The sequence below is a fragment of the Micromonospora sp. NPDC049102 genome, assembly GCF_043197485.1.
In the GTDB taxonomy this organism is placed as follows: domain Bacteria; phylum Actinomycetota; class Actinomycetes; order Mycobacteriales; family Micromonosporaceae; genus Micromonospora.
Window position 1 is genome coordinate 115344 of sequence record NZ_JBICTE010000009.1, and the last position, 56475, is coordinate 171818.

Consider the following 56475-nt stretch of genomic DNA (forward strand, 5'->3'; position numbering starts at 1 on the left):
TGGGCGCCGTCGGCCCGGTGGCGGCGACGTCGATCCGGATGATCTGCGCACCGTGGAAGTAGTCGTCCCGGGTCGACCACCACAGCGGGTCGGCGCCACCGTCCGTCGAGGCGTGGGGATAGATCGAGGCGTACCGGCTGAGCTGCGCGTCGACCGCGTTGACCCCGGCGAGGGTGGTCAGCAGCAGTCCGCTGCCGATCGCGACGGCGGCGGCGATGACGAGCAGGCGGGTGAGCGCCTCCCGACCGCCGGCCACGGCGAGGCGGAGCCCGAAGCGGATCATGAGGCGATCCGGTCCGGCGCGTTGACGCGCCCGTCGCGGACCATGACCTCGCGGTCGGCGTACGCGGCGATCCGGGCCTCGTGGGTCACCAGGATGACGGTGGTGCCCTGCTCGCGGGCGGCGCCGACCAGCAGGTCCATCACCTGCTCGCCGGTGAGCGAGTCGAGCGCGCCGGTCGGCTCGTCGGCGAAGAGCACCTGTGGCTCGGTGACCAGGCCGCGGGCCAGGGCGACACGTTGCGCCTGCCCGCCGGAGAGCTCGCCGGATCGGCGCTGTTCCAGGCCGTCCAGGCCGAGGCGAGCAAACCAGGACCGCGCCTTGCGCAGCGCCTGCTTGCGGTGGACGCCGCCGAGCAGCAGTGGCAGGGCGACGTTCTCCTCCGCGGTGAGCTCGGGGACGAGCTGGCCGAACTGGAACACGAAGCCGAAGCGGTCCCGGCGCAGACCACTGCGCCCGCTCTCGGACATGGTGTCGATCCGCCCACCGCCGAAGAGGATCTCGCCGGAGTCGGGCACGAGGATGCCGGCCAGGCAGTGCAGCAGAGTGGACTTGCCCGAGCCGCTGGGGCCCATGACGGCGAGGATCTCCCCGTCCTGGACGGAGACGCTCGCGCCACGCAGGGCGGGCGTCTGACCGAAGGCGAAGGTCACGTCGCGGGCCTCGATGACGACGCTCACGGCCGCACCTCCTTGCGCAGGGCGTCCAGCCGGGCGCCGGTCATCTCGATCCACCGGAGGTCCGCCTCCAGGTGGTACAGGCCGTGATCGGCGAGCAGCGCGTCGACCAGGTTGCCGGCGCGCTTGATCTCGGTCAGCTCGCGCATCCGGTGCAGGTGCGCGCTGCGCTGCGTGTCGAGGTATTCGGCGGCCGGACGGTCCAGCATGAGCGCGAGGACGACCTTGGCGAAGAGCACCGTCTGCAGGTGCGGCTCCGGGTCGACGGGCTGGGTCAGCCACTGCTCGACCTCGGTCGCGCCGACATCGGTGATGATGTAGCGCTTGCGGTCGGGGCCGGAGCCGGGCGCGACGTCGCTGATCACCACCTTGCCGTCGCGGGCCAGGCGGCTGAGGGTGGAGTAGACCTGGCCGAACGGCAGCGGCTTGCCCCGGCCGAAGAAGGCGTCGTAGTCGCGCTTGAGGTCGTATCCGTGGCTGGGCTCTCGTTCGAGGAGGCCGAGCAGGGTCAGTGGCACGCTCATGCCAGGAGACTACACCGGGGGTATACCTCGCGTATATACCCCGAGGGTATTCGGGTCGACCCTGGTCAGGGGCGTTCTGGTGAAGTCGGGTCAGCCCGTCAGGGTGCGGGCCAGGGCGTAGCCGGCACTGGCCGCGGCGAGCCCGGCGGCGACGCTTCCCGCCACGTTGGTCAGCGCGAGCAGCCGGTCGCCGTCCCTGGTCAGCCGCAGCGTCTCGTAACTGAGCGTCGAGTAGGTGGTCAGCGCCCCACAGAACCCGGTCCCGAGCAGCGCGCTCACCGCCGTGCCCACCGGTACGCCGACGAGGACGCCGAGCAGCAGGGAGCCGACCACGTTGACGGTCAACGTGCCCCAGGGGAACGCCGAGGTGTGCCGGGACTGGACGGTCCGGTCGGTGAGGTACCGCAGGGGAGCGCCCACGGCCGCGCCGAGGGCGATGAGCAGGACGGTCATCGGGCCTCCTCGCGGCGCAGCAGACGGGTGGTGACGGCGTCGCCCAGCCCCACCGCGACGAGCGCCCCGAGCAGTGTCGCGGCCAGGTAGGCCAGCGCGGTGCCCGCGGCGCCCGCGACCAGCGCCTGCTGGATGTCGACCACGTAGGTGGAGAACGTGGTGAAGCCGCCCAGGATCCCGACGCCGAAAAACGGGCGGGCGAGGGGGTGTCCGCCACCGAGGTGCCCGAGCACCGCCATCAGCGCGCCGATCAACAGGCAGCCGGACGTGTTGACGCCGAAGGTCGCCCACGGGAAGCCGGTCGGACCGTGCGGCGCGAGCTGTTGCAGGCCTGCGCGGCCCAGCGCGCCGAGTACGCCGCCGGCCGCGATGGCGGCGAGGATCGTCGCGGGATGCGCGGTCAGCTCGCCCCGGTCGGCGGGAACCCGCAGGTCGACGTCCGGGTCGGTGCGCGGATCCAGCGGCTCTGCCACGGCTTGTCAGCGTACCGCCGCCCGGGGCGACGTCCGCGCGTGGCTCACGGTCGGCGGCGTCCGGACGCGGCCCGCCGACGGCGGCGTCCGGACGCCAGCGTCAGTGGGGGGCCGGACGCCACCGCGTCAGCGGGTGGCCGCGACGGCCGCGTCCACGCCGCCCCGCCAGACCGTGCCGACCTCGGCGAAGCCCGCCGCGGTGAGGGCGGCCAGGTGCCAGGAGACCGGCGGGTTCCACTCGGGGCTGTGCCCGCTCGGGTAGATCGCCTGCCGCTGGGCGACGAGCGGCGCGAGCGCGGGGTCGGCACCGGCCCGGGCCCACCAGTCCGACCAGGACAGCGTCGCGCCGGCGGCGTAGCGGGCGTCGCGCCGGTCGCGCGCCCGGGTCATAAGTCGTTTGGTCAGCTCCGGCAGCGTGTCGTCGGGCAGGTGGTCGGCGTTGACGAATACGCCGCCCGGCCGCAGCACGTTCCGCAGTTCGGCGTAGAGCTGCCCGAGTCGGTCGGCCGGCAGCCAGTGCAGGGCGGTGGCGGTGAGGACGGCGTCGTACTCCCGGTGGGGGAGCGTGGCGTGCCAGTCGGGGACGCCGAGGTCGGCCGTGACGATGGTGGCCCGATCGCCCAGCGAGGCGTGCGCGATGGCGAGCAGTGCCGGGTCGAGGTCCACCAGGGTCACCTCGGCCTCGGGGAATCGTGCCAGCGTCCGCAGTGAGATGGTCCCGGTGCCGCCGGCCAGGTCGAGCACGCGCGGCGGTCGGCCGTCGAGGACGGCGTCGACGGTGTCGAGCATGGCAGCGAACCGGTGTTCCCGATCCGGCAGGTACGCCTCCTGCTGGCGGTCCCAGCTCTCCTGCCACACCCACGCATCGGTGATGTAAGGACTCATGCGGGGAAGGCTAGTTACGGCTCGCGAGGGTTGTCCAGACCTTGTTGCACATATTTTGCAATTGCGAGAAGATGGCAGAGCGATGATCGAAGCGACGCCGGGCCAGGCATCCGCCTGGCCCGGCGTCGTCGTCCCGCCGTCCTCGCCACCTCCGCGCCGGCCCACCGACCCCCGCTGGTCGACGCCCCGCGCCGGCTCCGGCCGTCCGCTGACCGCCGCCTCAGCCGCACGACAGCGGGCGTACGGTACCGGCAACCCCACCGGGACCGCCGCACCAAGGAGGCACGCGATGCAGGACCGCACCCCGTCACCGGAGGAGCTGGAGCCGATCGAGCGCGCCGACGTCGACGAGCTGCGCGCCCTGCAACGCGAGCGACTGCGCTGGTCGTTGCGGCACGCGTACGACAACGTCCCGCACTACCGCCGGGCCTTCGACGCCGTCGGGGCCCACCCCGACGACTGCCGCGACCTCGCCGACCTGGCCCGCTTCCCGTTCACCGGCAAGGCGGAGCTGCGCGACAACTACCCGTTCGGCATGTTCGCCGTACCCCGGGAGCAGATCGCCCGACTGCACGCCTCCTCCGGCACCACCGGCCGACCCACGGTGGTCGGCTACACCCGCGACGACCTGCGGACCTGGGCCCGGCTGATGGCCCGGTCGATCCGCGCCTCCGGCGGGCGGCCCGGTGACCGCGTGCACGTCGCGTACGGGTACGGGCTCTTCACCGGCGGCCTCGGCGCCCACTACGGCGCCGAGGAGCTGGGTTGCACGGTCATCCCCGTCTCGGGCGGCATGACCGAGCGGCAGGTGCTGCTGATCCGCGACTTCGAACCCGAGATCATCATGGTCACGCCCAGCTACATGCTCGCCATCATCGACGAGATGCGGCGTCAGGGCATCGACCCGCGCCGGACCTCGCTGCGGGTCGGCATCTTCGGCGCGGAGCCGTGGACCGAGGACATGCGCCGCGAGATGGAACAGCGCCTGGACATCCACGCCCTGGACATCTACGGGCTCTCCGAGGTGATGGGCCCCGGCGTGGCCACCGAGTGCGTCGAGACCAAGGACGGGCTGCACCTCTGGGAGGACCACTTCTACCCGGAGATCATCGACCCGGTCACCGGCGCGGTGCTGCCCGACGGCGAGCAGGGCGAACTGGTGCTCACGTCGCTGACCAAACAGGCGATGCCGGTGGTGCGCTACCGCACGCGCGACCTCACCCGGCTGCTGCCCGGCACCGCCCGTCCCATGCGGCGGATCGAGAAGATCACCGGCCGGACGGACGACATGATGATCGTGCGGGGAGTGAACGTCTTCCCCACCCAGATCGAGGAGCTGATCCTGCGTACGCCGCAGCTCTCGCCGCACTTCCAGTGCGTCCTGGACCGGCGCGGCCGGCTGGACACCCTCACCGTGCGGGTCGAGCGGCGCGCCGACGCGTCCGTGGACGCCGCCGAGCGGGCCGGCGTGACCCTGGTCGAGCTGGTGAAGAACACGATCGGGGTGAGCGTGGCCGTGGACGTGCTCGCCCCGGACGCGGTGGAGCGGTCGATGGGCAAGATGCGCCGCATCGTCGACCAGCGGCAGTCCGGCTGACACCGCCCGGTCGGCGGGGCATCGGAACCGCGCGTGTGGACATAGGATCGCGGCCATGCGTGTGCTGGTGGTCTCCGCCCCGCTGGTCGGGCACGCGTTCCCGCTGGTGCCGCTGGCCGTCGCACTGCGCGACGCCGGCCACGACGTGCTGCTCGCCACGGGCGGCGGTGGCCTGGCCGCCGCCGACGCCGGCCTGGCCGTACACGACATCGCACCGGGCTTCGCCTTCGGCCGGATCGCGCGGCGGGTTCTCCTGCGCCATCCGCTGGTGGCCCGCGCCGAACTGGCCGGCACCGCGGGTACCCGGGGCGCCGGGCTGCTCTTCGGCGCGCTCAACGACCAACTCACCGATCCGGTCGTCAGGCTGGCCGACGAATGGCGACCGGACCTGGTGCTCCACGAACCGTTCGCGGTCGCCGGCGCGGTGGCCGCCGCCCGGCTGGGCGTGCCGGCCGTGCGCCAGGAGAACAACCTCTTCGACGGCCGCGAGCTGGTCCGCGCCACCGTCGCCCGACTCGGCGCCGCACTGCGCCGGCACGGCCTGACCGAGCTGCCCCCGCCGGCCGCCGCCCTCGCCGTCACGCCGGCCAGCGTCGCCCGCCAGGACGGCTGGCCGATGCGCCACACCTCCTACGGGGGCGGCGGTGAGCTGCCGGCCTGGCTGCGCGAACCGGGCCGGCGACCCCGGATCCTGGTCACCCGCAGCACCCTCACCGGCCCCGGCGACCGGGGCCCGATGCCCGCCGTGGTCACCGCCGCGCCCGGGGTGGACGCCGAGATCGTGCTGGTCCGACCCGATCGGCGTACGACCGCACGGCCGCTGCCCGACAACGTCCGGGTGGTCGACTGGATCCCGCTCGACGAGGCGTTGCCGGCGAGCGCGGCGCTGGTCCACCACGGCGGTGCGGGCAGCGCGCTCGGCGCCCTCGCCGCCGGCCTGCCGCAACTGGCCACCGTGGGCCCGGGGGACCGGCGGCACAACGCCGAGCTGGTGGCCCGCCGAGGCGCGGGCCTCGCGTCGCGCCCCGCCGACATCACCGCGCACACACTGACCCGGCTGCTCACCGACGAGACCCTGCGCACCGCCGCCGTACAGGTCAGCCAGGAGATCGCCGCGACGCCCCCGCCTGCGGCCCAGGTGGCCCGGCTCGCGGCGCTGGTCTGATCCCGCCCCCGCGTGGCCGCACCGATCGGCGGCCCGACTGCGGCACGATGACCGGATGCGACACGTCGTGCTGTTCCACTCCGTGTACGGGCTCCGGCCCGCCGTCCGTGCCGCCGCCGACCGGTTGCGCGCCGCCGGGCACCAGGTCACCACCCCCGACCTGTACGGCGTCCCCGCCGTCGACACCGTCGAGGAGGGCTTCGCGCTGCTCGACAAGATCGGCCACGAGGTGGTGCTCGACCGGGCCCGCGCGGCGCTGCGCGACCTGCCGCCGCAGACGGTCCTCGCCGGCTTCTCGATGGGCGCGGGGGTGGCCGGGGCGCTGCTGGCCGAACGCCCCGACGCCGCCGGCCTGCTCCTGCTGCACGGCACCGGCGGCGCGCCGGACGTGGTCCGGGCCGGGTTGCCGGTGCAGCTGCACGTCGCCGACCCGGACCCGTACGACGCGCCGGACGAGGTCGACGAGTGGCAGCGGACGATGACCGCCGCCGGTGCCGACCTGACGGTGTTCCGCTACCCCGGCGTGGGCCACCTGTTCACCGACCCGGACTTGACCGAGTACGCCCCGGCGGCCGCCGCAGCGGCCTGGCCCCGGGTGCTGGCCTTCCTGACCGACGCCTGACCGCGCCATCCCCTCGTCGGCACGGTCCATTGCGCCAGCCGAGCGTTCAACTCGCGTTCGCGCCGATGCGCGGAGGGGTGGGCGTGCCGTGGACGCGCTTGGCGTACGTGCGGTAGAGCCGGGGCCCGACGACCGGCATCATCAGCCGTGCCGGCAGCGGGGCGTGGGCGAGCACCGCCTTGATCACCGCGGGGTCGCCCTCGTACATCGCCATGCCGAAGATCAGCGGCAGGTCCTTCTTGGGGGTGTCGCTCAACCCGTGCTCACCGAGCTTCGCCCATTCGGCCGCGGTGACGTACCGCTGCGCCAGCGGCAGGATCTCGGACTCCTCGAGGGCCATGTGCTCGACGGCCGCAGCACGCAGCCGCTCCACGGCGTCGGCCACCGCCGCGCCGTTCTGTCCGGTCTGACGCCATGCGGGAAGCAGGGCGACGACCGCCTCGTAGGCCTCCTCGATCGCGTGGTGCTGGGCCTGCATCGCGGGGACGATGGCCGCCGCCTCCGCGCCACCGCGCTCGGCGAGCAGCGGCCACAGGAAGATGTCCTCGCCCTCGTGGTGCAGGTGCAACTGCTGGCACATGAGCGCGGCGTGCGCGCCGACCACGTCCGCGCGCTTCACGTCACCCGACCGTACGCCGCGGACGAGCTGCGGGAGCAGGCCGAACTCACGACGGAACATGGTGTGCACCATGTACATGTCGCGGACGTCGGCCATCGCTTCCTGGTGGTTCTGATTCACGGTGCCCTTTCCAAGGATTCAGTGGGTCGAACACGACGATCTTTCTCGCCGCCACTTGGAACCGACTTGGAAGACGCAAGCCGCCAGCCCGCCGCCCGGCAACACGCGTCAGTCGGCCAGCGCCGCCGTAGCCTGGGCCAGCCAGTGCGGCGACTCCCACCGGCGCGCCAGGCTGGCCGCCAGCTGGAAGTGCCGGGCGGCCTCCTCGGTGCGCCCCGTCAGACGCAGGAGCTCTCCGAGGGTCAGCGCGACCGGCCGTACCACGGCAGCCGTGGTGGAGAGGCCGGCCAGTTGATCACGGAACGGGAGCAGCGCGTCGATCACCGGCTGTGCCAGGTCCGCTCGGCCCAGGGCCACGATGACCATCGCGCGTACGCTCAGCAGGGAGGACTGGAAGTAGTCGGGACGGTAGGTGTGTCGGCCGATCGGCATGGCACGGGCCTCGTCCACCTGACCGTTCTCAATCAGTGCCAACGCCAGCAGGTCGTCCACGATCGGCCCCAGCAACGGCCGCATCCGGCGGGTCGCCTCCACGTGCTCGCCGAAGCGGCCCTGGCTCATCAGCAGGGTCGCCACCGCGAGGTAGTGGAAGGCCTCGCCGTGCAGCGATCCCTGCCCCCGCATCTGTTCGGCCACCTCGTCGTAGTGCCGCCGCGCGGTCACGAAGTCGCCAACGACGTGCGCGAGCACGGCCAGTGAGCACAGGTGGAGGACCTGCGCCTCCTTGAGCTGGTACGTCTCGGCCAGCCGCCCCTGCCGGCCGACGCTGGCACGGAGCTGCTCCGGGTCGTTGAGCGCGGCGGCGCAGTGGCCGACCACCTGCTCGGCGACCCAGCTCCAGGTCACGAGGCCGTGCTCGTCGGCGAGGTCACGCAGCTCCAGTGCCAGCTCCCGGCGCTGGGTCGCCTCCAACTCGTAGCTCATCGTGCGGGCCCGGGCAGCCAGCCCGAGGGCGTGCAGCTCGGGATCGCCCGATCGCCGGGAGATCGCCAGGGCCTCCTGTCCGGCCGCCACACCGCGTGGGTCCGACTCGCCGTCCAGCTCGGTGGCGAACGCGTCGAGCAGCCGGCACCGGGTGACCGGGTCCAGGTCGTCGGCGCGCAGCAGGCGGGTGAGCAGCTCGACGGCGGTGTAATCCACCGCGCCGTACTCGTGTCGTAGCCACGGGCTGGGTACGGTCCAGGCGGTGAACGCCGCGACGAGCAGCTCGTCGCGGCCGGCCGCGATGGCGATGTCGACGGCCCGTTTCCGGCTCTGCTGGGCGGCGGCGACCGCGCCGGCCCGGGCCTGCGCGCGCAGCAGCCGGCCCAGCAGGTCGACCCGGAGCGCGTCCCGGTCCCCGGGCACCGACGCTGCGGCGTCGACGGCGTTGGTGAGCAGTTCGATCGCGGTGTCGTACGCGTAGCGCCGTTCGGCCAGCTCGGCGGCGCGGATGGCGTACTCGACGGCGAGCGGCGCGGTCTCGGCCGACGCGGCCCGCGAGTAGTGGCGCGCCAGGGCCGGGTAGTCGTCCGGGTGCAGCCGGCGGGTGACGGCCGCGATGCGGGCGTGCAGGCGGGTGCGGCGCAGCTGCGGCAGGTCGGTGTAGATGGTGTCGCAGACCAGGCCGTGGACGAAGCGCACCCGGCCCGGCGTCGGCTCGGTGAGCAGGCCGGCGCTCAGGCCGGCTTCCAGCGCGTGCAGGACCGTGCCCTCGTCGGTGCCGGACGCGTCGACGAGTGTCCGTACGTCCGCCTCCCGCCCGACGGTCGCGGTGAGGCGCAGCACCGACACCGCAGCGGACGGCAGGTGGGACAGCCGTCGGCGCAGCACGTCGCGGACGCCTTCGGGTACGTCGGAGGTGGCGACGAGGGTGCCCTCGGCGGCGAGCAGCTGGGCCGACTCCCGGACGTAGAAGGGGTTGCCGCCGGTGCGTTCCGCCAGCGCGCTGACGGTGTCCTGATCGACTGTGGTCCGGGCCAGCGCGCCGAGCAGCCGTTCGACCTCGGGCGTCGTCAGGCCGCCCAGCGCGATCCGGTGGGGCGACCGGCGGGCCAGTCCGGCCATGGTGTCGGCGAGCCGCTCGGCGTTGTCGGCGGGCCGTAGCGCCGCGACGAACAGCAGTGCGCCGGCGGTGGTCCCGGTCACGCTGGTGAGAAGCAGCAGGGTCTCGGCGTCCGCGGCGTGCAGGTCGTCGAGTACGACGGCGACCGGTCTGCCGACGGCCGCGGCGTCCAACCAGGCGGCGACGGCGCGGTGCAGCCGGAACCGGCCGGCGGTGACGTCCCCACCCACCTCACCGTCGTCTTCGGCCAGCAGCGGCGCGAGCGCCGGCGCGAGGTCACCCGGCGGTGCCTGGAGCGCGAGCTGCCGCAGCGCCTCGACCCACGCCCAGGCCGGCGGAGCGCCCTCGACCTCGGGGCAGCGCCCGAGGGCGACCAGCCAGCCGTTGGCGGTCAGGTCCTCGACGAACCTGCCGAGCAGACGCGTCTTGCCGGCGCCGGCCTCGCCGGTGACCAGCGCGACGCGCGGGCCACGCACCCGCGCCTCCGCGGCTGCCTGCCCGAGCGCCGCCAGCTCGGCCTCCCGCCCGACGAACACCTCCTCCGGCTGCCCTCCGTCGACGGGCGTCGTCGCGGCCACCGGGGGGAGGAGGTCCAGGCGCTGGCCCAGGATCGCGGATTCGACCTCGGCCAGCGCCGGGCCGGGATCCAGACCGAGCTGGTCCGCGAGGGTCGCCCGTGCCCGCCGCAGCGCGGCGAGCGCGTCCCCCTGCCGACCGGTACGCCACAACGCCAGGGCCAGCAGCCGCCAGGTCTCCTCCCGTAGCGGCGCCTGCCGGGTCAGCAGTTCCGCCTCCGGCACCGCCTCGGCGGGGTCACCGCCGCGCATCGTCACGTCGACCAGCAACTCCCGGGCGGCGAGACGCAGCTCCTCCAGCCGCATCACCTCCGGCTGCGCCCACGGCTCACCGACGAATTCGGCGTACGCGGGACCGCGCCACAGGCCGAGACCGGTGCGGAGCAGCAGGCGGGCGTGCTCCGGGTCGGCGCAACCGACCGCGCGGGCCTCGGCCAACAGCGACTCGAAGCGGTTGGCGTCGATGGCGTCGGCGGGCAACCGTAGGGCGTACCCGGGTGGCACGGTGACCAGGACCCGCGCCGGCGCGCGGCGTTCGCGGGTCGGCTCCACCACGCGGCGCAGGTGGGAGACGTACGCCTGGAGGGAGACGATCGCCCGTGGTGGCGCGTCCCCCCGCCACAGCTCCTCGATCATCCGGCCGACGGAGACGACCTCGCCGCGGGCCGCCAGGAGCAGCGCGAGCACGGCGCGTTGACGGGGGCCGCCGAGATCGGTCGGTCCGCCTGTGTCGACCTCGACCTCGAGCGGCCCGAGCACCCTTAGCAGCATGACTGCGCCAATCCTAGCCGTCGGCGTCGGGCGATTCGCCGTCCCCACCGAACCCCTGCCCGCCGCCACCCGCCGCCCTCAGGCCGGGACGGCCAGGTCGCCCACCGGGAGCGTCACCGGTAATCGGATCCCGGTGTCCGCGCCGCCGGTGCGGATCGACGTCCGGGTCCGGCCGAGGGGCAGGGGCGCGCTCGTCCTGTTCGGCGGCACGTCGCCGGCCGTCGTCACCGCGCGCAGTCGACGGGGGAGCGACGTGCGGTCGACCGGACGCGTAAGCGCGGCGGGCGTGGGCGCCTTCGAGGGTGTGCGGAGCAGCCGGCGGGGGATCGGCGCGCGCTCGGATGACCGGGCGGCGGGCGTGGTCGTCGCCGCGAGGGTGCCGACGCGCGGCTGCGGCGCGGGCCGATCGGCGGCTGACGACGCCGTGGGGCGGACGCGGCGGCCGCTGCTGGCGTCGGAGACCGACGTCGCGGCGGCCCGCCGGGTGAGCACGGCGCGCAGCGCGTGGGGAAGGCGCTCGGCCGCGACCTGACGCAACGCCGGCGCGACGAACGCGTACCCGCTGGCGCGGTCGGCACGCAGCAGCCCGCCCGCGACGAGGGCGCGCAGCAGGGGAGCGGACCGCCCCGGCAGCCAACCGAGCGCCCGGTCGACGGCCGGGCCGGAGAGCACGCCCGTGAGGGTGGCGGCGGCCATCAGCACCGCCCGGCGCTCGCCGTCGAACCGGTCCAGCTCGGCGCCGGTGCTGCGACGTACCGGCTCGGGCAGCGTCGCCGGGTCCGCGCCCGCCACGATCGACGCCACGTACGCGGCGGCGTGCCCGGGTCGGCCACCCACCGGCGGCAGCAGCCGGTCGGCCAGGGCCACCGGCTGCCCGGCGCGGGTCAGCAGGTGGCGCAGCAGCCGCCCGGACTGCACCGTGGCCAGCGGCCGGATCGGCACCCGCCGGGCGGGCCCGGGACGGGTGTCGGTCCACTGCGGCTGGTGCACGGTGAGCACGGCCATCGGCACGCCACGCACCGTGGCGGCGGCGAACAGGTCGTGCAGAAAGCGGTGTACGGCCGGCGCGGCACGGTCCACATCGTCCACGGCGACCACGAGCGGTCGGTGGGCGGCCAGGAGCAGCAGGGTTTCCCGGCAGAGGGCCGCGGCGGCCAGTGCCTCGGCCGAGGCGTCCGGGGCCGCCAGCAGCCCCCGCAGCGCCGGCACCACCTCGGCGAGGCGGCCGGGCGCGTACAACGGCGTCAGAGCGTCGGTCAGCCGGTCGCGGGTCGCCGCCGGGCCGTCGCCGGGCCGGATGCCCGCCATGACGCGGACCAGCTCGGCGACCGGCGCGAGCACCTGATCGGGGTACGGCGGGCAGCCCACCACGCACCAGCGCACGGGTACGCCGTCCACCGTGCCCGGCGTCCGGCTCAGCTCGTGCAGCAGTCGGCTGCGGCCGCTGCCGCCTGGGCCGACGAGGGAGATCCAGCGCGGTTCGCGCTCGTGCAGGGCCCGGGACACCTGGTCGGCGATGCCGGCCAGTTCGCGGCGACGCCCGATCAACGGGCCGTCGTGCCGGTCGGCGCTGGGGCGCGCCAGGCCGGTGGCGTGCCACACGGGCATCGGCGCCATCCGGCCGGCCACCGGCATCGGCGCGAGTTGACGCTGGACGATGAGGCCGGCGGTGGCCCGCGCGGTGGCCGCGCAGAGCGCGACGCCACCGGGTACGGCGTACCCCTGCAGGCGGGCCGCGGTGGTGATCACAGCGCCGCTGGCCACGCCGTGGCCGCCGCTGACCGCGGCGCCCAGGTCGACCACCACCTCACCGGTGGCGATGCCGACGCGCACCCGCAGGGTGAGGTCACCGAGGATCGGCTGACGGTCCAGGGCGGCCTGGATCTCCAGCCCCGCCCGCACCGCCCGGTACGCGTCGAACCCGTCGGAGCGTCGTGCACCGAAGAGGGCCATCACCGCGTCGCCGACGTACTTCTCGACCACGCCGTGCCAGCGGTGCAGCACGCCGGCGACCCGTTCGAAGTAGGCCCTCTGCAGAGCGCGGACGTCCTCCGGGTCGAGCTGGTCGACAAGCGCGGTGGAGCCGACGATGTCGACGAAGAGCACGGTGACCGTCCGTCGTTCCTCGGGCACCGGCCAGTGTGGGTGGTCGGTCCGCGTCGTGTCCGCGACGATAGTGATCATGGGTGGCACACCCGTCCTTCCCAGGTGATGGGCTGACGACCCTCGGAGATTGGCATTCCTGGGCTGACGGGGGATCGGCAGAACGACGTATGTCGGCCACCCGCAACCTTTAGTCGCAATGTCGACGCGAGGAGTACCACAAGCGGCAGATGGCCGTAGAACGGTCGGGGGGCGTGTGATTAGGCTGCGTTCCATGGCCAGCGATGTGGACACCGCACCGCTCGTGGGCCGGGCCGAGCTGGTGCAGACGGTTCGGTCGGCGCTGCTCGGTGACGTGGCACAGGGACAGACGGCCGCCGTCTTCCTGACCGGCGAGAGCGGTGTGGGCAAGACCCGTCTCCTCGGCGAGATCGGCGTCCGACTGCGCGAGACGGGCGCGCTGGTCCTGACCGGCAGCTGTCTGGACATCGGCGACGCCTCGCCGCTGCACCCGTTACTCCAGGCGCTGCGACGCTTCGACGCCGACCTGACCGCCGCGCAGGCGCGTACCTCCTCGGCCGTACGCGGGCTGTTGCAGGTGTTCGCCGACGAGACCGGCGGCCCGGACGGCGCGGGCACCCTGCTGGAACGCGTCTCCCGGGGTCTGCACCTGATCGCCGAGGGACGACCGCTGGTGCTGATCCTGGACGACCTCCAGTGGGTCGACCGCAGCACCCGGCAACTGCTGCTCTACCTGCTGGCCGGCCTCGGCGACCTGCAACTCTCGGTGCTGGCCGCGGTACGCGCCGAATCGTTGCAGGGCGCGCACCCGCTGCGCCGGGTGCTCACCGAGCTGCGTCGGCTGCGGACGGTGCGGGTGCTCGACCTGTCCCCGCTGGACCGTGCCGACACCGAGCAGCTCGCCGCCGCGGTGGTGGGCCGCGCGTTGCCCGCCGAGGCGGCCGAGCAGGTCTGGCAGCGCAGCGGCGGGAACCCGTTCGTCATCGAGGAGTTGGCCCGCGACCTGCGTGACGGGCGGGACGGTCTGTCCGAGACGCTGCGCGAGATCTTCCTCGACCGGGTCGACGCGCTGCCGCAACACGCGCACGCCGTGGTGCACGCCGTGGCCGCCGGTGTCGAGCCCGTGCAGCACTGGCTGCTGGCCGAGGTGCTGCGCCTGCCCGAGGACGAGCTGATCGACGCCGCCCGTGCCGCCGTGGCGCACCGACTGCTGGTCGGTGCCGACGACGGCTACCGGCTGCGGCACCGGCTCGTCGCCGAGGTGCTGGCGCACGAGCTGTTGCCGGCCGAGCGCTCCGGGCTGCACCGCCGCTACGCCGAGGCGCTGACCGCGGCGCCGGGAGAGCTGCGCCAGGCCCGGCTGGCGTACCACTGGCGGCTGGCCGGCGAGCCGGCCCGAGCGCTGCCGGCGGCGGTCGGTGCCGCGCAGGAGGCCGAGCGACTGCACGGGTACGCCGAGGCGCACCGCCACTGGACGGCCGCGTTGCAGCTGGCTGGTGACTCCGGCTCGTCGCAGGTGGACCGGGTGGAGCTGCTCGGCAACGCGGCCGAGGCCGCCCACCACTGCGGGGAGCACGCCCGCGCGTTGGCGCTGCTGGAGGAGTTGGCAGCGGTCCGGGGTGGCGGGCCAAGGTGCTCGCTGCACATCCGCCGGGCGCGGTACCTGGCCGCCGCTGGCCGCTCCGCCCTCGCGGAGAAGGAGTACGAGCGGGCCCTCGACGCGGCGGACTGCTCGCCACGGGACCGGGCCACCGCCGCCGCGCGACTCGCCGAGCTGCTGCTGCACCTGGGTCGGTATGCCGACGCGGGCCGGCGCGCCCGGGAGGCGCTGGCGTTGGCCGCCGAGGTGGAGGGTTCCACCACCGAGGTGGTGCTGGCCAGTTCGGCGCTCGGTTTCAGCGACGCGTACCTGGAGGACCCGGACGCCGGTCTGGCGGTGATGCGCCAGGCTCTCGAGACCGCCGAGCGCTCCGGCCAGCCGGAGGACGTGGCCTGCGCGTACCTGCACCTGGCGGAGTTGTTGACCGGGCCGCTCAACATCCTCGAAGAGGGCGTGGTGGTGGCCCGTCGGGGTGCCGAGCGGGTGGCCGAGCTGGGTCTGGGGCGTACCTGGGAGACCCGTCTGCTGGCCATCGCCACGAACGGGCTGTTCCGGGTGGGGCAGTGGGCCGAGGCGGAGAAGGTGGTCGCCGCCGCGCTGCGGCACCGGCCGTCCGGCGCGGACGCCGTCGAGCTGCTGTTGGCCCGTTGCCGGCTGTCGGTGGGCTACGGCGACATCGCCGCCGCCGACCGGGATCTCGAAGCGGTGGCGACCGTGCTGGCCGGTGGCGGGGCGCGGCACGTCATCCCGTTGCTCACGCTGCGCGCCGGACTGTCCATGTGGGAGGGCCGGCACGACGTCGCGCGGCAGGCCGTCCAGCGTGGCCTGACCGAGAGCCGCTCGGACGACGTGACGATCCTGTCGGCTCTGGTGTGGCACGGGCTGCGTGCCGAGGCGGAGGCGCACGCCAGTCGTACCGTCGCCGTGGACCCGACGGCGGTACGTCGGTTGCGCGACGTCGCCGATCGGGTCGCGCGCAAGAGCGCGTCCGCGGCCCGACCGGTGCGCTCGGTGGTGGACGGTTTCCTGGCGTTGTGCGCCGCCGAGGTGAGCCGCCTCGACAGTAGTGACCCGGAGTTGTGGGCCGCCTCGGTCGCCGAGTGGGACCGCCGTAACCACCCTTACCCGGCGGCCTACTCGCGGCTGCGTCAGGCCGAGGCGCTGCTCGCCCGGCGCAGCAGGGTGGCCACCGCGGGCAAGCTGCTCCGGGAGGCGTACCGGGTGGTGCAGGGGTTGGGTGCGGTGCCGTTGACCTCGGAGATCCGGGAGCTGGCGGGGCGGGCCCGGGTGTCCCTCGACGAGCGGGACGGCGCCGACGGCACCCGCGCCGCCGCGTCGGTCGAGCCGGCCGACGACGAGTTGGCTGCCCTCACCGCGCGGGAGCGGGAGGTGCTCGCGCTCGTCGCCGAGGGGTTGACCAACCGGGAGATCGGGCAGCGGTTGTTCATCAGCGAGCGGACCATCGGCGTGCACGTGTCGCACATCTTCGACAAACTGCAGGTCCGCACTCGCGTGCAGGCCAGCGCGATCCACCTGCGCAACGCGCGCGGCTGACGACACCCCTACGTATCCCCGGCGCCGTTGTGCGCCGGGGATACGTCGTTCTACTGATCCCGGCGGCGGCTGTCGGCTGAGAGGCTGTGCCCCGTCGACGGCGCCGGGGGTGCCACGACCATCATGGAGGAGAGATGACCGAACCCGTCTGGGGGCCCGTGCACCGGGACATCGTCGACCTGCTCGCCGATCACCCGGCGGACGTGCCGGCGGTGGTCGACCATCTCACGAAGCTCCAGGACATGCTGGTGCGGTTGCCTCCGCTGGAGGCGAGCTGCCCGCTCGCCGACTTCAACAGGCTCTACCTGACGATCACGAGCAGTGTGCTGGACGGCCTGTACGACGACAGGTTCGTCGACCCGGCGTTCCTCTCCCGCCTGGACGTCGAGTTCGCGGCCCGCTACTTCGACGCCATGCGGCTCTGGACCGACTCCAGCCCGGGCACGCCCAAGGCCTGGTCGTGTCTGTTCGAGCGGATGCGCGGGCCCGACGCCCGGCCGTTGCCGTCGGCGGCGGCCGGTGTGAACGCGCACATCAACTTCGACCTGCCGTTCGCGTTGGTGACGACGTTCGACCACCTGGAGTCGGAGCCGGTCGACGGAAGCGACCAGCACCACGACTACCTCGAGATCAACAACATCTTCGCGGACAAGATCCCCGGTCTGCGGCGGGGTTACCTGGAGCGGTGGCAGCTGCTCATCGACATGCTCAACGGCGACATCGACGACTGGTACCAGGGGGAACTGGTCGAGTACACCCGCGATGTCGCCTGGCGGAACGCGCAGAAGATCTGGCGGTGCCGGCACGATCCGGACGCCCACGAGTGTGAGCGTACGCGGCTGGACGACAACGCCGCGGCGCTCGGACGGTTGCTGCTCTCGCCCCTCGGGGCGTTCCTGCAGTAGCCGGGACGGGGGGTCCCCGCGCTCCGCCCGTGGGGGCGGCGGAGCGCGGGGACGCAAACCGCCCCGCCCGCTCCACCTACCCGCGCAGCCAGCCGGCTCTGACCGGCGGCAGCCGGGGAGTCAGCCGGTCGGCCCGGGGGGTGTCGACCGTCTGCCGTCGTCGGCCGGCCCGGGGGGTGCCGGCCGGCGACGGGTCAGTGGCGGGCGGGGAACGGCGTCGGTCGTCGGCAGGGGCGTGAAAGCGGGAACATCCGGGGGTGTCGGCGGGCCCGTTCCGGGTACGCCCGCGCCATGACCGTCCTGGCCCGGCGCCGTCCCGCCGCCCGACCCCGTCCCGCGCGGCCCGGTCCCCTGCGGCCGGGCGGCCCGGTTTCGCGGCCCGCCGCCCGACCGGGTGCGCGATGAGAGCAGCCCCGACCGCCGCGCGTCGTCCGCCGGCCCGGGTGGCCGGTGGGGGCCACCGTCGCCCGGCGGTGAGCGTCGTCGAGCCGGCGACCCCACCTCCGCCGTCCACCGGCGCGGACCTGTCCTGACCAGGGCACCCGGCTACCCGGTTCCGCCGCTCGGGCCGTCGGCTGACACCTACGGTCGGATCAGGACCTGCGAGGGTGGGACGGGCGATGGCTGACGAGCACCGGGCGAAACCGCGACGCTGGGACGGACGACGCCACACGCCGACCGGGCCGGACCCGGCGTTGCGCGCCGCTCGCGATCCGGCCCGCCCGCACCGGGGTGGTCGGCAGGGTGTCGTGGTGCCCGAGCGGGTGGAGAGTCCGGCCCGCGCGGCGCCGCCGGCCAGCCCGCTGCGGCGGTGGCTCTTCGAGCACCAGGTGCAGCCGCCCGGCCCGGAGACGGCCGAGGGGCAGAACCGCCGGCACGCCTGGTGGCAGGTGATGTGCCTGACCGGCGTGGACTACTTCTCCACCCTGTCGTACCTGCCGGGCATCGCCGCGGTGGCCGCCGGCGCGCTCTCGCCGCTGGCGACCCTGTTGATCGTCGCGCTGACCCTGTTCGGCATGCTGCCGATGTACCGCCGGGTGGCCCAGGAGAGCCCGCACGGGCAGGGCTCGGTGGCGATGCTGGAGCGACTGCTGCCGTTCTGGCGGGGCAAGATCTTCGTGCTCGTGCTGCTCGGGTTCGTGGCCACCTCGTGGATCATCACGATCACCCTGTCCTCGGCCGACGCCACCGTGCACCTGCTGGAGAACCCGTACCTGCCGGACACCCTGCATGGCCGGGCGGTGCCGGTGCTGGTCACGGTCGCGCTGCTGCTCGTCCTCGGTGGGGTGTTCCTGCTCGGCTTCCGCGAGGCCGTGGTGGTCGCCATCCCGCTGGTGGCGGTCTTCCTCGTGCTCAACGCGGTGATCGTGGTGGTCGCGGTGGCCCGGATCGCCGACGATCCCGCCATCGTGTCGAACTGGACGGCGGCCCTGACGGCGAGCGGCGGGGGACCCGGGCACGTGCTGCTCACCGCCGTGCTGGCCTTCCCGCTGCTGGTGCTGGGGCTGTCCGGTTTCGAGACCGGAGTCAGCATGATGCCCCTGGTGGCGGCCGACGGACCGGACCGGGCAGCACGGCTGGCCGCCCGCATCCGCAACACCCGGCGGCTGCTCACCACGGCCGCGTTGATCATGTCGGTGTATCTCATCTCGACGACGTTCGTGACCACGGCGCTCGTCCCGGCCGCCGAGTTCCGGCCGGGCGGCGCGGCGAACGGACGGGCGCTGGCCTTCCTGGCGCACACCTATCTCGGCGAGGTGTTCGGCACCGTCTACGACGTGAGCAGCGTGCTCATCCTCTGGTTCGCCGGGGCGTCGGCGATGGCTGGGCTGATCAACATCGTGCCCCGCTACCTGCCCTCGTACGGCATGGCACCGGAGTGGGCACGCGCCGTCCGCCCCGTGGTGATCGTCTACACCGTGGTCAGCGTCGCCATCACCATCGCCTTCCGCGCCGACGTCAACGCCCAGGCCGGCGCGTACGCCACGGGGATCCTGGCGATGATGGTCTCCGGCGCGGTGGCGGTGACCATCTCGGCGATCCGGCGTCGCCACCGCGCCGGGGCTGTCGGCTTCACCGTGCTGACGTTGGTGCTGCTGTACGCGTTGCTGGAGAACGTCATCGAGCAGCCGGACGGGATCACCATCTCGGCGCTGTTCATCCTCGGCATCATCGCGGTGTCGTTGATCTCCCGGATCACCCGGACCACCGAGCTGCGCGCCGAGCGGATCGAGTTCGACGAACCGGCCCGCCGGTTCGTCGCCGAGTCGCTGGCCCACGACGGGCAGTTGCACCTGATCGCGAACAAGCGGCAGAGCGGTTCGGTGAAGGAGTACACGATCAAGGAGCGGGCGCAGCGGGGGATGAACCCGGTGCCCGGGGCGGCGGACGTGCTGTTCCTGGAGATCGACGTGGTGGACCCGTCGGGGTTCAGCCAGGTGCTGCAGGTGCACGGCGTCGAGGTGGCCGGCTTCCGGGTGCTGCGGGCCAGCAGCCCGGCCGCACCGAACGCGATCGCCGCGATCCTGCTCGCGCTGCGGGACGCGACCGGGGTACGTCCGCACGCGCACTTCGAGTGGTCCGAGGGCAGCCCGATCGCGCACCTGCTGCGCTATCTGATCCTCGGTCGGGGGGACACCCCGCCGGTGGTGCGGGAGATCATCCGCCGTACCGAGCGGGACCCCCTGCGTCGTCCCGGCATCCACGTCGGCGGGTGAACCGAGCCCTCTGGTGCCGAAGGTGCCGAAAAAGATGAATGGCAGCACTATTCACGTTCACACCTTCCTGTCCGTATTGCGGTCATATCGTGACATCTGGTGGTCGGCGGCACGTCCGGCCCCCCCGCGCCCGGATGCGGCGTGGTCATGGCACGTACGCAGGAAGGCAGGCACCGGATGTCCACGTACCGACCAGGAGACCGCCCAGCCCGACCCCGACGGCGGTCCCGATGGTTCCTAGCCGGCGGGCTGCTGGCCGGGAGCCTGGTGGTGGGGGCGGCCGGCGTGGCCGGCGTCGCCGCCGCCGCCGACCGTGACCTCTCCCTCGGAGTCCTGGGGAGGTTGACCTCCGCGGCCGATCGTGACGACGACCGGCGGTCCGGAAACGGGTCCACCCCGGAACGCGGCGGGGACGACGCCGAGCGGGCCCGGCCGCACACTCCGGGGACCGGCAAGCGGGGCGTGGTCGAGGTGCCCTGCGACGCGGCGAAGCTGGTGGCCGCGCTGGTGACGGCCAACGCGGAGGGCGGCGGGGAGCTGCGGCTCGCTCCCCGGTGCCGGTACACGCTGACCGAGGCGTTCCACGAGACCGACCAGTACGACGGTGGGATTCGGGACGCCCGGGAGCAGGCCGACGCCGCGGAGACCCCCGGGGACGCCGACGCCCCGCCGCACAACCCGGCCGACGACACGGCCGGCCTGCCGGTGATCTACCAGCCCATCACCGTCGACGGGGCCGGCGCGACCATCGCCCGCGACGCCCAGGCCGAGGCGTTCCGCTTCTTCACCGTCCGCGACGGGGGCGAGCTGACCCTGCGCGACGTCGAGCTGCACAACGGCCGCTCGACCATCGAGGGCGGCAGCGTGCACGTCGTGCACGGCGCGACGGCGGTGGTGGAACGCGTCACCGTCACCCAGAGCACGTCGCTGTCGCCCGAGGGCGGTGGCGGTGGGATCTTCAACGACGGCACCATGGTGGTCACCGACTCCACGTTCGTCGGCAACAGCGCCTCGGGCGCCGCGGGCAAGGGCGGGGGCCTGCTCAACGGCGGTGTGCTGACGGTCAAGCGTTCGGAGTTCCGCCACAACAGCGCCAACGGGTACGGCGGCGGGCTCGGCAACTACCGGGGCGCGGCGGACGTGGACACCAGCACGCTCGCCGAGAACAGTGCCGGGCAGGGCGGCGGCCTGGCCAGCTTCTCGGCCCGTACCAAGGTGTACGACACCGAGTTGCTGAACAACACCGCACAGGTCGGCGGCGGCGCCGCCAACTCCGACGCGGTGCTCGTGATGCGCAAGATGACGATTCGCGGCAACACCTCCACCGTCAACGGCGGCGGCATCTCGACCGTCAAGGGTCTGCTGCCCCTCGACGACAGCGTGGTCGCCGGCAACACCACGCACGGCATCGGCGCCGGCATCTACGCCGAGAAGTCCAACCTGCTCGTACGCGGCAGCGACGTGACCGGTAACGAGGCGGTCGGCGCGACGTCCAAGGGCGGTGGCATCTACGCCTCCGCGGGTTCGGTGGCGCTCTACACGACCAAGGTCACCCACAACGCGGCCACGGTGAAGCCGGGCGGCATCTTCGCCGAGCACGCCCAGATCAAGATCGACGACGAGAGCGTCGTCGTCGAGAACGAGCCGACCAACTGCGAGGGCAGCGCCGTACCGATCGCCCACTGCTTCCGCTGAGGCCTGACAGCGTCATCCATCCTGAGCACATCCGCCCGCCCGGACAGCGTCCGGGCGGGCGTGCTCGTCCCGTCGCCGCAGTCACGCTTCCGAACCAGCCTCCTAGGACGGCATGGGCGGTGTGGCGACCCCGACCGCCCGCGCCCGACCTGCAGGATCGAGCCGGCGACCCCGGACACGGAACGGCCCGCGCCCTGCACGGGCGCGGGCCGTTCGACGGCGTCGATCCTACTTGGACGGCTCGGGCAGCTTGCACTTCACCTTCGGGTTGGCCCCGATGTAGTTCAGCGGTCCGGCCACGACCGTGACCAGGATCGTCCCCGCCTCGGCGCAGTTGGTGTCGTCGCCGCTGTAGTACCCGCGCTGACCGCCGGCGATCGCACCGATCACCAGCCAGATCACGACGATGACTCCGAGTATCGAGGTGCCGCGCATCGCTGCCTCCTGAAGGAATGTGGTGTATCTGAGGTGCAGGCGTTGTACCCAATCGGGTCGCGCGGCTAACGGTGATCGGAAGGCGTGCCCGGCGGCATCGTCCGTCCGGCTGATGCCGGCATCAGCCGCCCGCACCACGTATCGGCGGGCTGCTATCGGATCGCCGACCCACCCGGCCGTCGCAACGGGCAGCGGACGTAGAACTGCCTCACGGCCCGCCGAGGAGGACCCATGGACGTCCCGACACCGTCGCTGCACATCGACCGCCCCGAGGACGTCGCGGTCGCCGCCCGCGCGCTCGCCGGCGGCGCGATCGTCGCGGTGGCGTTCGCCAACGTCTACGCCCTCGTGACCCGCCCCGACCCGGCCACCGTGCGCCGGGTCAACCTGGCCAAGGGCCGCGCGGCTCACCAGGTCGGCAGCATCACCACCGCGATCGGGCGGATCCCGGGGATGTTCGACTGGTCCCGCATCTCGCCGCGATTGCCGGTCGGCCGGGTGCGGGCCCTGATGGACGCCCTCTACGGGGGCGGCCCGTTCGGCTTCCGCGGGCCGGCCGCCGACCGATTGCCCGAGCACCTGACACAGGTCGACAGCGGTCTGCGTACCGCCCAGGTCATCGCTCCCGGTCTCACCTGCCCGTCCAACACGTTCTTCGAGCGGGCGCTCGCCGAGACCGGCGCCGACCACCTCTACATCACGTCGGCGAACCGGTCCCGGCACCACACCGGGGCCGCCGACGAGCCGGCGCACTGGAAGGCCGGCGCGCTCGCCGCCGACTTCGCCCACCTCGACGACCTGGTGGTGCTCGCCCACCCGGACGAGGCGGTGGCCCGTGCCGCCTACCCGGGTTACCTCACCACCTCGGTGACCCTGCTCTCGTTCCACGCGCCCGCCGGCGAGCTGGAGGAGCCGCCGGTGCTGACCGTGGACCGGCACGGCTCGCTGCACGTCGACGACGTACGCCGCGCGGCCGTGCCACTGGGCCTCCAGGTCCGCCTCGGCGACAACGCCGGGCAGCGGCTACAGGCCCGGGGGTACGCGGGCGCGTTGGTGTGAACCGGCCGCCGGCCGGCGGCCGGTTCAGTGCGGCGGTGCGGGGGACTCCGGCGGCTTGCCTCGACTGCGGCGGTGGTCCGCGTACGCGACCCCGGCCAGCACCACCAGCGCGCCGAACGAGGCGGCCAACGGTGGCAGGTACATCGCCGCGGGCGCGATCGTCAACAGGGCCAGGAGGCCGCCGGCCCGGGACGGCGACACCCTGCTGAACACCTCGTACTCGAACGAGGACCGACCCACCAGGAACAGCGCCGGGCCGCCGAGGATCACCGCCACCCAGGCCGGCGGCGTACGGCCGGGGTGGTCGTGCAGCACCAGGTCGAACCCGGAGGCGGTGGTCACCACTCCGGCGATCATCAGCAGGTGGGTGTACGGCGCAGTGAACAGGAACTTCCCCGGTGCGCCGGACATCTTGATCGCCGACGGCAGCAGTTGGCCGGACTTGTGGACGTAGATCCGCCACAGCAGCAGAGTGGTCGCGAACGCCACCGCGAACGACGCGATGTTCTGCGCCTCGGTGTGGTTCAGGTTGAACATCGTGCCGATGGTCAGGATGGCGTCGCCGAGGGCGATGATGAAGAACTGCTGGTACCGCTCGGAGAGGTGCTCGGCCGTGACGTTGCGCTGCGGCTCCGGCACCACCCCGAGCCCGGGCACCGGGTACGCGAGCCGGAAGCCCGTGTAGTCGATGGCCAGCGCGATGGCCCAGCACGCCATCCGGGCCTCGCCGGCGACGAACCCGCCGATGATCCAGGGGATCGCCGACACGGCGAACCAGGCGAAGATGCGTAACGCCCGGCGCTGGGTCTGCGGTTGGCGGCGCACGGCCGGTATCAGGAACAGCCCGCGGCCGAGGTGGATGACCACGTACGTGCCGGCGAAGACGAGGCCGCGCGCGCCGAACGCCTCCGGGATCGCGGTGGTCATCAGCAGGGCGCCGAACATGACGGCGGAGATCAGCAGCTTGATCTCGGTTCGTTCCGGGTCGTACAGGTCGGTGACGAGGGTGGTGATCGCCCACGTCCACCAGACGGCAGCCAGGAGGATCAACGCCTGCCCGGCGCGATGCCAGTCGAGCTGGGTGACCATGTCCCGCGAGATGAGCGCGAGCGCCACCACGTACACCAGGTCGAAGAAGAGTTCGAGCAGCGTCACCCGTCGCGGGGACTCCGGGTCGCGTACCGGTGGTCGGGACCTCTCCGGCCCGGGCTCCGGCGCGGGGAGGTGCACGCTCGCTCCTGCGGTGCCGGCGGACTCGGCGGACCGTCCGGCCCACCTCGACCGACGCTAGCCAGCAGCGCCGCGCGCCACCTGGGGATTCGTCCCCTCGTCCCCCGACCGGGGTGGTCGATCACGGGCAGCGGCAGGCACCCTTCGTGACGCGGCCGGAACGAGCGAACCCCCGGTCGTCCGCGCGGACGACCGGGGGTTCACGGTGGCGGTTCAGCCCTGGTCGCCGCCGGGCAGCACCGCGGCCGCCTCGTCACCGACGCCGGCCAGCAACCGGGCCTGCTGGGGCCAGGTGGTCAACCCGGGCGCGGCGCGCAGACCGGCTGCCCGGATCAGGTCGCGCAGCGCCGGCTCGTCCAGCGCGCCGAGCTGGCCGTAGGTACGCACACCGGCCGCCTGCAACGCGGCGGCCATCTTCGGCCCCACACCCTGGATACGGCGGAAGTCGTCGGCCCGGCCCGTCGGGTCGGTGTCCGCGCTCGCCGCCGTGGCCGGCGTGGTGTCGGCGTCCCGGACCGGCGGCGTGGCCCGCACCGGCTCGGCGTCGTCGACGTCCGCCGGTGCCGTCCCGGCCGGCGTCGCCTCGTTGTACGACGTCTCAGCCGGCGTGGTGTCGACCGCCGTGGTGTCGACCGGCGTGGTGTCGACCGGCGTCGTGTCGAGCGGCGAGGTCTCAGCCGGTGTGGCGTCGACCGGTGTGGCGTCGACCGGCGTCGTGTCGAGCGGCGAGGTCTCAGCCGGTGTGGCGTCGACCGGTGTGGCGTCGACCGGTGTGGCGTCGACCGGTGTGGCGTCGACCGGTGTGGCGTCGACCGGTGTGGTGTCGGTCGGAGTGGTGTCGACCGGCGTGGTCTCCGCCTGTGCGGTCTCGGCCGGGGTGGCCTCGGGCGACGGCGTGTCGGTGCTGTCGTCCAGCGGCTGGCGCGGGGCGATCACGGTCGCCGGGCCGGACTGCTCGTCGGCAGTGACCGGCTCGTCGATCTCGTCGGTCCGCTCGGCGGTGGGAACGGGTGGCGGGGGGTCGGTGAGGGCCATGTCGCCCGGGTCGACGGCGTTCGGCGTGGAATCGTCCGAGGTGGTCACGGCGGCAGGCGCGCTGACCGTGTCCACCGGGGCCGGCTCGTCGGCCACCACCACGGGCGGGGAGTCGATGCTCGCCGCCGGTCGGGCCTCGTCGGTCGTGGCCGGTGGCTCCGGGCTGCTGACCACGGCCAGACCAGCGACGGGATCACCGTCCACGATGGGCCTGCCAGTGACCCCCGCGCTCTGCCGGCCGCGCAGCAACCATCCGGCGGCCAGGCCCAGCAACAACGCCACTACCACTATCAGCGAGTGTCCGATAGACCACTCCACGGCGAACCTCCCTCTCACGTCGTCGAGAAAGTCACGAGAAAAACTCGCCGCAGCTTCGCACACGCGCTCGGACGACGACAGAGAGGACTGGCCGTACGGCGCGCGCCATCGTCCGTCACCGCGCGTGGTGCGCGACGGGTGACGCAGCGTCGCCCCCGGACCGTCCACCCGCCCGGGCCGTCGCCGCGCCCCGACCAGCGCCGCACGCGTGCCCCGACCAGCGCCGCGACCGACCACGGGGCACGGACAGCGGACGACCCGGGCCGGCGCTCGCACGCCGTACCCGGGTCGGTGGTGCCGTGGTCAGTCCTGGTCGCCCTCGTAGGTGTGGAAGTCGTCGACGAAACGGCGTCGCAGCGGGGGCACCCGGCTGGTCACTCCGAAGTAGCCACGCGCGCCGAGCAGCGCGAGTCGCCCGACCACCGGACGGTACATCCGGTCGTCGCCGCTGGTGCCGCTGCGGTTCAGCGATTCGGCGACCCGCGCGAAGCCGTAGGGCACCATCGCGGCCTCGTAGTCCGCCACAGCCTGCACGAGCGTCTTGTCCCCGGTGACGGCGCTGGACAGGTGCCGGCAGAGCAGCCGGGCGTCACGCAGCGCGGTGTTGGCCCCCACCCCGCGCCCCGGCGTCATCGTGTGGATGGCGTCCCCGAGCAGTGTGACGGTGCTGCTCTTCCAGGGTGGCGTCGGTTCGGACGTGCTCACCTTGATCGGCAGGACGCTGCCCGGATCGCTGATCCGCAGCAGTTCCCGCAGGTGTGGATGCCAGTTGGGAGTGAGGTCCAGCGCGACCCGTTTCAGGTCCTCGCCACGGCGTTGCAGCACGTCGACCGGGAACCGACGGGCCGTACTCCAGATGATGAGGTTGATGTAGTCGGCGCTGGTGTTCTCCGACAGGCCGGACCAGGCGCGGAGCAGGGCGGCGTCCTCGTCGTTGACGCCGGACTTGATCGCCCCGTCGGGGCTCCACTTGAACTCCATCACGTGCAGCACGCCCATGGTGCCGCCGGCGCCGAAGATGAGCGAGATGCCCTTGCCGACCCGCTCGGGCACGAGGTCGCGGGTCTGCGGGGTCAACGGGATGCGGGTGGCGATGTTGATGGTGCCGGCGTCGCGGGTGACCGCGTGCGGGAGGTACTGGTGGCGTACCGCCGAGTGCGTGCCGTCCGCCGCCACCAGCAAATCACCGGTGGCGCTGCTTCCGTCGGCGAAGTACGCGGTGACCGTGCCGTCGTCACGCTGCTCGTACCGGACGAAGGTCTTGTCGAAGTGCACCACGTCGGCCAGGCCGGTGAGCAGCACCTGGCGCAGCACCGTCCGGGCCACCGAGTGTTCGGTGCGTACGGGATCGACCGCCGGACGCAGCTCGAACGATGCGGTCTCCCGAAGCCGTTGCGTGACGACGTTGAAGTAGCTCGGCGGCCGGGCGCAGGTGGCCAGGAACGTGGCGAACAGCTGTGGCGGCAGGCAGTCACGCAGCGCCCGGCTGCCGGTGGGACCGATGCCCACGCGGTATCCGAGCAGCCCCTCGCCGCTGTGCCGGTGGCGCTCGTAGACGGCCACGCTGATCCCGGCACGACGCAGCCCGTGTGCCAGGCACAGACCGCCCGTGCCGGCGCCGATGATCAGGACGTGCGGTCCCTCGGTGGACATGTCAGCCCGCCGGGTGGGGTGCCGCCGCGTCGACCGCGTCCCAGCGGTAGAAGCAGTCGGCGATGGCGTCCTTCGGGGAGCGCCAGGTCGACAGGTACGGCGAGGTGTGCGCGGCGAGCCGTTCGTTGACCTGCTGGAACAGCGGGTGGTTGCGGGCGGCTGCGAGGGTGCCCGGGTTCACGTCCGAGGTCTCGATGAGATGCACGAACACGTCGTGCAGGCAGTACAGGGACCGGTGCGTGACGCCGGTGAGACCGGGCAGTTCGGTGGCGTCGGACTCGGCGAAGATCTGGGCGACCCGCCCCTCCGCGCCCGGGATGATCCGGCTGACGATCAGTAGACGACTCATGGGACCCCTTTCGCCGGTGGCCGATCCCGACCCGGGGGCCGGTGGTCACGTGCTCGATGCGGTCACCGTGCCGTAGGACGTGTCACGTCACCGTCACGTCGGCCGCCCGGCCGGTGACGGCCGCGCGGCGGTGTCCCGCCCGGTCGCGGGGCGGCTGGCCGCCCGGATCGGGGCGAGCGTGTCGTCGAGCAGCGCGCTCATCGCCGGGCTGGGTTCGAGGCGCAGCTCCCGGCGCAGCAGGTCCCGGTAGACGTAGAAGGCGTGTACGGCCTCGAAGGCGTTGCCCTCGGCGAGGTGGATGCGTACCACCAGCCGGTGCGGCGTCTCGCGCAGCGGCTCGGCGGCCATCGCCTCCAACGCGGCCTCCAACGCCTCGCCGTGTCGGCCCGCGGCGAGGTGCTGGGCGGACACCTGCTCCAGCATGTGCAGGCGCAGTTGCCGCAGCCGCTCCCGGTCCAGCAACACCCAGTCGTCGTACCAGCCGGGCAGCAGGTCGTGCCGGCCGGCGGCGAGCGCGCCGGCGGTGGTCCGCGGGTCGTCGCCGTTGCGGACCCGCTCGGCCGTCCCGACGAGGTCGTCCACGTCGAGGCGTACGGCCGGGGCGAGCCGGACCGTGTCGCCGGCCACGGTCATCGGGCAGCACGGGTCCTGCCGCAGCCGCCACAGCGCGGTCCGCAGCGAGGACAGCGCCCGTTCCTCGGACACGTCGGGCCACAGCAGCCCGGCGAGCTGGCTGCGGGTGGCGCCGGGGCGCAGCCCGATCAGCGCGATCACCCGTTGCAGCCCGCGCGGCACCACGATGTGCGCGGTGGCGTGCAGGAGGCGGAAACCGCCGAGCAGGTGCAGCGTGAGGTCGCCCTCGCTGGGACCTCCGGCGGTCGGCACGGACGGATCAGCGGCCACGGCGGCACCCCCTGCGGAACGCTCGTCCCGACTGTCTGCTGTGTCCCGGATCGACTGCCCGCGTCGCCACCGTCGACTCCGTCGATGGAATCCGACCACGGCTGTCCAGGCATGGCACCACCCGCGGAGCCGCCGGGCTGACCACCGTGAAGATTATCAATAACAGTCACGGTGCGTCAACGCCGACAGTAGCTTGCTGTCGCTCATAGGTAACCATGAAATCGGTTCTGAACTGCTAAAACATAGATTCGTCGGGGCGCGTTGCACACAAGGGACGCATAGCTCATACACAGGTTGCGTCAACGCAGCGTCACCGTTGGGCGTCGTTGTCCGGTCCGTCGCCGTGACGCCGTCGTGACGACGACTGCCGCATCGTGGCGGCAGTCGTCCAGCGCGTCCGCAGGCTCATCGAGCCGACCTGGACGCCGTGGGGGGAGGCCCAGCCATGGACCGATCGCTGATCGTCGCGAAGGTGGTACCGACCGCCGAGGAACGGGTCGCCGAGATCTTCGCCGAGTCGGACGCGACCGAGCTGCCGCGCCTGGTCGGTGTCCGGCACCGCGCGCTGTACCGACTGCACGACCTCTACGTGCACCTGCTGGAGACCGAGCATCCGGCGCAGCCGGCGGTGGAGGCCGCCCGGGAACACCCCGAGTTCGTCCGGGTCAGCGACCGGCTGCGGCCGTACGTCTCGCCGTACCTGTCGACCTGGAGCTCCCCGCGCGACGCGATGGCGCACTGCTTCTACCGGTTCGACGCGCCGGACGCCGGGGGACGCTCGTGACCGCCACCGCAGGGCAGGCGGAACAGCTCTGGTCCCGGTGCGCCGGCTGCGCGACCCTGCTCTACCGCAAACGGCTGCGACGCAACCTGGACGTCTGCCCGGAGTGCGGCGAACACTCCCGCCTCGGCGCGCCGGAGCGGCTGCGGCTGCTCGCGGACCCGGGCTCGCTGCGCCTGCTGCCCGACCGGGTGCCCGAGGCGGACCCGCTGGAGTTCGTCGACGTGCTGCCGTACCCGCACCGGCTCACCGCGGCGCGCGCCGCCACCGGCCTGCCCGAGGCGGTCCTCTGTGGCACCGCCACCATCGGCGGGCACCCGGCCGCCCTGGCGGTGATGGACTTCCGGTTCCTCGGCGGCAGCCTCGGCGTGGCGGTGGGCGAGCTGATCACCCGGACCGCCGAGCGGGCGCTCGACGACCGGGTGCCGCTCGTCCTGGTCACCGCGTCCGGCGGGGCGCGGATGCAGGAGGGCGCCCTGTCGCTGATGCAGATGGCCACGGTCAGCCAGGCCATCGCCGCGCTGCGCGAGGCCGGTCTGCTCACCGTCAGCGTGCTCACCGACCCGACCTACGGCGGGGTGGCGGCGTCGTTCGCCACCAACACCGACCTGGTGCTCGCCGAGAGCGGCGCGCGGATGGGGTTCGCCGGGCCACGGGTCATCCGCCAGGTCACCGGCCGGGCGTTGCCCGAGGGGTTCCAGACCGCCGACTTCCTGCTGCGCCACGGTCAGGTGGACATGGTGGTGCAGCGCCGGTCGTTGCGAGGTTGCCTGGCGGCCCTGCTCGCCGCGGCCCGCGCCGGCCGTCCGACGCGCACACCCGTACCCCGGCAGGAGCCGGCGCGGCACCACGAACGCCTGGCCGAGGCGATCCCATCGGACGGACAGCGACCGTCGGCCGGCGACGGCCCGCAGCCGACGACGCACGACGCGTGGGAGACCGTGCGGACGGCCCGCCACCCGGGCCGACCCACCACCCTGGACTATCTGGACTCCGTCTTCGACGGGTTCGTCGAGCTGCACGGCGACCGGCTCGGCGGGGACTGTCCCGCGGTCGTCGGCGGTCTCGCGCGGTTGGCGAGCCGGCACGTGATGGTGATCGGTCACCAGAAGGGCCACACCACCGCCGACCTGGTCGCCCGCAACTTCGGCATGGCCAGCCCGGCCGGGCACCGCAAGGCGCTACGGCTGATGCGTCTCGCCGCCCGACTGGGCCTGCCGGTGATCACCCTCGTCGACACACCCGGCGCCGACCCGGGGATCAACGCCGAGGAGCAGGGCCAGGCCGCGGCCATCGCGGAGAACATCCTCACCCTCACCGTGCTGCCGACCCCCGTCGTCACGGTGATCACCGGTGAGGGCGGCAGCGGTGGCGCGCTGGCCCTCGGCGTCGCCGACCGGGTGCTGATGCTCCAACACGCCGTCTACTCGGTGATCAGTCCGGAGGGCTGCGCCGCCATCCTCTGGCCGGACCGCTCCGCCGCGCCGCAGGCGGCCCGCGCGCTGCGGCTGACCGCACCCGACCTGTGCCGCCTCGGCGTCGTCGACGAGATAGTCCCCGAGCCGGCCACGGCCGCCCACGACGACCCGGCCGAGACCGCCCGGCGGCTGCGCGCCGCGCTGCTGGCCAACCTGCTACCGCTGCTGGACGTGCCGCCCGCCATGCTGGTCCGCCTACGGCGGCAGCGCTTCCGCCGGTTCGGCGCCACCCGCGCCGGCGCCCAGGTGGGTGCCCGATGACGGCCGGCGCCACCGTGTCCACCGCCGACGGCCCGAACGGCCGGGCGGACGTCGGCGGGCGCCTCCCGGCGGACGGACCGCAGGAGACCGACACGGACCACGAGGAGGTGCTGGCGGGACTGCGTCGACAGGCGCGCCACCTGCTCGCCGAGGTGGCCGGACCGGTACGCCGGATCCGGCTGCGCAGCGGGACGACGGTGCTCGAGGTCGAGTGGCACCCGGGCGAGGCGGCCACCGGATCGGACGTACCCCCGGTCCTGCCGCAGGCCGTAACCACGCCGCTGCCGACCGTGGCCGTGCCCGGCCCGCCGGCCGCGCTGATCCGGCCCCCGGTGCCCGGACGCGCCGCGGTCCGGGCGCCGATCGTCGGCACCTTCTACCGCGCGCCGGAACCTGGCGCGCGGCCGTTCGTCGCGGTCGGCGACCTGGTCCGCCCCGGCCAGCCGGTCGCGATCGTCGAGGCCATGAAGCTGATGAACGAGGTGAGCGCCGACCGGGCCGGTCGGGTCGTCGCGATTCTCGTCGAGGACGGTCAGCCGGTGGAGTACGACCAGCCGCTGGTCGAGCTGGATCCGGCATGACGGCGGGGGTGACCACGTGTTCGAGACCGTGCTGATCGCCAACCGGGGCGAGATCGCCCTGCGGGTGCTGCGGGCCTGCCGGGAACTCGGCATCCGCACGGCGGTGGTCTACTCCGCCGCCGACGCGGACTCCGCGGCGGTCCGCCTCGCCGACCAGGCCGTCCGGATCGGGCCGGCGTCCAGCCGGCGCAGCTACCTCAACGTCGCCGCGATCGTGGAGGCGGCCCGCCAGGTGGGCGCGCAGGCCGTGCACCCCGGGTACGGGTTCCTCTCCGAGGACGCCGACTTCGCCGAGATCTGCGCGGACAACGGCCTGACGTTCATCGGCCCGCCGCCGGCGGTGATGGCGGCGCTCGCCGACAAGTCCTCGGCCCGGGCCCTGATGAGCCGTGCCGGGCTGCCGCTGCCGGCGGGCAGCGTCGCGCCGGTGCCGACCGCCGCCGCGGCGGCCGAGGTCGCCGACGCCGTCGGCTACCCGGTGATCGTGAAGGCCGCCGCCGGTGGCGGCGGCCGGGGGATGACAGTCGTGCGCCGCCCGTCCGAGCTGGCCCGGGCGTACGCGCGGACCCGGGCCGCCGCGCAGGCCGCATTCGGCGACGACCGGGTGTACGTCGAGCGCTACCTCACCGAGGCCCGGCACGTCGAGGTGCAGGTGCTCTGTGACGCCCACGGCAACGGCGTGCACCTGGGTACCCGCGACTGCTCGGTGCAGCGCCGGCACCAGAAGCTCGTCGAGGAGGCACCCGCTCCGGCGCTGTCCGCCGCGACCCTCGACACCATCGCCGAGACCGCGCTCCGGGGCGCTCTGGAGGTCGGTTTCGTCGGCGCCGGCACGTTGGAGTTCCTGGTCGACGCCGAGGAACAGTTCCACTTCCTGGAGATCAACTGTCGGATCCAGGTGGAGCATCCCGTCACCGAGATGGTCACCGGGATCGACCTGGTCCACGAGCAACTGCACATCGCGGCCGGCGTGCCGCTGCGGTGGCGGCAGGAGGAGATCCGGCTGCACGGCGTCGCGGTGGAGTGCCGCGTCAACACCGAGGACCCGGAGCGCGGCTTCGCCCCGACACCCGGACGGTTGGAGCGGTTCACCCCGCCGGGCGGACCGTTCACCCGGGTGGACACCCACGCCCGCGCCGGCTACCTGGTCGGCCCCTGGTACGACTCGCTGCTGGCCAAGGTCGTGGTCTGGGCGCCCGACCGGGAGTTGGCGCTCAACCGGCTGGAACGTGCCCTCGAGGAGTTCGACATCGCCGGCCCGGGCGTGCACACCACCATTCCGTTCGTCCGGCGGGTGCTCGACGACGCCGGGTTCCGCAAGGGCCGCTACACCACCGGCCTCGTCGACCGTCTGCTCGCCGCGCCCGCACCGCAGCCGGCGACCACCCCCACACCTCGCGCCGCGCCCGCCGCGGAACCCGACGTAACCCACAGGAGGACACGATGACCGTCACCCATGGTCGCCCGATGACCGCCGAGATCACCGACATCCTGGTGGCGCACTGCGGCCTGGACGCCGACGCCGCGGCCCGTACGCCCGCGGCGTCCCTGGAGGAGCTGGGCATGGACTCGCTCGCCCTGCTGGAACTCTCCGCGGTCGTCGCCGACCGGTGGCAGGTGAGCATCCCGGAACAGGCCGGGCAGTTGAGCATCCCGGCGGTGGCCGACCTCGTCGCCCGCCGCACCGACCCACCCGGGCACACCGAGAACTCCGTGGTCATCGACGCGCCGCTCGCCGTGGTCTGGGACGTCACCAACGACGTGGCGAACTGGACCGAGCTGTTCACCGAGTACGCCGTGGTGGAGATCCTGCACCGCGACGGGCACACCGTGCGGTTCCGCCTCACCATGTACCCCGACGAGAACGGGGTGGCCTGGAGCTGGGTCAGTGAACGCACCGCCGACCCGGTCAGCCGTCAGGTGCGGGCGCACCGGGTGGAGACCGGGCCGTTCGAGTACATGCGGATCCACTGGCGCTACACCGAGGAGGCCGGTGGCACCCGGATGACCTGGACGCAGGACCTCGCCATGAAGCCGACCGCGCCCGTCGACAACGCCGCCATGACCGAACGGATCAACACCAACAGCGTCATCCAACTCGCGGTCATCAAGGACCGGGTGGAGCGGATCGCCCGCGAACGCGCCGAACAGGTCGGTCCGGTCGCCGGTCTCGCGGGGACGGAGGCCGGCGATGAGTGATCTGGGCATCCGGTTGATCGTGGCATCGGACGTACCGGCCGACCGGCGACGCGGCGGCGAGCTGCGGGTGCTGCTCGGCCCCCGCACCGTCGGCAGCACCTCCGGTTTCCTCGGGGTGGCGACGCTCACGCCGGGGGAGCGGATCGCCGAGCACTACCACCCCTACAGCGAGGAGTTCCTGTACGTGGCACGCGGCGCGATCACCGTGGACCTGGACGACCAGCCCACCCAGGTGGCCGCCGGCGAGGCGCTGTTCGTGCCGGTCAACGTGCGGCACCGGCTGCGCAACACCGGCTCGGAGTCGGCCGAGGTGGTCTTCCACCTGGGTCCGCTCGCCCCGCGCCCGGAGCTGGGGCACGTCGACACCGAACTCGTCGAACAGCGGGGTGGATCGTGAGCGCGAGGAGTGAGCCGGTTTTGCGAGCCCCGCAGTCGCGAACCTCAGGTGGCTCAGTGAGCGCGAGGAGTGAGCCGGTTTTGCGAGCCCCGCAGTCGCGAACAGAGGTGGCGCGATGACCGCCCGTCGGACCGTGGTCACCGGCGTGGGTGTGGTTGCTCCCGGCGGCGCCAGCCGGGACCGGTTCTGGAAGACCATCACCGAGGGGCGTACGGCGACGCGGCGGATCAGCTTCTTCGACCCGTCGCCGTTCCGCTCGCAGATCGCCGCCGAGTGCGACTTCGACCCGGTCGCCGCCGGGCTCACCGACACCGAACGGCGGCGCGCCGACCGGTACGTGCAGTTCGCGCTGGCCTGCTCCACCGAGGCCATCGCCGACGCCGGCCTGGTGCTCGACGACGCCGAGCGGGACCGCGCCGGGGTGGTGCTCGGCACCGCCGTGGGCGGCACGATGGCCCTGGAGCAGGAGTACGTGCGGGTCAGCGAGCACGGTCGGCGGTGGCTGGTCGACGCGGCGCTCGGCGGCCCGTACCTCTACCAGGCGCTGGTGCCCAGCAGCCTCGCCGCGGACGTGGCCTGCCGGCACGGGCTGCACGGCCCGGCGCAGGTGGTCTCCACCGGCTGCACGTCGGGCATCGACGCCATCGGCTACGGCCACCAGATGATCGTGGACGGTGAGGCGGACATCGTGCTGGCCGGCGCGGCCGACTCGCCGATCTCGCCGGTCACCGTCGCCTCGTTCGACGCGATCAAGGCGACCAGCCCCGACAACGACGACCCGGCGCACGCGTCCCGCCCGTTCGACGCCGACCGGCACGGGTTCGTGCTGGCCGAGGGCGCGGCAGTGCTGGTGCTCGAGGAGGCCGAGCACGCCCGACGGCGCGGCGCTCACGTCTACTGCGAGGTCGCCGGCTACGCCAGCCGCAGCAACGGCTACCACATGACCGGGCTGCGCCCCGACGGGCTGGAGATGGGCCTCGCCGTCACCGACGCGTTGCGGCAGGGCCGGATCATCCCCGAACAGGTCTCCTACATCAGCGCGCACGGTTCGGGCACACGGCAGAACGACCGGCACGAGACGGCCGCCTTCAAGCGGGCGCTGGGCCAGGCCGCGTACCGGGTGCCGATCAGCTCCATCAAGTCGATGGTCGGGCACTCACTCGGGGCCATCGGGTCGATCGAGATGGCCGCCTGCGCCCTCGCGATCGAGTTCGGTGTGGTGCCGCCGACGGCCAACTGGCGCACCCGCGACCCGGAGTGCGACCTGGACTACGTACCCAACGAGTCGCGGGAGGTGCCGGTGAACGTGGCACTGTCGGTGGGCAGCGGGTTCGGCGGCTTCCAGTCGGCGATGGTGTTCCGCCGGCTCCCGGCGGCGGCGTGAGCACCGCCCGGGCGGTCGTCACCGGCATCGGTGTGGTCGCGCCCAGCGGCGTCGGGGTGGACGCGCACTGGCGTACCGTGCTGGCCGGCACCCGGCGCACCGGACCGATCACGCTCTTCGACCCGGCCGGCTACCCCACCCGCTTCGGCGGCGAGGTGCCCGACTTCGCGGCGGAGTCGTACGCCGAGAGTCGGCAGCTCGTACAGACCGACAGGTGGACGCACCTCGGCTTCGCCGCCACCCGCCTCGCGCTGGCCGACGCGGGGCTGCCCGAGAAGGCACCCGACCCGTACGGGTACGCGGTGGCCCTGGCCAGCTCGTCCGGGGGCAACCTGTTCGGGCAGCGGGAACTGCAACGGCTCTGGGGTGGGCAGTCGCGCACCGTCGGCGCGTACCAGTCGATCGCCTGGTTCTACGCGGCCAGTGTCGGGCAGCTCTCCATCCACCACCAGTTCAAGGGGCCGAGCGGGGTGCTGGTCGCGGAGACGGCCGGAGGGCTGGACAGCCTCGCGCACGCCGCCCGCGCGGTGCGCCGCGGTACGCCGGTGGTGATCGCCGGGGCGACCGAGTGTCCACTGAGTCCGTACGCCCTGGCCTGCCAGCTACGGTCCGGACTGCTCAGCGACGTCGCCGACCCGGAGTGGGCGTACCGGCCGTTCGACGCGGCGGCCAGCGGCTACCTGCCGGCCGAGGGCGGCGCGGTGTTCGTGGTGGAGGAGCTGGGGCACGCGCTGGCCCGGGGCGCCCGGATCTACGGGGAGGTGAGCGGCTGGGGTGCCACCCACGACGCCGCGCACACCACCGCCGACGGCGCCGGCGACCCCATCCAGTACGCGCGGGCGATGCGGCTGGCCCTGGACCGGGCCGGCGTCGCGGCGACCGCAATCGACGTGGTGCTGCCCGACGCCCTCGGCGTACCCCGCTACGACCGCAGCGAGGCGGCGGCGCTGCGCGCCGTCTTCGCCGACGGGCCGCCCCCGGTGACCACGCAGAAACCGTTGACCGGCCGGGCGCACCAGGGCGGCTCGGCGCTGGACGTGGCCACCGCGCTGCTGGCGTTCGCGCACGACACGCTGCCCGCCTCGGCCAGCCCCGACGAGGTCGCCGACGGGTGCGAGCTGGACTTCCTGCGCGAGCACCGCCGGCCGCGCAGTCGCCTCGCGCTGGTCTGCGCGCGGGGTTTCGACGGGTTCAACAGCGCGCTGGTCCTGCGGGGGGCCGCGCCGACGAGGGGAGAGATGCCGTGAGCGAGCAGCGGGCCCGAGTGGTCTTCCTGGTCCGGGTGCCGGAACCGCGCACCGAGCAGTTCCTCGCCGCGTACGAGGAGATCCGGCACCTCGTCGCCGACGGGGTGCCGGGGCACCTGGTGGACCAGGTGTGCCGCTCGTCGACCGACCCGGAGCAGTGGCTGATCACCAGCGAGTGGGCGAACCTCTCCGACTTCGAGGCGTGGGAGCGCACGGAGGAGCACCGTGACCTGGTCCGTCCGATGAGGGAGTGCTTCACCGACGCCCGTTCGCTGCGCTTCACCATCCACGCCCAGACCCCGGAACGGGCCCCGGACGAGGCACCCCTCACGGCCGCCGGAGGAAGCGCGGCCGTTTGATCCACACCAGCTCGCCGATGTGGGGGTATCCGGACGTCCGGATACCCCCACATCGGCGAAATGGAGTCGATCACGGACAGTGGACCAGCACGGGCGGCGGGCGTGAACGAGTGGTCGGCGTCGGTATGTGGCAATCGGTCCGGGCGCTCATTTTGATCTAGCCATTTGCATCTAGCGATGCCGCGCGCGGCTGTCGTAGGGTTCCGGCAGCACCTCGAAAGACGCCAAGAATTGGCTCCTATGCCCTACTTTGCGCTGCGCGTCGAATGGTGGGGGCAATGACTCATGTCGCCGAAAACCTTACGGTAGATGACCCCGGCTGGGTGGACGACGTCCTGTTCGCCGGCCGTCCGACCGATGTTTGTCTCCGCCTACCGGAACCGATCGACCGGGCCACCCTGCACCGGTTGGTGACCGCCGCGCAGGATCGGCTGACCGCGGCCGGACTGCGTCCCGGCGGCGCTGCCGCGCTGCGGTTGCCGCCGTCGCTGGCGTACGTCGTCAACCTGCTCGCCACGTGGCGAGCCGGCGGGCAGGCCATCCTGCTCGACCACCGGCTGACCGACCACGAGGTGGACCGGGCGCTGACCCGGCTCACCCCACAGGTGGTGGTCGCCCCGCTGCGCACCGGCGGCGGCGCGTTGAAGGTGTTCGTCGACGTCACCGAGAGCGTCACCCGGTACGCGGACAGTCCAGCGGTCAGCGGTCACGCCGTGATCCAGCTCAGCTCCGGCTCGACCGGCCCGTCGAAGGTGATCGGCCGGACCGCGGCCGACCTGGTCGCCGAGGTACGCCGCTACACCCGCGTCGACGGTGTGGCGCTGCCCGGTGAACGGATCATCCTGCTGCCGTCCATGGTGCACGTGCTCGGCCTGGTCGGCGGCCTGCTCTACGGGCTGCACGCCGGCGTGGAGCTGGTGCCGCCGCAGCGGCTCAGCGGCGACGCCGTACTGGCCGCGATCGCCGCCGAGGCCACGCCGGCCACGGTGCTGGGCGTGCCGTTCCACATCGGTCTGCTCGCCTCCACCCGGCCGTCCAGCCCGCTGCCGCAGTTCCAACGGATGACCACCGGCGGCGAGCTGGTGCCCGCCGCGGTGGCCCAGGCGTTCACCGACCGGTACGGGGTACCGCTGGGCAACATGTACGGGATGACCGAGGTCGGGGTGATCGGCACCGACCTGCACGGTGCCCACCGCCCGTCGATCGCTCCGGCGCCCGGCATCGAGGTCCGCGAGTCCGGCGGCGAGCTATGGGTGTCCTGCCCGGCGTCGCCGTACGTCGGGTTGAGCGACCCGACCCGTTGGGCCGACGGCTGGCTGCACACCCGTGACGCCGGCACCGTCGACGCCGACACCGGCCTGGTCACCGTGCGCGGTCGGCTCGACTCGCAGGTCTCCGTGGGCGGATTGAAGGTCGACCTCAGCGAGGTGGAGGCGACCGTCGCCGAGCTGCCGGGCGTGGCCGCCGCCGTGGTGGTGTGGGACGAGGGCATCACCGCGTACGTCCAGCCGGACGGCCCTCTGTCGGAGGAGATGCTGGACAAGCTCCTCGCCGAGCGGCTGGCCGGCTACAAGCGACCCCGGGTGCTGCGCCTGCTCGACGCGTTGCCGCGCACCACCACCGGCAAGCTGGTCCGCTCGACCGACGCGCTGCGCTCGGCGGTGACGTCGTGACCGGCCCGCTGCGCCACCTCGACGTGGACACCTACCGCGAGCGCCAGGGCGTCGCCGCCCACCACCACAGCGAGCAGCGTCGCACCCGCGCGCGGCATCCGTACGGCGGGACCCGGCCGACCGCCGGTGTCCCCACCGACCCAGACCGACGCGGTGTCCCGATCGGACACCGTCACCTGGCACACGCAGATAGGGTATCCATGAGAGCCGAGGTCCGCGCCTTCGTCGTCGAGCAGCTCGTCGACATGAACTACGACGTCGAGGGGCTCGACGACGACACCACGCTCGGCCCGTCCGGCGTCGACCTGGAATCGCTGGCCCTGTCCGACCTCGCTGTCCGCGTCGAGGACCGGTTCGGTCTGAGGTTCGCCGACGACGAGTCGGAGAAGCTGGCCCTGATGACCGTCGGCGAGTTCACCACGATGGTCGCCGACCGCGTCGCCGAGGCGAAGCGCGACGACGCCTGATGTCCGGTCAGCCCGATCTGGGGCGAGCTGACCTGCTGACCATGCTCGCCGAACTCACCGCGAAACCCGCCGACCAGGTTCCCGACCGGGTCGGCTCGATGGAACTCGCCTGGCTCGTGCACCTCGTCGAGCAGCGTTACGAGCGTCAGCTCGACCTCACCGACGACGACCTGGCCCGCATCCGTACCGTCGACGACGCCCTGGCGGTCCTGCGGGCGTCGTTGGCCGCTCCCGCAGATGGCTGAGCCGCCCGTCGTCCAGCTCACCGGTGTGTACGCGGTCAGCGCCCTGGGGCGGGGCGCCGAGGCGCAGCTCGCCTCCGCGCCGGCCTTCGGTCCGATCCGTCGCTTCGACACGAGCGCCCGCCGGGTGACCGTGGCCGCCACCCTGCCCGAGGTGGGCACCCTCCCGGACGAGCTCGCCGACGCGATCGACGCGGCCTGTCGGGCGGCCGGCCTGGACCGCACCCGACGGTCGGAGTGCGCGCTGCTGCTCGCCGTGCACGGCGGCCCGGCCCCCGGCGTGGAGCCGGTCCCGTCCGCGCTGGCCGGTCGGCTCGTCGCCCGGTGTGGACTGTCCGGTCGCACCCGGGTCTACACCAGCGCCTGCGTGTCGGCGAGTACGGCGGTGGCCGACGCCGCCACCCTGATCAGCCGGGGCGACCTTCCGCGGGTGGTGGTGGCCGCCGGCTACCTCGTCGAGCCGGACCAGTTCGCGCTCTTCGACGCGGGTCGGGCCCTCGCCGACGACGGGGCGGTGCGGCCGTTCAGCACCGGCCGCCGTGGCCTGCTGCTCGGCGACGGCGTGGCCGCCGTGGTCATCGAGTCCCGCGCCGAGGCCCGGCGGGGCGCGGAGCCGGTGGCGACAGTCGCGGGTTGGGGTCGCGCCGGGGACGCGTACCACCCGTGCCAGCCGGACCCCACCGGCGTCGGACTGGCCCGCGCGGCGAGCGTCGCGCTGCGCCGGGCCGGGCTGCCGCCGCAGGCGGTCGGGTACGTCAACGCCAACGCCACCGGCACCGCGCAGAGCGACGCCGCCGAGGCCGCGGCGCTGCTGCGGGCCCTCGACGGGTACGCCAGCGAGGTGCCGGTCAGCTCCACGAAGGCGTTGCACGGGCACACGTTGGAGGCGTCCGGGCTGCTCGAGCTGGTGGTCACGTCGATGGCGCTGCGAACCGGTGAGCTGCCGGTCAACGCCGGCTGGCAGGGCCCGGACGAGGCCTGCCCCCTCAACGTCGTCACCACCGCGTACCGCCGCGCGACGGTGACCCACGCCCTGACCCTCAACGCGGCCTTCGGCGGCGCCAACACGGCGCTCCTGATCGGCGTGCCATGACCACTCCCACCACCCCGCGATCCTGCACTTTCGGTGGCGACGAATCTGACGAACAACGCGAATCGACGACAGGAAACGCAAGATCGCGGGGGGCGGGCGGGGTGCGGGAGCTTGCGCGGGCGGGGTGGCCCGAGTTGGGGGACGGGGTCGTGCCGGTGGTGCCGGGGTTCGTGCACTCGGCGTTCGCGCCCACTGTGGTGGCGGTCGCCGAGCGGTGTCTGCGGCGGCGGTACGGGACCTCGCCGGTGCCTCCGGAGGTGCGCATGGCGATCGTGCTGGTCAGCGCGTCTGGTGACCGGGCCAGCGCCGAACACGTACGCGCGACGGTCGAGGCCGGCGGCCGGGTCGGGCCGCTGTTCTTCTACCAGTCCGTGCCCAACAGCGTCGCCGGCCACATCGCGGCCCGCTGGGGACTGCGCGGCCCGGTGGTCTGCCTCAGCCCGACCGGCGACCCGCACGCCGAGGGCACCGCCGAGGCGGCCCTGCTGCACGACGACGGCGACGCCGACGAGGTGTTGCTGATCCTGATCGAACAGACGCCCGACCTGTCCACCGAGGCGGTCGCGGTGCTGCTGGGGGGAGGAGCACGACCATGAGGACACCGGGACTGCGCGGCCGGTTGGCCGCCGACACCGAACTGGGCGCGGGCAACATGCTGGCCCGCGTGCTGGTGCACGGCGCCGACCCGGACGGACCGGCGCTGACCTTCGACACCGCCGTCGACGGGCATCCGGCGCAGGCACCACTCACGCTGGGTCAGCTCGACGAGCGGGTCACCGCCCGCGCCGCGTGGCTGCACGAGCAGGGGGTACGCCCCCGCGACCCGGTGGCCGTCTGGGCCACCGCCGCCGCCGACATGGTGCTCAGCTTCCTGGCGCTGGCCCGGCTCGGGGCGATCCCGGCGCTGATGAACGGCAAGCTGCGGCCGGAGATCGCCGCCGAGTACATCCGTCGGCTGCGCGGCGTCGGTGTGCTCGCGGACGACGCGCACACCGCCCTGCTGGCCGGGCACGAACTGGGCGTACCGCTGCTGGGTACGCCCGCGCAGGCCGGCACCGGTGATCCGGCGGCGGCCCCGCCGCACTACCGGCACCACCCGGACGACCCGATCGTGATCACCCACACCTCGGGGACGACCGGGGTGCCCAAGGCGGTGCTGCACTCCCACGCCAGCCTCTTCGCCGCCACCCGGCACCTGCTGAGCATGCCGCAGGCGCAGGGCACCACCCGGATCCTCAACGCGTTGCCGGCACCGCACACCGCGACCGTGCTGATGGTCAACCAGGCGCTGGGCAACCGCGCGGAGATGTTCCTGCTCTCCGAGCAGGGCGGCGAGCGCGTCCTCGACGCGATCCAACGCTGGCGTCCCGACGGGGTGTTCGGTTTCTCGGTCACCTGGGCCGAGCTGGCCCGCTTCGACCTGTCCGGGTACGACCTGGACTCGGTGCGGCTGTGGTTCAACACCGGCGACTGCTCACACGAGCCGCACATCCGCCGGCTCGTCGCGGTCGGTTGGCACGACACCGTCACGCGCGACGGGGTGGCGCGGGTGCCCGGCTCCCTCTTCATCGACGGGCTGGGCTCCAGCGAGATGGGCCACTCCATGTTCCACATCACCCACCGGGCCGACACCGACCGGTACGGGCGCTGCATCGGCCGGCCGTACCAGTTCACCAAGGTCGCCGTGCTCGACGCCGACGGCGAGCCGGTGCCGGTCGGCGAGGTGGGTTTCCTGGGCATCGACTCGCCGTCGCTGTTCCGTGGCTACTGGAACGACTCGGCCACCACCTACCGGTTCCGCCAGCGCGGCTGGTACCTCACCGGGGACCTGGTCCGCGCCGACGCCGAGGGCCGCTACTACCACCTGGACCGGGCGGTCGACTCGGTCGATGCCGGGAACGGCCGGCGGTTCTTCACCGCCCTGTCGGAGGAGCGGGTCCTCGCCGCCTGCCCGGATGTCACCGACTGCACCGTGGTGATCGTCGGCGCGGCGGACGGGGTGGTGACCGACGTGCTGCTGGAGTTGGCCGCCGGCGCCGACGAGGCCGAGGACCGCACCGACCGGGTGCGCGCCGCCCTCGGCGCGGACGTCGGCGCCACGCTGCGCCGGGTCGTGCCGGTACGGTCCGACGACATTCCGGTCACCGTGACGGGCAAGGTCCGCAAGGTGGCCCTGCGCGAGCGCTACCGCACCGAGGCCGCGTCGTGAGCGGACGGTTCGGAGTGCCGGCGTGAGCGCGCTGATCACCGGGATGGGCCTGTTCAGCCCGGTCGGACGGGGTGTCGAGGAGACCTTCGAGGCGTTGACGACCGGCCGGTCCGGGCTGACCCGCCCACCCGAGGGTCATCCGGCGTCGGGCTCGCTGGACGTGGCCGGTCTGCTGCCCGACATCGACCCGCGCAGCGTCCTGCCCGGGCCGGAGAGCCGGGTGCTGGACCGGACCGTGGTCCTGGCGCTGCTCACCGCCGCCGACGCGCTCGCCGACGCCGGCATCGAGGTGGGCCGCGACGTCGACCCGTCCCGGATCGGTGTGATCGTGGGCGGTGTCGGCGGGATGGCGACCCTGGAGTCGCAGGTGCTGGCCCGGGCCGCCCGGGGTCGGTCGGCGGTCAGCCCGTACCTGCTCACCGGCATCCTGCCGAACATGCCGGCGGCCCGGATCGCCATCAGGTACGGCATCCAGGGCTACAGCTCGTCGGTCGGCACGGCCTGCGCCTCCGGCGCCCAGGCGGTCGCCGACGCGGTCCGGCTCATCCGCTGCGGGGAGGCCGACGTGGTGGTCTGCGGAGCCAGCGAGGCGCCGCTCTTCCCGACCTTCACCGACACGTTCGGCAACGCGCGGGCGCTGGCCCGCGCCGGGGCCGACCCGACCCGGGCGAGCCGGCCGTTCGACACGTCCCGCAGTGGGTTCGTGCTGGCCGAGGGTGCGGCGCTGCTGGTGCTGGAACACCCCGAGCACGCGGCTGCGCGCGGTGCCAGCGGGTACGCCGAGGTGGCCGGCTACGGCGCGACCACCGACGCGTACCACCCGACCGCCCCGCGCCCCGACGGCGCGGGCGCGGCGGCGTGCATCCGGGGCGCGCTGCGCAGCTCCGGAGTGCCCGCGGCGGCGGTCGGCTACGTCAACGCCCACGGCACCGGCACGAAGCTCGGCGACATCGCGGAGACCACGGCCCTCGCGGACGTCTTCGGTGACGGTGGTGTGCCGGTCAGCTCCACCAAGGCGCTCACCGGCCACCTGCTCGGCGCGTCCGGTGTGCTGGAGACGGCGGTGACCGCGCTGGCGCTCGGTCGGGGGTTGCTGCCACCGACGTACCACCTCGACGACCTGGACCCGGCGTGCCCCGGGGACCACATCCGGGGGGCGCCCCGTCGGGCCGACCCGGAGTACGCGCTGACCAACTCGTTCGGGTTCGGCGGCCAGAACGTGAGCCTGGTGCTCGCGCGGGTCGCCGAGCCGAGGAGGTGAGCGACGCGGCATCCCGGACGGGGGGCGTCCGGACGGCAACACGGACGAAGCATCGGGAAGGGCACTCAAGAACATGGACATCCGTGGTATCGACCACATCGAACTCTACGTAGGCGACGCCCGACAGGCGGCGTTCTGGTTCAGTACGGCCGTCGGTTTCCAGCTCTGCGGGCAGGGGGGCCCGGAGACCGGGCTGGCCGGGCAGGGCTCGCTGCACCTACAGGACGGCGACAACGCCTGGCGGGAGTATCCGCTCTCGGACGGGACGCTCGCCGCGTACAACCACGACGTGCTGGTCCGCCGCACCCACGAGGGGCGGCCGGACTACGCGGACCCCGACTACTGCCCGGTCATCTGGCGCGACCGCGCCCAACAGGGAGGTTGACAATGTCACGGTACGACTGGGGTAGGACGCACCCGGGCATCGAGCGACTGGAACAGGCGGTGACCGAGCGGCGCGACGCCGTGGTCAAGCACCCCCTGTACGCCAACCTGGACACCCACGAGGCGCTGGTCACCTTCATGGAGCACCACGTCTTCGCGGTCTGGGACTTCATGTCGCTGCTGAAGTCGTTGCAGCGGCAGTTGACCTGCGTCACCGTGCCGTGGATCCCGACCGGCCCGACCGGCAGCCGCCGGCTCATCAACGACATCGTCATGGTCGAGGAGAGCGACGAGCTGGGCGAGGGCTACATCAGCCACTTCGAGCTGTACGTGCGGGGCATGGCCGACGCCGGCGCGGACACCACCGCCGTGAACGCCCTCGTGGACCTGCTGCGCGCCGGCCGGCCGGTGACCGACGCGCTGGTCGAGGCCGGGGCGCCGGCCGCGTCCGCGCGGTTCGCCGCGACCACCTGGCACATCATCGAGTCGACCCCGGTGCACTGCCAGGCGGCGGCGTTCGCGTTCGGCCGCGAGGACCTGATCCCCGACATGTTCACGCAGGTCGTCGCGGTCAACGAGCGCAGCAACCGGCTGCACACGTTCGTCGACTACCTGGAACGGCACATCGAGGTCGACGGCGAGCAGCACACGCCGATGGCCATGCAGATGCTCGCCGACCTGTGCGGCGACGACGACGCCAAGTGGCAGGAGTGCGCCGACACGGTCAACACCGCCCTCGCCGCCCGCGCCCGGCTCTGGGACGACATCCTCGCCGCCGTCAAGGGCCCGGCGTGACCGACGCCGACCCGGTCCGGCTCTACCGCACGGTCCGGCTGATCCGCCGGTTCGAGGAACGGGCGGTGGAGCTGGTCCACGGCGGGCAGATCGTCGGCGGCATCCACCCGTACCTCGGTCAGGAGGGGATCGCCGCCGGCGTCTGCGCCGCCCTGGGTGCCGACGACGTGCTCGCCGGCACCCACCGCGGCCACGGGCACGTGCTGGCCCGCGGCGCGGACCCGGCGCGGATGCTCGCCGAGCTGTGCGGCCGGGTCACCGGGCTCAACGCCGGCCGGGGCGGCTCGATGCACGCCGCCGACCTGAGCATCGGCGTGCTCGGCGCCAACGCGATCGTCGGCGCGTCCGGGGCGATCGTCACGGGCGCGGTGTGGGCCCGGCGGCGGCAGGGCCGGGACACCGTCGGCGTCAGCTTCTTCGGTGACGGCGCGGTCAACGAGGGCATGCTGCTGGAGGCCTTCAACCTGGCCGCGCTGTGGCGGGTGCCGGTGCTGTTCGTCTGCGAGAACAACGGCTACGCCACCACCATGCCGGTCGGCGGCGCGGTGGCCGGCAGCATCGCCGGCCGCGCCGCCGCGTTCGGCATCCCGGCGGTCGAGGTCGACGGCCAGGACCCGGAGACGGTACGCGTCGCCGCGGCCGCCGCCGTCGACCGCATGCGCGCGGGCGGCGGCCCCGAGCTCATCGAGGCCCGTACCTACCGCTTCGACGTCCACCACACGTTCGAACATGCGGTACGCCTCGACTACCGCCCGCCCGACGAGGTGTCCCGGGGTCGATCCCGGGACCCGGTGGACATCCAGGGCGCACGGCTCACCGACGCGGAGCGGGCAGCCGTGGACGCCGAGGTCGAGGCGACCCTCGACGAGGCCGTGCGGTTCGCCCTGGCCAGCGAAGAACCCGATCCGGCCGACGCCCTCGCGTACCTGTACGCCAGCGGCCTGACCGCCCGCACCGGAGGTGGTTGAGGTGCCCCGACTCTCGTACCGCCGGGCGTTGACCCGGGCGCTCGCCGACGAGTTGGCCCGCGACGAGTCGGTGTTCCTGCTCGGCGAGGACGTCCAGGTCGGCGCCTCGCTGGTGACCACCGGGCTGGCCAAGCGCTTCGGCGTCGACCGGGTCCGCGACACCCCGCTGTCCGAGCAGGCGTTCACCAGCTTCGCGACCGGGGCGGCGCTGGCCGGGCTCCGGCCGGTGATCGAGTTCCAGATCCCGTCGCTGCTGTTCCTGGTCTTCGAGCAGATCGTCAACCACGCGCACAAGTTCCCGTTGATGACCGGCGGCCAGTGCGCGGTGCCGGTCACCTACCTGGTGCCGGGCTCCGGGTCGCGGACCGGCTGGGCCGGGCAGCACTCCGACCACCCGTACAGCCTCTTCGCCCACGTCGGCGTGGTCACCGTCGTACCGTCCACCCCGGCCGACGCGTACGGCCTGCTGGTCACCGCGATCCGGCACGACGACCCGGTGGTCGTGTTCGCGCCGGCCGGCGCGATGGACGTCCGCGACGACGTCGCCGAGCTGGAACCGGTGCCGCTCGGTCGGGGTCGCGTCCACCGGCGCGGCGACGACGTCACAGTGGTCGCGGTCGGGCACCTGGTGCACGACGCGCTCGCCGTGGCCGAGGAGCTGGCCGACGACGTGTCGGTGGAGGTTTTCGATCCGCGCACTCTGTACCCGTTCGACATCGACGGCCTCACCGAGTCGGTGGCGCGTACCGGCCGTCTCGTCGTCGTCGACGACGCCAACCGATCCTGCGGCATCGCCGCCGAGATCATCGCCTCGGTGGTGGAACGGGTCCGGCTGCTCAGCCCGCCGCGCCGGGTGACCCGACCCGACGGCGCGGTGCTGCCGTTCGCCCCCGCCCTGGACCGGGCCGTGCAGCCCGGCCGGGAGCAGCTCGCCACCGCCATCCACCTGACCATGAAGGACGGCTCATGATCGATCCGAACTATCCGTGGCCCTCGGCCGACGGCGCCTGGACGGACCTGCCGGAGCCGGCCCGCCGGGCCATGGTGGCGACCGGCGCCGCCGCCTGGGAACGCGTCTTCCACGGCCGGGCCACCTACAACAAGCAGTGGCGACTGGCCCGACCCCCGGTGCTCGCCGCCGACACCTGGCGGGAGCTGAACGACGTCTGCGACCGGCTCGCCCAGCTCATCCTGGACGCCTGCCGCCGTCGGGCGGACACTGCCGGCGAGCTGCGTCGGCTGCTCGGCGTTCCGGCGGGGGAGACCCGCCTGCTGGACGAGTCGGAGCCGCTGACCGAGGCGTTGCTGGCCGCGTACCGGCCGGATGTGATCTTCACCGAGGGTGTGCCGAAGTTCGTCGAGTACAACATCGACAGCAGCCTCGGGGGAGGGTTCGACGCCGACACCGTCATCCAGCGGTTCGCACAGCTCTACACCGAGCACGGCATCCTCGGCGGCCTGCCGTTGCGCGCCGCGCCGTCGCTGCTGGACCAGCGGTTCGTGGCGATCCGCGACGAGCTGGGGCTGCCCGAGGGCGCCCGGCTGGCGCTGTTGATGGACTTCGACGCCGACTACCCGGGCCTGGACGACCCGGAGACGTTCATCCGGATCCTCAGCCCGCTCGCCGTACGGGCCCGGGACTTCGGCATCGACCTGGTCATCGCGCCCCTGTCCACCGCCACCCTGGATGCCGACGACCGGCTGGTCGTGGACGGCGCGCCGGTCGACGCGCTGTTCCGGCTGTTCGTGCCCAACCGGGTCACTCCGACCGCCGGCCTGGACGCGGTGGCCGGCGCGCTGGCCGCCGGCACGCTACCGATGTACGTGTCGGCGGCGGCCTGGCTGCTCGGCAACAAGACCACCTTCGCCTGGCTGTGGGAGGACGTCGACATCCTGCCCGCCGACGACCAGACGCTGATCCGCCGGCACGTCCCGCACACGGTGCCGTTGACCGTCGCGCTGCTGGACCGGGCGATCGCCGAGCAGGCCGAGTTGGTGGCGAAGCCGGCGGACGGCTCGGCCGGGCACGGGGTGCTCATCGGCCCCGACCTGAGCCCGCAGGACTGGGCCGAGGGCCTCCGCGCGGCCGTCGACAGGGGCGGGGCGATCCTGCAGCAGTACCTGCCGGCCGACCTGGTGCCGATGGACTTCGTGCAGATCGAGACCGGTGAGACGGTCACGGCCGACGTCCCGTACTCCCTGGCGCCGTACCTGTTCGGCCGTAGGGCCTCCGGCGGCCTGGCGCGGGTCGGCTACCCCGGCGGCGACGGAATCCTCAACCTGGCCCACGGAGTCCTCCTGACCGGAATCCTCCTGCACGACTGACCCGGTCCGAGCGCCGCCCGGCCCCGTTGATCATGAAGTTATTGTCCCGACACGCCGATGCGGTCGACAACAACTTCATGATCGACGGGGTGAGGGGCGGAGGTGACGGGACAGGGCGCGGAGGGTTTCGGCTGTCGCTATCGCGTCGCTGCGGGCACTGCCGTGGCGGCCGTCGGTGCTGTAGAGGGTCGCATCGGCCGTGAGCGGATGGTCGGTGAGGTGCACGTGGATTGTTCCGAGGCGTTCGGCCAGCCGTGCGGTGCGGGCGGAGAGTCGGCGCATCCGCTCGCCGAGGCCGGCCCGCACGTGCTCGGGCACGGCCGGGCTGTGCGACACGTCGAACATCCCGACGGTGATCACGTCCGCGCCCGCGTCCCGTAGCGCGCCGATCATCGCGGTCAACTCGGCGTCCACCGCGTCCGCGTCGTACGCCGGGGAGAAGGCGTCGTTGCCACCGCAGACCACCAGCGCCAGGTCCGGCGTGAACGCCAGCGCCGGGGCGAGCTGGGTGGCCCGCACCTGGTGCGCGCGCAGTCCGCGCCGGCCCAGATTCGCGTACGCCAGCTCGGGGCGTACGACCCTCAGCTCTGCGGCGAGCCGGTCGACCCACTGCACGTCCGGGTAGCCCGGCGTCGGCTCGCACATGCCCTCCACGACGCTGTCGCCGAGTGCCACGAACCGTCGCCACGGGTGGTCGTGCAGCAGTTCGGCGGCCTCGCCGGGACGCAGACAGTACGGGTCCGTCGATTCGCTCAGCGTCGATGGCATGCCGGCACGCTAGCCGACCACCGCCTCCTCGGCCAGGCTGACCTCGGCCAGGTACACGCAGGTCCGCTCCTCGTGGGAGGAGTAGTAGCTGACCCAGAGCCTGTCGTCGTGCCACACCAGCCCCGGGTAGCTGGTGTCGCCTCCGGAGGGCAGCGCGACCAGCTCGGTCAGCTCACCGCGCTTCTCGTCGACGGTGCAGATCGCGGTGCGGACGTCGCCGTCGAGCAGGCGTACCCCGGCGACCAGCCGCCCGTCGGGCAGCCGCAGCAGCGCCGGGCCACCGACCCGTACGCCCAGGTCGGTCCACGTCCACTCCCGGTACGGTGGGTGCGCCCGCCCGAGCTGCGCGGTGGCGCTGTCGCCGTCGCGGCGCAGCAGGCAGTGCGCCGTGCCGTCCGGGGCGAAGGCCAATCCGGACTCGTTGGGGTAGCCGCCCTCGAACAGCGTCGGCACCCACGGCCGCAGGTCGAGCCCGTCGACGCTGCGGTAGAGCCGGGCGAACCTCGGCCGCCGGGTGGCGTAGCCGACGCCGTACATCGCGTCGTCGTGCCAGGCGGCCTGCCACACCCAGACGTCCGGCTCGCCGACCGACGTCGGGTCGCCCCAGGCGCGGCCGTCGTCGGAGAGCCAGGACACCGTCGTGAACGCATCGGTCCTCGCCGCCGCCAGCAGTTGCAGCCGCCCGTCGGGCCGCGCCACGAACCGTGGGTCACGCAGGTCGACGCCGGCCGCCCGGATGACCGCCGCGGCACTCCACGCCCGACCGTCCGTCGAGGTCAACACCCGGATCACACCGTCGTCGGAGAGGTGGCTGTCGGCCTCGCGGAACGCGCAGAACCACATATCGGCGTACCGGACGAGGTCGGTGAACGCGCTGTGCGGCGCGCTGTCGCCGATCCGGTGTACGGCGACGACCTCGGCGGCGGTGCGGTGGATGGATGACGACGTCATGCGCGACGGGCCTCCTGGCGCTGGTGGGCGGTACGTCCCGGTGACGACGGCCGACGGTAGGCGCTGCCGCCGACGTCCGGACGACCGCGCGGCGAACGGCTGACGAACGATGGCCTGTCGGAAAGGCGTCGGCGCGCTGGAGTGGTCGGGTGGCGACGGTCCGTCACGATTGACGGTGGGTCGGACGCGTCGGTCAGGAGGTGGCGGGGGTGCTCACATCGTTCATTGAGGCCCTGGCCAGCAAGGTGGTCGAGGAGATCCTCAAGAGGGTCGTCGAGTGGCTGGCGCCGAAGGCGTTGGGGTCGGTGCCGCACGCGGCTTCACCGAACTGCCCGCGCTGCGGCGGGTACGGTGTGGCCCGCTGGGCGCCCGGCGGGGTGTGGCCGCTCTTCGTGCCGTCGCTGCTCACGTTCACGTGGGGATTCGCGGGCCTGCTGCTCGGCGTGCCGGTGCTGCTGTTCACGGTGGTCGGCGCACTGGTGTTCGGCGCGGGGATGCCCGCTCTCGTCGTACTGCTGGGTCTGCCGGTCAGCGCCACAGTGATGCTCCTGGGCGCGTTCGGGCTGGCCCACTACCACAGCTATCCGCCGAAGCGCTGCCACCGCTGCCACGGGAGCTGGCCCCGGCGTACCCGCGACGACTACCTGCGGGCAGCGCAACCGGTGTTCGCCTGCGCCTGCGGTCAACGGCTGCGGGTGCCCCGGGCCGCCGGGTCGCGGCTGCGCTGCCCACGCTGCCGCACCGAACACCCGACTCCGGCGGCGGCTGGCCCCTGAGAATGCCTCAACGCTGCTCGCCGAGCAGTTCGTCGATCACGCGTCGGGCCCCGGCGGGGTCCGGACCGTCGAGGGTGATCAGCGCCTTCCACAGCGCCCAGCCGCGTCCGCGCTTCCAGGTAGCCGCGTCGACGTCGACCGCGTCGCGGAACGCGGCCCGGCTGGCGCCGTGCAGCAGGGTCCAGGCGATCACCGTGTCGCAGGCGGGGTCGCCGACGCCGCAGCAGCCGAAGTCGATGACCGCGGCGAGCCGCCCGTCGCGGACCAGCAGGTTGGCGTACGCGACGTCGCCGTGGAACCACACCGGCGGCCCCGCCCAGGTGGCGTCGAGAGCGTCCTGCCAGATGGCGGTGACCGCGTCGACCGGTAGCCGGTCGCGGTGGGTCTTGATCGCCGCCCGGGTCTCGGCGTCGTAGGTGGACAGTGGTCCTCCGCGCCAGGCGCTGTGCCCGCCGGCCGCCGGGCCGCCGGTGGCGTCGACGGCGCGCAGGGACCGCAGGAAGGCCGCGAGGTCCGTCGCGAACCGGGTCAGGTCGTCGATCCGCTCGGGCCGCGCGGTGTGTCCGTCGATCCAGCGGTAGACCGACCAGGAGTACGGATAACCTGCGCCCGGTCGGCCCTGGGCCAGCGGCACGGGGATCTCCAGCGGGAGCCGCCGGCCGAGCACGGGCAGCCAACGCTGCTCCTTGGCTACCTGGAGCACGTATCCCTCGCCGCTGGGCAGCCGGACGGTCATCTCGTCGCCCAGGTGGAAGGTCCGGTTGTCCCAGCCGCCCACCTCGACCGGGCGCACCGGCAGGTCGGCCCACTGCGGGAACTGCTCGGCGACCAGGTGGCGGACCAGGCCCACGTCGATGCGTCGGGTCGTCGTCTCGTCACTGTGCGGCACGTCGGGTGCGGGCTGTGCGCTCATCCGCCCGAGCCTGCGGGCGCCGCCGGCCGCCCGCAACCGATTTGCGCCGACAGTGGGACAGGTCGAGCCAGCGCTCGGGACAGGTGCCGGGCAGCAGGACGTCAGGCGGTGGCGGCAGGTGTGGGTCGCGTCGGCGCCTTCGGGTTGGACGCCCTGGCCACCAACGGGAATGCGGTGACGAGCAGGCAGGCTGCCGCCATGGCCAGCAGCGCCGGGGTGAGGCCGAACGCGTCCACCGACCAGCCGCCGAGCAGCGCGCCCACCGGCAGGCCGACGAAGGCCAGCGAACCGGCGATGCCGAGCACCCGCGTCTGCAGGTCCGGTGGCACCCGTTCGTAGAGCGCCACACCGAGCAGTGGATTGACCGCCGCGATGCCGATTCCGGACAGGAAGGTGACCACGAGGACGACCGGCAGTTCGTCGCTGATCGCCAGGGCGACCAGCCGGGGTGTGCCGGCGACCGTCGCGCCGATCAGGAACGTCAGTCGGCCGGGCAGCCGGGGTCCGAGTGCGGTGAACGCCACGTTTCCCAGCAGCGCGCCTGCCGAGAACGCCGCCAGCACGAGGCCGAGGCCGCTCGGACCGTGCAGTTCCCGGGCGACCCAGAACGGGATGTAGACGGCCACGCTCGCGTTTGCCACCATGTTCAGCGCCGCGACGACCCCCAGCATGCCCAGCAGCGGCCGGTCCCGACCGAGGTAGCCGAAGCCGTCCCGCAGCGCGCGGAGGTAGCCCACCGGCGCGGCGGGGGTCGTCGGGGCGGCCTCGGGGCGCACGAGCAGGCCGATGACCAGCGCGCAGATCCCGAAGCTGGCCGCGTCGATGAGGATCGCCTCGGTCACCCCGAACGCGGCGATCAACAGGCCACCCACGGCGGCGCCGAACAACGTCACGACCCGGCTCAACCCGTCGTACGCCGAGGTGAGACGGATCAGGGGTACCCCGGCGGCCTCGGCGACCGGCCGGAACATGACGTGCTTGACGCGGTCCCCGATGCCGCGCAACGCCCCGGCGACCGCGACCAGCGCCACCAGGGGGGCGAAGCCCAGCCACGGGGTCAGCGCGACGACGACCATGGCCACCGCGCTGCCCGCGTCGCACAGGATCGAGGTCCGGCGCAGGCCCATCCGGTCCGCCCAGGGCGTGCCGAGGGCACTGGAGAGCAGGTACGGCAGCGTCTCGGCGAACGCGACCAGACCCATCTTGGTCGGGCTGCCGGTGGTGACCAGCACCAGCCAGGGGATGGTCACCACCGAGATGCGCGTACCCAGGTTGGAGACCAGGTCCGCGCCGACCAGGACGACCAACTGGCGGCGGGGTGTCACGCGCCGACCGCCGCCGCCCGCCGCGCGGCGTACTCCGCGCGCAGCGCCCGCTTGTCCACCTTGACCGAACGGTTCACCGGCAACCTGTCGACGAACCTGACCCCGGCGGGCGCCCACATCTCGTTCAGCTCGGCGGTCACCAGGTCGATCAGCTCCGCCGCCGTCACTGTCGCGTCCGGCGCGGTCACCACGTACGCGAACGGCACCTCGCCGACCTCCTCGTCCGGTACGCCGATCACGGCGGCGGACCGTACCTGTGGGTGCCCGGCCAGCACGTCCTCGATCGGGCGGCAGAAGATGGCCCAGTTCCGCCGGTGGGTGACGATCATGTCGTGCGCCCGGTCGACCAGGTAGAGGTAGCCGTCCTCGTCGAGGTGGCCGATGTCGCGGGTGCGGACCCAGCCGTCGACGAGCGTCTGCGCGGTCAGCTCGGGTTGCCCGTGGTAGCCGGCGAAGCTGAGCCGGCTGCGCACCCACACCTCGCCGTCGTGCCCTGGTGGCAGCACGGCGCCGTCGTCGTCGCGGATCTCGATCCGCACGTCGCCGTATGGTCGCCCGCAGGAGCGCAGCCGTTCCGGGTGCTCCGGGTCGTCGGTCAGCCCGGGCAGCGCGGTGATCACGACGGCCTCGCTGAGGCCGTACACGATGCGCAGGACCGGGCCGAACCGCGCGATGGCCTGGCGCAGCCGGGCGGGCGCGGCGGGCCCGGCGCCCACGTTGAACATGAACATCGCGGAGAAGTCGGCGCCCACCAGCGCCGGGTGGTCCAGCAGTTCGTAGAGCATCGGCGGGGTCACGAAGGTGGAGTTGATCCGTTCCCGCTGCACGGTGGCCACGAACGCCGTCGGGTCCCAGTCGTCGCGCAGGAACAGCACTCCGCCGGTGAACAGGTTGAACAGGGTGGTGATCTGCCCGCTGGCCAGCCACATGGGCGAGTGCGACAGGTGCCGTAGCAGCGGGAACCCGGCCGCGCGGAAGTCGGCAGCGAGGGTGAGGATCTGGGCGTAGAAGCTCTCGGTGTGGTGCACCAGCTTCGGCGCACCGGTGGTGCCGCTGGTCTGGAGGAACGACTCCGGAGCGGCGGCGGCCGTCGGCAGCGACACGGGACCGTCCGGCCCGGTGTCGGCCGTGAGGTCCGGGCCCGCGCCGCCGGGACCCAGGCGGCACACCGGTACGCCGGGCAGCGCGGCAGCCAGCTCCGGCCCCAGGCTGGCCGGGTCACGGGCGTCGTAGACGAGGGCGTCGGGGCGGGCCAGCCGGATGAACTCGTCGACCTCCCGGCGGGCGGTGACCGGTGCGACCCACATCGTCCGGCAGCCGATCAGGTGCAGCGCGAGCTGGAGCAGTGGACCCTCCACGGCGTTCGCCATGGTCACCAGCACCGCCGCCCCGGGCCGTACACCGTGGCGGGTCAGGGCGGCGGCCATCGCGCGTGTGCGAGCGGCGGCCTGGGTGTAGGTGAGGCGCTGCCCGCCGCCGACCAGCGCCTCCCGGTCGCCGAAGTCGGCGAAGAGGTCGAGCGCCCTGTCCACATAGGTCGCGTGCCCGGGTCTGTCAATCATCCGGCAAACCCCCATCGGATTCGAGCGGCGGTCTCCGGGTCGGTTCCCGGCGACGTCGCGGGCGGTGAGGGCGTGTTCGGCGACCGCACCGCCGCCGCCTGCGAGCCTAGGCCGGCGAGGGCGCGCCGGGACCGGGCCGAAGGGCGAAACCGCAGGCCCGGAGGACATTTGATCGTGTCGATCAGTCGATTGACGCCCGTCATCGGCGGCGGCTAGGTTTCTGGACCATCGTCCAGGCGGGAGCCGTCAGCGGATGGCCCTGGGCTGCCACACGATGGAGGTTCAATGTCGACCCCGAAGAGATGGCACGTGGTCGCCGCGGTCGCGGCGCTACTGGTCACGGGAACACCCGCCGTCGTCGCCACCGCTGGTGGATCGCCTACCGCCGCCGGCCGGCCGGACCGCGACGAGTGGGCGGGCAGTTGGGCCGCGGCCGTCACCCGGGGAAACTCGGTCGGTCTGACCAACACCGGCCTGAACGACCAGAGCGTCCGGATGGTCGTGCACGTCTCGGTGGGTGGCCCGGCGCTGCGCGTACGGCTGAGTAACCTTTACGGCGAGCAGGCGGTCCGGGTGGGCCGCGCCACCGTCGCCCGACCGAACACCGCGACCGTCGACGACGTGTCCGACATCGACCCGGCCACGCTGCGCGCGCTGACCTTCACCGGCGGGGCCTCGGCGACCATGAACCGGGGCGCGGAGCTGCTCAGCGACCCGCTGACCTTCGCCGTCGCGGACGACAGCGACCTGGTCATCACCCTGCACTTCCCGACGCCGACCGGGCCGACCACCTTCCACGGGCAGTCCCAGCAGACGAACTTCGTCGGCGCCGGTGACCTGACCGGGGCGGCCGACGGCGCGGGCTTCACCATCCGTCCCACCTGCTGCTGGTTCTTCCTGTCCGGTGTCGACGTGCAGCGCAGGGCCAGCCCGGGGGCGCTTGTCGTGCTCGGCGACTCCATCGGGGACGGCAACGGCAGCACCGTCAACGCGAACCGGCGCTGGCCCGACCTGCTCTCCGACCGGCTGCTCGCCGACCGGCCCGACAAGCGCACCCCGGGCGTGCTCAACCTCAGCCTCGCCGGCAACCGCCTCAACCACGAGGGCACCGAGCCGGGCGCGGCCGACTACCCCGGCTACTTCCAGCTCGGTCCGAACGCGGCGGCCCGCCTCAACGAGGACGTCTTCGCCCAGACCGGGGTGCGTACCGTCGTCACGCACCTGGGCATCAACGACATCTGGATGTCCAACGACTCGCCGGAGGCGATCATCGCCACCCTGCGGCAGATCAACCAGCAGCTCCAGCAACGCGGGCTGACCAGCCTGGTGGCCACGCTGACGCCGTACGAGGGGCATGGCGCTCCGGGCGTGTGGACGCCGGAGAAGGAGGCCACCCGGCAGGCCGTGAACACGTACCTGCGGGGCAGCCGGGAGTTCGACGGACTGCTGGACTTCGACCGGGTGCTGCGTGACCCGGCCAGGCCCAGCCAGTTGCTGCCCGCGTACGACTCGGGGGACCACATCCACCCGAACGACGCCGGCAACAAGGCGATGGCCGACGCCGTGCCGTTACGGCTGCTCGGCCTGTGACACCCCGGGGGCGGCGGGGCGACCCCGCCGCCCCCGGAGCACCGACATCCTGGGGAGGAGTACGTCATGACGGTGCAGGACCTGCTCACCGGCCTCTACAGCGA

52 protein-coding genes and 2 pseudogenes (2 of these 54 running past the window's edge) are annotated in these 56475 nt (G+C 73.2%); 34 read left to right on the forward strand and 20 right to left on the reverse strand.

Features of this window, described 5'->3' with window-relative positions; all coding sequences use genetic code 11:
* The 6 genes from ACGFH9_RS12415 to ACGFH9_RS12440 all read right to left on the reverse strand — a co-directional run.
* Window positions 1–283 carry the 5' end (the start) of an FtsX-like permease family protein gene (locus ACGFH9_RS12415; RefSeq protein ID WP_393217809.1) on the reverse strand. It extends 1874 nt beyond the left edge of the window, so only the first 283 of its 2157 coding nucleotides appear in the window; its start codon is at window positions 281–283; its stop codon lies beyond the left edge, outside the window.
* Entirely contained in the window at window positions 280–960 is a 681-nt protein-coding gene (locus ACGFH9_RS12420; protein WP_393217812.1) for an ABC transporter ATP-binding protein, read from the reverse strand. Before ACGFH9_RS12420 ends, ACGFH9_RS12415 begins: the two co-directional genes overlap by 4 nt.
* Window positions 957–1481 (reverse strand): PadR family transcriptional regulator, encoded by a 525-nt coding sequence (locus ACGFH9_RS12425; RefSeq protein WP_355624500.1) that lies wholly within the window; start codon window positions 1479–1481, stop codon window positions 957–959. Before ACGFH9_RS12425 ends, ACGFH9_RS12420 begins: the two co-directional genes overlap by 4 nt.
* A gap of 90 nt (window positions 1482–1571) precedes the next feature.
* Entirely contained in the window at window positions 1572–1934 is a 363-nt protein-coding gene (gene crcB, locus ACGFH9_RS12430; RefSeq protein WP_393217815.1) for a fluoride efflux transporter CrcB, read from the reverse strand.
* Window positions 1931–2407: a fluoride efflux transporter FluC gene (locus tag ACGFH9_RS12435; protein WP_393217818.1), complete on the reverse strand. Its 477-nt coding sequence runs from the start codon at window positions 2405–2407 to the stop codon at window positions 1931–1933. Before ACGFH9_RS12435 ends, crcB begins: the two co-directional genes overlap by 4 nt.
* 126 nt (window positions 2408–2533) lie before the next feature.
* Window positions 2534–3292, reverse strand: a complete 759-nt coding sequence (locus ACGFH9_RS12440) for a class I SAM-dependent methyltransferase (RefSeq protein ID WP_393217821.1) — start codon at window positions 3290–3292, stop codon at window positions 2534–2536.
* 289 nt (window positions 3293–3581) lie between these two features.
* Here ACGFH9_RS12440 and paaK point away from each other — a divergent pair, with 289 nt between their 5' ends.
* Genes paaK through ACGFH9_RS12455 form a run of 3 tightly spaced genes read left to right on the forward strand, consistent with a single transcriptional unit; the run spans window position 3582 to window position 6676 of the window.
* Window positions 3582–4889 (forward strand): phenylacetate--CoA ligase PaaK, encoded by a 1308-nt coding sequence (gene paaK, locus ACGFH9_RS12445; RefSeq protein WP_393217824.1) that lies wholly within the window; start codon window positions 3582–3584, stop codon window positions 4887–4889.
* 55 nt (window positions 4890–4944) lie between these two features.
* A complete protein-coding gene (locus ACGFH9_RS12450; protein WP_393217825.1) occupies window positions 4945–6054 on the forward strand; it encodes a nucleotide disphospho-sugar-binding domain-containing protein in 1110 nt (369 codons plus the stop codon).
* A 55-nt stretch (window positions 6055–6109) separates the two neighbouring features.
* Entirely contained in the window at window positions 6110–6676 is a 567-nt protein-coding gene (locus tag ACGFH9_RS12455) for a dienelactone hydrolase family protein (protein ID WP_393217827.1), read from the forward strand.
* 46 nt (window positions 6677–6722) lie between these two features.
* Here the strand turns inward: ACGFH9_RS12455 and ACGFH9_RS12460 are convergent, their stop codons facing one another.
* The 3 genes from ACGFH9_RS12460 to ACGFH9_RS12470 form a co-directional block, all read right to left on the reverse strand.
* On the reverse strand, window positions 6723–7415 hold the full coding sequence (locus tag ACGFH9_RS12460) for a hemerythrin domain-containing protein (protein ID WP_393217830.1): 693 nt from the start codon (window positions 7413–7415) through the stop codon (window positions 6723–6725).
* Between the two features lie 108 nt (window positions 7416–7523).
* On the reverse strand, window positions 7524–10805 hold the full coding sequence (locus ACGFH9_RS12465; RefSeq protein ID WP_393217832.1) for a BTAD domain-containing putative transcriptional regulator: 3282 nt from the start codon (window positions 10803–10805) through the stop codon (window positions 7524–7526).
* A 78-nt stretch (window positions 10806–10883) separates the two neighbouring features.
* Window positions 10884–12989, reverse strand: a complete 2106-nt coding sequence (locus ACGFH9_RS12470; protein ID WP_393217834.1) for an adenylate/guanylate cyclase domain-containing protein — start codon at window positions 12987–12989, stop codon at window positions 10884–10886.
* A gap of 193 nt (window positions 12990–13182) precedes the next feature.
* Between ACGFH9_RS12470 and ACGFH9_RS12475 the strand changes: the two genes are divergently transcribed.
* The 5 genes from ACGFH9_RS12475 (at window position 13183) to ACGFH9_RS12495 (ending at window position 21400) form a co-directional block, all read left to right on the forward strand.
* Window positions 13183–16083, forward strand: a complete 2901-nt coding sequence (locus ACGFH9_RS12475; RefSeq protein ID WP_393217837.1) for an AAA family ATPase — start codon at window positions 13183–13185, stop codon at window positions 16081–16083.
* A gap of 134 nt (window positions 16084–16217) precedes the next feature.
* Window positions 16218–16988 carry a DUF5995 family protein gene (locus ACGFH9_RS12480; RefSeq protein WP_393217839.1) on the forward strand — a complete coding sequence of 257 codons (771 nt, stop codon included), beginning with the start codon at window positions 16218–16220 and terminating at the stop codon, window positions 16986–16988.
* 401 nt (window positions 16989–17389) lie between these two features.
* Window positions 17390–17521: a hypothetical protein gene (locus ACGFH9_RS12485; RefSeq protein WP_393217842.1), complete on the forward strand. Its 132-nt coding sequence runs from the start codon at window positions 17390–17392 to the stop codon at window positions 17519–17521.
* Window positions 17522–17608: 87 nt separating this feature from the next.
* A complete protein-coding gene (locus ACGFH9_RS12490) occupies window positions 17609–19705 on the forward strand; it encodes an amino acid transporter (protein ID WP_393217843.1) in 2097 nt (698 codons plus the stop codon).
* Between the two features lie 177 nt (window positions 19706–19882).
* Entirely contained in the window at window positions 19883–21400 is a 1518-nt protein-coding gene (locus ACGFH9_RS12495; RefSeq protein ID WP_393217846.1) for a hypothetical protein, read from the forward strand.
* A 228-nt stretch (window positions 21401–21628) separates the two neighbouring features.
* Here ACGFH9_RS12495 and ACGFH9_RS12500 read toward each other — a convergent pair whose 3' ends face one another.
* Window positions 21629–21835 (reverse strand): hypothetical protein, encoded by a 207-nt coding sequence (locus ACGFH9_RS12500; RefSeq protein ID WP_355239014.1) that lies wholly within the window; start codon window positions 21833–21835, stop codon window positions 21629–21631.
* 231 nt (window positions 21836–22066) lie between these two features.
* Here ACGFH9_RS12500 and ACGFH9_RS12505 point away from each other — a divergent pair, with 231 nt between their 5' ends.
* The gene (locus ACGFH9_RS12505) at window positions 22067–22894 is read left to right on the forward strand and encodes a hypothetical protein (protein WP_393217849.1); all 828 of its coding nucleotides are present in this window, start codon (window positions 22067–22069) and stop codon (window positions 22892–22894) included.
* A 24-nt stretch (window positions 22895–22918) separates the two neighbouring features.
* Here the strand turns inward: ACGFH9_RS12505 and ACGFH9_RS12510 are convergent, their stop codons facing one another.
* The 5 genes from ACGFH9_RS12510 to ACGFH9_RS12530 all read right to left on the reverse strand — a co-directional run bounded on the left by ACGFH9_RS12510 (window position 22919) and on the right by ACGFH9_RS12530 (window position 28382).
* Window positions 22919–24124 carry a low temperature requirement protein A gene (locus ACGFH9_RS12510; protein WP_393217852.1) on the reverse strand — a complete coding sequence of 402 codons (1206 nt, stop codon included), beginning with the start codon at window positions 24122–24124 and terminating at the stop codon, window positions 22919–22921.
* Between the two features lie 213 nt (window positions 24125–24337).
* Window positions 24338–25477, reverse strand: a complete 1140-nt coding sequence (locus tag ACGFH9_RS12515) for a hypothetical protein (protein WP_393217855.1) — start codon at window positions 25475–25477, stop codon at window positions 24338–24340.
* A 303-nt stretch (window positions 25478–25780) separates the two neighbouring features.
* Complete coding sequence (locus ACGFH9_RS12520) at window positions 25781–27130, reverse strand: FAD-dependent oxidoreductase (RefSeq protein WP_393217858.1); 1350 nt, start codon at window positions 27128–27130, stop codon at window positions 25781–25783.
* 1 nt (window position 27131) lies between these two features.
* On the reverse strand, window positions 27132–27479 hold the full coding sequence (locus ACGFH9_RS12525; RefSeq protein ID WP_393217861.1) for a TcmI family type II polyketide cyclase: 348 nt from the start codon (window positions 27477–27479) through the stop codon (window positions 27132–27134).
* A 93-nt stretch (window positions 27480–27572) separates the two neighbouring features.
* On the reverse strand, window positions 27573–28382 hold the full coding sequence (locus ACGFH9_RS12530) for a BTAD domain-containing putative transcriptional regulator (RefSeq protein WP_393217863.1): 810 nt from the start codon (window positions 28380–28382) through the stop codon (window positions 27573–27575).
* 445 nt (window positions 28383–28827) lie between these two features.
* Between ACGFH9_RS12530 and ACGFH9_RS12535 the strand changes: the two genes are divergently transcribed.
* The 22 genes and pseudogenes from ACGFH9_RS12535 to ACGFH9_RS12640 all read left to right on the forward strand — a co-directional run bounded on the left by ACGFH9_RS12535 (window position 28828) and on the right by ACGFH9_RS12640 (window position 48486).
* Entirely contained in the window at window positions 28828–29166 is a 339-nt protein-coding gene (locus tag ACGFH9_RS12535) for a TcmI family type II polyketide cyclase (protein WP_355238996.1), read from the forward strand.
* Window positions 29163–30902, forward strand: a complete 1740-nt coding sequence (locus ACGFH9_RS12540) for an acetyl-CoA carboxylase carboxyltransferase subunit alpha (protein WP_393217866.1) — start codon at window positions 29163–29165, stop codon at window positions 30900–30902. Before ACGFH9_RS12535 ends, ACGFH9_RS12540 begins: the two co-directional genes overlap by 4 nt.
* Window positions 30899–31483: an acetyl-CoA carboxylase biotin carboxyl carrier protein gene (gene accB, locus ACGFH9_RS12545; RefSeq protein WP_393217868.1), complete on the forward strand. Its 585-nt coding sequence runs from the start codon at window positions 30899–30901 to the stop codon at window positions 31481–31483. Before ACGFH9_RS12540 ends, accB begins: the two co-directional genes overlap by 4 nt.
* A gap of 16 nt (window positions 31484–31499) precedes the next feature.
* The gene (locus ACGFH9_RS12550; protein WP_393217871.1) at window positions 31500–32930 is read left to right on the forward strand and encodes an acetyl/propionyl/methylcrotonyl-CoA carboxylase subunit alpha; all 1431 of its coding nucleotides are present in this window, start codon (window positions 31500–31502) and stop codon (window positions 32928–32930) included.
* The gene (locus ACGFH9_RS12555) at window positions 32927–33682 is read left to right on the forward strand and encodes an SRPBCC family protein (protein ID WP_393217873.1); all 756 of its coding nucleotides are present in this window, start codon (window positions 32927–32929) and stop codon (window positions 33680–33682) included. Before ACGFH9_RS12550 ends, ACGFH9_RS12555 begins: the two co-directional genes overlap by 4 nt.
* Window positions 33675–34079 (forward strand): cupin domain-containing protein, encoded by a 405-nt coding sequence (locus ACGFH9_RS12560; protein ID WP_393217875.1) that lies wholly within the window; start codon window positions 33675–33677, stop codon window positions 34077–34079. The genes ACGFH9_RS12555 and ACGFH9_RS12560 overlap by 8 nt, the downstream gene beginning before the upstream one ends.
* A 115-nt stretch (window positions 34080–34194) precedes the next feature.
* Window positions 34195–35463, forward strand: a complete 1269-nt coding sequence (locus ACGFH9_RS12565; protein ID WP_393217878.1) for a beta-ketoacyl-[acyl-carrier-protein] synthase family protein — start codon at window positions 34195–34197, stop codon at window positions 35461–35463.
* Window positions 35460–36710 (forward strand): beta-ketoacyl synthase N-terminal-like domain-containing protein, encoded by a 1251-nt coding sequence (locus tag ACGFH9_RS12570; RefSeq protein WP_393217880.1) that lies wholly within the window; start codon window positions 35460–35462, stop codon window positions 36708–36710. The genes ACGFH9_RS12565 and ACGFH9_RS12570 overlap by 4 nt, the downstream gene beginning before the upstream one ends.
* The gene (locus ACGFH9_RS12575; RefSeq protein ID WP_393217883.1) at window positions 36707–37069 is read left to right on the forward strand and encodes an antibiotic biosynthesis monooxygenase family protein; all 363 of its coding nucleotides are present in this window, start codon (window positions 36707–36709) and stop codon (window positions 37067–37069) included. Before ACGFH9_RS12570 ends, ACGFH9_RS12575 begins: the two co-directional genes overlap by 4 nt.
* A 278-nt stretch (window positions 37070–37347) precedes the next feature.
* The gene (locus ACGFH9_RS12580; protein ID WP_393217885.1) at window positions 37348–38742 is read left to right on the forward strand and encodes a class I adenylate-forming enzyme family protein; all 1395 of its coding nucleotides are present in this window, start codon (window positions 37348–37350) and stop codon (window positions 38740–38742) included.
* A gap of 200 nt (window positions 38743–38942) precedes the next feature.
* Window positions 38943–39209 (forward strand): acyl carrier protein, encoded by a 267-nt coding sequence (locus ACGFH9_RS12585; protein WP_393217965.1) that lies wholly within the window; start codon window positions 38943–38945, stop codon window positions 39207–39209.
* The gene (locus ACGFH9_RS12590) at window positions 39209–39454 is read left to right on the forward strand and encodes an acyl carrier protein (protein ID WP_393217888.1); all 246 of its coding nucleotides are present in this window, start codon (window positions 39209–39211) and stop codon (window positions 39452–39454) included. Before ACGFH9_RS12585 ends, ACGFH9_RS12590 begins: the two co-directional genes overlap by 1 nt.
* Window positions 39447–40544 carry a beta-ketoacyl-[acyl-carrier-protein] synthase family protein gene (locus ACGFH9_RS12595; protein WP_393217891.1) on the forward strand — a complete coding sequence of 366 codons (1098 nt, stop codon included), beginning with the start codon at window positions 39447–39449 and terminating at the stop codon, window positions 40542–40544. The genes ACGFH9_RS12590 and ACGFH9_RS12595 overlap by 8 nt, the downstream gene beginning before the upstream one ends.
* 101 nt (window positions 40545–40645) lie before the next feature.
* The gene (locus tag ACGFH9_RS12600) at window positions 40646–41140 is read left to right on the forward strand and encodes a beta-ketoacyl synthase chain length factor (RefSeq protein ID WP_393217893.1); all 495 of its coding nucleotides are present in this window, start codon (window positions 40646–40648) and stop codon (window positions 41138–41140) included.
* On the forward strand, window positions 41137–42753 hold the full coding sequence (locus ACGFH9_RS12605; RefSeq protein ID WP_393217896.1) for a class I adenylate-forming enzyme family protein: 1617 nt from the start codon (window positions 41137–41139) through the stop codon (window positions 42751–42753). The genes ACGFH9_RS12600 and ACGFH9_RS12605 overlap by 4 nt, the downstream gene beginning before the upstream one ends.
* Before the next feature lie 22 nt (window positions 42754–42775).
* Window positions 42776–44014 carry a beta-ketoacyl-[acyl-carrier-protein] synthase family protein gene (locus ACGFH9_RS12610; RefSeq protein WP_393217899.1) on the forward strand — a complete coding sequence of 413 codons (1239 nt, stop codon included), beginning with the start codon at window positions 42776–42778 and terminating at the stop codon, window positions 44012–44014.
* 73 nt (window positions 44015–44087) lie between these two features.
* Window positions 44088–44235 (forward strand): annotated as a pseudogene (locus ACGFH9_RS12615) (4-hydroxyphenylpyruvate dioxygenase); the annotation flags it as partial.
* Window positions 44223–44399, forward strand: a pseudogene (locus ACGFH9_RS12620) (phytanoyl-CoA dioxygenase family protein); the annotation flags it as partial. The pseudogenes ACGFH9_RS12615 and ACGFH9_RS12620, both read left to right, overlap by 13 nt.
* 2 nt (window positions 44400–44401) lie before the next feature.
* Complete coding sequence (locus ACGFH9_RS12625) at window positions 44402–45193, forward strand: DUF3050 domain-containing protein (protein ID WP_393217902.1); 792 nt, start codon at window positions 44402–44404, stop codon at window positions 45191–45193.
* Window positions 45190–46161 carry a thiamine pyrophosphate-dependent dehydrogenase E1 component subunit alpha gene (locus tag ACGFH9_RS12630; RefSeq protein WP_393217905.1) on the forward strand — a complete coding sequence of 324 codons (972 nt, stop codon included), beginning with the start codon at window positions 45190–45192 and terminating at the stop codon, window positions 46159–46161. Before ACGFH9_RS12625 ends, ACGFH9_RS12630 begins: the two co-directional genes overlap by 4 nt.
* Window position 46162: 1 nt before the next feature.
* On the forward strand, window positions 46163–47131 hold the full coding sequence (locus tag ACGFH9_RS12635) for an alpha-ketoacid dehydrogenase subunit beta (RefSeq protein ID WP_393217908.1): 969 nt from the start codon (window positions 46163–46165) through the stop codon (window positions 47129–47131).
* Complete coding sequence (locus tag ACGFH9_RS12640; protein WP_393217911.1) at window positions 47128–48486, forward strand: hypothetical protein; 1359 nt, start codon at window positions 47128–47130, stop codon at window positions 48484–48486. Before ACGFH9_RS12635 ends, ACGFH9_RS12640 begins: the two co-directional genes overlap by 4 nt.
* Before the next feature lie 75 nt (window positions 48487–48561).
* Here the strand turns inward: ACGFH9_RS12640 and ACGFH9_RS12645 are convergent, their stop codons facing one another.
* Together ACGFH9_RS12645 and ACGFH9_RS12650 are read right to left on the reverse strand one after the other, a co-directional pair.
* Window positions 48562–49254: an SGNH/GDSL hydrolase family protein gene (locus tag ACGFH9_RS12645; protein WP_393217913.1), complete on the reverse strand. Its 693-nt coding sequence runs from the start codon at window positions 49252–49254 to the stop codon at window positions 48562–48564.
* Between the two features lie 9 nt (window positions 49255–49263).
* Entirely contained in the window at window positions 49264–50205 is a 942-nt protein-coding gene (locus ACGFH9_RS12650; RefSeq protein WP_393217916.1) for an exo-alpha-sialidase, read from the reverse strand.
* A gap of 209 nt (window positions 50206–50414) precedes the next feature.
* Here ACGFH9_RS12650 and ACGFH9_RS12655 point away from each other — a divergent pair, with 209 nt between their 5' ends.
* The gene (locus ACGFH9_RS12655) at window positions 50415–50981 is read left to right on the forward strand and encodes a hypothetical protein (RefSeq protein ID WP_393217919.1); all 567 of its coding nucleotides are present in this window, start codon (window positions 50415–50417) and stop codon (window positions 50979–50981) included.
* A gap of 7 nt (window positions 50982–50988) precedes the next feature.
* Here the strand turns inward: ACGFH9_RS12655 and ACGFH9_RS12660 are convergent, their stop codons facing one another.
* From ACGFH9_RS12660 to ACGFH9_RS12670, 3 genes are all read right to left on the reverse strand, one after another.
* The gene (locus tag ACGFH9_RS12660; RefSeq protein WP_393217922.1) at window positions 50989–51894 is read right to left on the reverse strand and encodes an aminoglycoside phosphotransferase family protein; all 906 of its coding nucleotides are present in this window, start codon (window positions 51892–51894) and stop codon (window positions 50989–50991) included.
* 101 nt (window positions 51895–51995) lie between these two features.
* Window positions 51996–53219, reverse strand: coding sequence for an MFS transporter (locus ACGFH9_RS12665; protein ID WP_393217925.1), 1224 nt, complete (start codon window positions 53217–53219; stop codon window positions 51996–51998).
* Window positions 53216–54781 carry an AMP-binding protein gene (locus tag ACGFH9_RS12670; protein ID WP_393217928.1) on the reverse strand — a complete coding sequence of 522 codons (1566 nt, stop codon included), beginning with the start codon at window positions 54779–54781 and terminating at the stop codon, window positions 53216–53218. The genes ACGFH9_RS12665 and ACGFH9_RS12670 overlap by 4 nt, the downstream gene beginning before the upstream one ends.
* Window positions 54782–55066: 285 nt before the next feature.
* Between ACGFH9_RS12670 and ACGFH9_RS12675 the strand changes: the two genes are divergently transcribed.
* Together ACGFH9_RS12675 and ACGFH9_RS12680 are read left to right on the forward strand one after the other, a co-directional pair.
* Complete coding sequence (locus ACGFH9_RS12675; protein ID WP_393217931.1) at window positions 55067–56371, forward strand: SGNH/GDSL hydrolase family protein; 1305 nt, start codon at window positions 55067–55069, stop codon at window positions 56369–56371.
* 66 nt (window positions 56372–56437) lie between these two features.
* Window positions 56438–56475: the beginning of a cytochrome P450 gene (locus ACGFH9_RS12680; protein WP_393217934.1), read on the forward strand. The gene runs 1174 nt beyond the window's last position; 38 of the gene's 1212 nt are visible here — the first part of the coding sequence; the start codon lies at window positions 56438–56440; the stop codon falls past the right edge of the window.

What these genes read in the sequence shown, in the direction of transcription:
- ACGFH9_RS12425 (WP_355624500.1), bottom strand. Translation starts at nt 1,481, where the DNA reads ATGAGCGTGCCACTGACCCTGCTCGGCCTCCTCGAACGAGAGCCCAGC.
- crcB (WP_393217815.1), bottom strand. Translation starts at nt 1,934, where the DNA reads ATGACCGTCCTGCTCATCGCCCTCGGCGCGGCCGTGGGCGCTCCCCTG.
- ACGFH9_RS12440 (WP_393217821.1), bottom strand. Translation starts at nt 3,292, where the DNA reads ATGAGTCCTTACATCACCGATGCGTGGGTGTGGCAGGAGAGCTGGGAC.
- paaK (WP_393217824.1), top strand. Translation starts at nt 3,582, where the DNA reads ATGCAGGACCGCACCCCGTCACCGGAGGAGCTGGAGCCGATCGAGCGC.
- ACGFH9_RS12450 (WP_393217825.1), top strand. Translation starts at nt 4,945, where the DNA reads ATGCGTGTGCTGGTGGTCTCCGCCCCGCTGGTCGGGCACGCGTTCCCG.
- ACGFH9_RS12455 (WP_393217827.1), top strand. Translation starts at nt 6,110, where the DNA reads ATGCGACACGTCGTGCTGTTCCACTCCGTGTACGGGCTCCGGCCCGCC.
- ACGFH9_RS12465 (WP_393217832.1), bottom strand. Translation starts at nt 10,805, where the DNA reads ATGCTGCTAAGGGTGCTCGGGCCGCTCGAGGTCGAGGTCGACACAGGC.
- ACGFH9_RS12470 (WP_393217834.1), bottom strand. Translation starts at nt 12,989, where the DNA reads ATGATCACTATCGTCGCGGACACGACGCGGACCGACCACCCACACTGG.
- ACGFH9_RS12475 (WP_393217837.1), top strand. Translation starts at nt 13,183, where the DNA reads ATGGCCAGCGATGTGGACACCGCACCGCTCGTGGGCCGGGCCGAGCTG.
- ACGFH9_RS12480 (WP_393217839.1), top strand. Translation starts at nt 16,218, where the DNA reads ATGACCGAACCCGTCTGGGGGCCCGTGCACCGGGACATCGTCGACCTG.
- ACGFH9_RS12485 (WP_393217842.1), top strand. Translation starts at nt 17,390, where the DNA reads ATGAGAGCAGCCCCGACCGCCGCGCGTCGTCCGCCGGCCCGGGTGGCC.
- ACGFH9_RS12490 (WP_393217843.1), top strand. Translation starts at nt 17,609, where the DNA reads ATGGCTGACGAGCACCGGGCGAAACCGCGACGCTGGGACGGACGACGC.
- ACGFH9_RS12495 (WP_393217846.1), top strand. Translation starts at nt 19,883, where the DNA reads ATGTCCACGTACCGACCAGGAGACCGCCCAGCCCGACCCCGACGGCGG.
- ACGFH9_RS12500 (WP_355239014.1), bottom strand. Translation starts at nt 21,835, where the DNA reads ATGCGCGGCACCTCGATACTCGGAGTCATCGTCGTGATCTGGCTGGTG.
- ACGFH9_RS12505 (WP_393217849.1), top strand. Translation starts at nt 22,067, where the DNA reads ATGGACGTCCCGACACCGTCGCTGCACATCGACCGCCCCGAGGACGTC.
- ACGFH9_RS12520 (WP_393217858.1), bottom strand. Translation starts at nt 27,130, where the DNA reads ATGTCCACCGAGGGACCGCACGTCCTGATCATCGGCGCCGGCACGGGC.
- ACGFH9_RS12525 (WP_393217861.1), bottom strand. Translation starts at nt 27,479, where the DNA reads ATGAGTCGTCTACTGATCGTCAGCCGGATCATCCCGGGCGCGGAGGGG.
- ACGFH9_RS12535 (WP_355238996.1), top strand. Translation starts at nt 28,828, where the DNA reads ATGGACCGATCGCTGATCGTCGCGAAGGTGGTACCGACCGCCGAGGAA.
- accB (WP_393217868.1), top strand. Translation starts at nt 30,899, where the DNA reads ATGACGGCCGGCGCCACCGTGTCCACCGCCGACGGCCCGAACGGCCGG.
- ACGFH9_RS12555 (WP_393217873.1), top strand. Translation starts at nt 32,927, where the DNA reads ATGACCGTCACCCATGGTCGCCCGATGACCGCCGAGATCACCGACATC.
- ACGFH9_RS12560 (WP_393217875.1), top strand. Translation starts at nt 33,675, where the DNA reads ATGAGTGATCTGGGCATCCGGTTGATCGTGGCATCGGACGTACCGGCC.
- ACGFH9_RS12565 (WP_393217878.1), top strand. Translation starts at nt 34,195, where the DNA reads ATGACCGCCCGTCGGACCGTGGTCACCGGCGTGGGTGTGGTTGCTCCC.
- ACGFH9_RS12580 (WP_393217885.1), top strand. Translation starts at nt 37,348, where the DNA reads ATGACTCATGTCGCCGAAAACCTTACGGTAGATGACCCCGGCTGGGTG.
- ACGFH9_RS12585 (WP_393217965.1), top strand. Translation starts at nt 38,943, where the DNA reads ATGAGAGCCGAGGTCCGCGCCTTCGTCGTCGAGCAGCTCGTCGACATG.
- ACGFH9_RS12590 (WP_393217888.1), top strand. Translation starts at nt 39,209, where the DNA reads ATGTCCGGTCAGCCCGATCTGGGGCGAGCTGACCTGCTGACCATGCTC.
- ACGFH9_RS12595 (WP_393217891.1), top strand. Translation starts at nt 39,447, where the DNA reads ATGGCTGAGCCGCCCGTCGTCCAGCTCACCGGTGTGTACGCGGTCAGC.
- ACGFH9_RS12605 (WP_393217896.1), top strand. Translation starts at nt 41,137, where the DNA reads ATGAGGACACCGGGACTGCGCGGCCGGTTGGCCGCCGACACCGAACTG.
- ACGFH9_RS12625 (WP_393217902.1), top strand. Translation starts at nt 44,402, where the DNA reads ATGTCACGGTACGACTGGGGTAGGACGCACCCGGGCATCGAGCGACTG.
- ACGFH9_RS12640 (WP_393217911.1), top strand. Translation starts at nt 47,128, where the DNA reads ATGATCGATCCGAACTATCCGTGGCCCTCGGCCGACGGCGCCTGGACG.
- ACGFH9_RS12645 (WP_393217913.1), bottom strand. Translation starts at nt 49,254, where the DNA reads ATGCCATCGACGCTGAGCGAATCGACGGACCCGTACTGTCTGCGTCCC.
- ACGFH9_RS12650 (WP_393217916.1), bottom strand. Translation starts at nt 50,205, where the DNA reads ATGACGTCGTCATCCATCCACCGCACCGCCGCCGAGGTCGTCGCCGTA.
- ACGFH9_RS12660 (WP_393217922.1), bottom strand. Translation starts at nt 51,894, where the DNA reads ATGAGCGCACAGCCCGCACCCGACGTGCCGCACAGTGACGAGACGACG.
- ACGFH9_RS12670 (WP_393217928.1), bottom strand. Translation starts at nt 54,781, where the DNA reads ATGATTGACAGACCCGGGCACGCGACCTATGTGGACAGGGCGCTCGAC.
- ACGFH9_RS12675 (WP_393217931.1), top strand. Translation starts at nt 55,067, where the DNA reads ATGTCGACCCCGAAGAGATGGCACGTGGTCGCCGCGGTCGCGGCGCTA.